47 protein-coding genes are annotated in these 45,305 nt (G+C 65.2%); 24 read left to right on the forward strand and 23 right to left on the reverse strand.

Annotated elements, in window-relative coordinates:
* Window positions 1–979 (reverse strand): IPT/TIG domain-containing protein (locus tag JHD73_RS09040; protein WP_199029926.1); only part of this gene is annotated, 979 nt, incomplete at its 3' end.
* 595 nt (window positions 980–1,574) lie between these two features.
* Here JHD73_RS09040 and JHD73_RS09045 point away from each other — a divergent pair.
* The 3 genes from JHD73_RS09045 to JHD73_RS09055 all read left to right on the forward strand — a co-directional run bounded on the left by JHD73_RS09045 (window position 1,575) and on the right by JHD73_RS09055 (window position 5,419).
* On the forward strand, window positions 1,575–3,236 hold the full coding sequence (locus tag JHD73_RS09045; protein WP_199029928.1) for an acyl-CoA dehydrogenase family protein: 1,662 nt from the start codon (window positions 1,575–1,577) through the stop codon (window positions 3,234–3,236).
* A 117-nt stretch (window positions 3,237–3,353) separates the two neighbouring features.
* Window positions 3,354–4,256, forward strand: a complete 903-nt coding sequence (locus JHD73_RS09050) for an amino acid ABC transporter substrate-binding protein (RefSeq protein WP_199029930.1) — start codon at window positions 3,354–3,356, stop codon at window positions 4,254–4,256.
* Window positions 4,257–4,513: 257 nt separating this feature from the next.
* Complete coding sequence (locus JHD73_RS09055) at window positions 4,514–5,419, forward strand: amino acid ABC transporter substrate-binding protein (RefSeq protein ID WP_199029932.1); 906 nt, start codon at window positions 4,514–4,516, stop codon at window positions 5,417–5,419.
* A gap of 334 nt (window positions 5,420–5,753) precedes the next feature.
* Here the strand turns inward: JHD73_RS09055 and JHD73_RS09060 are convergent, their stop codons facing one another.
* A complete protein-coding gene (locus tag JHD73_RS09060) occupies window positions 5,754–7,472 on the reverse strand; it encodes a GMC family oxidoreductase (protein WP_199029934.1) in 1,719 nt (572 codons plus the stop codon).
* A gap of 355 nt (window positions 7,473–7,827) precedes the next feature.
* On the opposite strand from JHD73_RS09060, the gene JHD73_RS09065 reads away from it, so the two are divergent.
* On the forward strand, window positions 7,828–9,252 hold the full coding sequence (locus JHD73_RS09065; protein WP_233176861.1) for a coniferyl aldehyde dehydrogenase: 1,425 nt from the start codon (window positions 7,828–7,830) through the stop codon (window positions 9,250–9,252).
* Window positions 9,253–9,310: 58 nt separating this feature from the next.
* The gene (locus JHD73_RS09070) at window positions 9,311–10,219 is read left to right on the forward strand and encodes a LysR substrate-binding domain-containing protein (RefSeq protein ID WP_199029936.1); all 909 of its coding nucleotides are present in this window, start codon (window positions 9,311–9,313) and stop codon (window positions 10,217–10,219) included.
* 11 nt (window positions 10,220–10,230) lie between these two features.
* Here the strand turns inward: JHD73_RS09070 and JHD73_RS09075 are convergent, their stop codons facing one another.
* Window positions 10,231–10,887: a VOC family protein gene (locus JHD73_RS09075; RefSeq protein WP_199029938.1), complete on the reverse strand. Its 657-nt coding sequence runs from the start codon at window positions 10,885–10,887 to the stop codon at window positions 10,231–10,233.
* Window positions 10,888–11,455: 568 nt separating this feature from the next.
* Between JHD73_RS09075 and JHD73_RS09080 the strand changes: the two genes are divergently transcribed.
* A complete protein-coding gene (locus JHD73_RS09080) occupies window positions 11,456–11,977 on the forward strand; it encodes a hypothetical protein (protein WP_199029940.1) in 522 nt (173 codons plus the stop codon).
* A 137-nt stretch (window positions 11,978–12,114) separates the two neighbouring features.
* Here the strand turns inward: JHD73_RS09080 and JHD73_RS09085 are convergent, their stop codons facing one another.
* From JHD73_RS09085 to JHD73_RS09095, 3 genes are all read right to left on the reverse strand, one after another.
* Entirely contained in the window at window positions 12,115–12,336 is a 222-nt protein-coding gene (locus JHD73_RS09085; RefSeq protein ID WP_199029942.1) for a hypothetical protein, read from the reverse strand.
* A 128-nt stretch (window positions 12,337–12,464) separates the two neighbouring features.
* Window positions 12,465–12,905 (reverse strand): thioesterase family protein, encoded by a 441-nt coding sequence (locus JHD73_RS09090; protein WP_199029944.1) that lies wholly within the window; start codon window positions 12,903–12,905, stop codon window positions 12,465–12,467.
* 59 nt (window positions 12,906–12,964) lie between these two features.
* The gene (locus JHD73_RS09095; protein ID WP_199029946.1) at window positions 12,965–13,753 is read right to left on the reverse strand and encodes an IclR family transcriptional regulator; all 789 of its coding nucleotides are present in this window, start codon (window positions 13,751–13,753) and stop codon (window positions 12,965–12,967) included.
* Window positions 13,754–13,948: 195 nt separating this feature from the next.
* On the opposite strand from JHD73_RS09095, the gene JHD73_RS09100 reads away from it, so the two are divergent.
* From JHD73_RS09100 to JHD73_RS09120, 5 genes are all read left to right on the forward strand, one after another.
* Window positions 13,949–14,713 carry an ABC transporter substrate-binding protein gene (locus JHD73_RS09100; protein WP_199029948.1) on the forward strand — a complete coding sequence of 255 codons (765 nt, stop codon included), beginning with the start codon at window positions 13,949–13,951 and terminating at the stop codon, window positions 14,711–14,713.
* A gap of 19 nt (window positions 14,714–14,732) precedes the next feature.
* The gene (gene ehuD / locus JHD73_RS09105) at window positions 14,733–15,404 is read left to right on the forward strand and encodes an ectoine/hydroxyectoine ABC transporter permease subunit EhuD (protein ID WP_199029950.1); all 672 of its coding nucleotides are present in this window, start codon (window positions 14,733–14,735) and stop codon (window positions 15,402–15,404) included.
* The gene (locus tag JHD73_RS09110) at window positions 15,401–16,174 is read left to right on the forward strand and encodes an amino acid ABC transporter ATP-binding protein (RefSeq protein ID WP_199029952.1); all 774 of its coding nucleotides are present in this window, start codon (window positions 15,401–15,403) and stop codon (window positions 16,172–16,174) included. Before ehuD ends, JHD73_RS09110 begins: the two co-directional genes overlap by 4 nt.
* Complete coding sequence (locus JHD73_RS09115; protein ID WP_199029954.1) at window positions 16,171–17,481, forward strand: FAD-binding oxidoreductase; 1,311 nt, start codon at window positions 16,171–16,173, stop codon at window positions 17,479–17,481. Before JHD73_RS09110 ends, JHD73_RS09115 begins: the two co-directional genes overlap by 4 nt.
* An 83-nt stretch (window positions 17,482–17,564) precedes the next feature.
* Window positions 17,565–17,954, forward strand: coding sequence for a hypothetical protein (locus JHD73_RS09120; protein ID WP_199029956.1), 390 nt, complete (start codon window positions 17,565–17,567; stop codon window positions 17,952–17,954).
* A 17-nt stretch (window positions 17,955–17,971) separates the two neighbouring features.
* On the opposite strand, the gene JHD73_RS09125 is transcribed toward JHD73_RS09120, so the two are convergent.
* Window positions 17,972–18,601, reverse strand: a complete 630-nt coding sequence (locus JHD73_RS09125; protein ID WP_199029958.1) for a hypothetical protein — start codon at window positions 18,599–18,601, stop codon at window positions 17,972–17,974.
* A gap of 186 nt (window positions 18,602–18,787) precedes the next feature.
* Here JHD73_RS09125 and JHD73_RS09130 point away from each other — a divergent pair, with 186 nt between their 5' ends.
* Genes JHD73_RS09130 through JHD73_RS09145 form a run of 4 tightly spaced genes read left to right on the forward strand, consistent with a single transcriptional unit; the run spans window position 18,788 to window position 22,366 of the window.
* On the forward strand, window positions 18,788–19,576 hold the full coding sequence (locus JHD73_RS09130; RefSeq protein ID WP_199029960.1) for a hypothetical protein: 789 nt from the start codon (window positions 18,788–18,790) through the stop codon (window positions 19,574–19,576).
* Between the two features lie 10 nt (window positions 19,577–19,586).
* Entirely contained in the window at window positions 19,587–20,351 is a 765-nt protein-coding gene (locus JHD73_RS09135; RefSeq protein WP_199029962.1) for a hypothetical protein, read from the forward strand.
* Between the two features lie 18 nt (window positions 20,352–20,369).
* A complete protein-coding gene (locus JHD73_RS09140; RefSeq protein ID WP_199029963.1) occupies window positions 20,370–21,035 on the forward strand; it encodes a response regulator transcription factor in 666 nt (221 codons plus the stop codon).
* A complete protein-coding gene (locus JHD73_RS09145; protein WP_199029966.1) occupies window positions 21,011–22,366 on the forward strand; it encodes an ATP-binding protein in 1,356 nt (451 codons plus the stop codon). Before JHD73_RS09140 ends, JHD73_RS09145 begins: the two co-directional genes overlap by 25 nt.
* A gap of 20 nt (window positions 22,367–22,386) precedes the next feature.
* On the opposite strand, the gene JHD73_RS09150 is transcribed toward JHD73_RS09145, so the two are convergent.
* From JHD73_RS09150 to JHD73_RS09165, 4 genes are all read right to left on the reverse strand, one after another.
* Window positions 22,387–23,241 (reverse strand): DMT family transporter, encoded by an 855-nt coding sequence (locus JHD73_RS09150; protein ID WP_199029968.1) that lies wholly within the window; start codon window positions 23,239–23,241, stop codon window positions 22,387–22,389.
* Window positions 23,242–23,359: 118 nt separating this feature from the next.
* Entirely contained in the window at window positions 23,360–23,515 is a 156-nt protein-coding gene (locus JHD73_RS09155) for a hypothetical protein (protein ID WP_199029970.1), read from the reverse strand.
* Between the two features lie 91 nt (window positions 23,516–23,606).
* A complete protein-coding gene (locus JHD73_RS09160) occupies window positions 23,607–24,008 on the reverse strand; it encodes a nuclear transport factor 2 family protein (protein WP_199029972.1) in 402 nt (133 codons plus the stop codon).
* Window positions 24,009–24,033: 25 nt separating this feature from the next.
* Window positions 24,034–24,306 (reverse strand): metal/formaldehyde-sensitive transcriptional repressor, encoded by a 273-nt coding sequence (locus JHD73_RS09165; protein ID WP_199029974.1) that lies wholly within the window; start codon window positions 24,304–24,306, stop codon window positions 24,034–24,036.
* A 103-nt stretch (window positions 24,307–24,409) separates the two neighbouring features.
* On the opposite strand from JHD73_RS09165, the gene JHD73_RS09170 reads away from it, so the two are divergent.
* Both JHD73_RS09170 and JHD73_RS09175 read left to right on the forward strand, forming a co-directional pair.
* A complete protein-coding gene (locus JHD73_RS09170) occupies window positions 24,410–25,537 on the forward strand; it encodes a nickel/cobalt efflux transporter (protein WP_199029976.1) in 1,128 nt (375 codons plus the stop codon).
* Between the two features lie 232 nt (window positions 25,538–25,769).
* Window positions 25,770–26,141: a hypothetical protein gene (locus tag JHD73_RS09175; RefSeq protein WP_199029978.1), complete on the forward strand. Its 372-nt coding sequence runs from the start codon at window positions 25,770–25,772 to the stop codon at window positions 26,139–26,141.
* A gap of 54 nt (window positions 26,142–26,195) precedes the next feature.
* Here the strand turns inward: JHD73_RS09175 and JHD73_RS09180 are convergent, their stop codons facing one another.
* Window positions 26,196–27,095: a LysR family transcriptional regulator gene (locus JHD73_RS09180; RefSeq protein ID WP_199029980.1), complete on the reverse strand. Its 900-nt coding sequence runs from the start codon at window positions 27,093–27,095 to the stop codon at window positions 26,196–26,198.
* 101 nt (window positions 27,096–27,196) lie between these two features.
* Between JHD73_RS09180 and tam the strand changes: the two genes are divergently transcribed.
* A complete protein-coding gene (tam, locus tag JHD73_RS09185; protein WP_199029982.1) occupies window positions 27,197–27,976 on the forward strand; it encodes a trans-aconitate 2-methyltransferase in 780 nt (259 codons plus the stop codon).
* A gap of 70 nt (window positions 27,977–28,046) precedes the next feature.
* Here tam and JHD73_RS09190 read toward each other — a convergent pair whose 3' ends face one another.
* Window positions 28,047–28,883, reverse strand: coding sequence for a bifunctional allantoicase/(S)-ureidoglycine aminohydrolase (locus JHD73_RS09190; protein WP_199029984.1), 837 nt, complete (start codon window positions 28,881–28,883; stop codon window positions 28,047–28,049).
* Window positions 28,884–29,047: 164 nt separating this feature from the next.
* Window positions 29,048–29,983, reverse strand: coding sequence for an N-acetyl-gamma-glutamyl-phosphate reductase (gene argC, locus JHD73_RS09195; RefSeq protein WP_199029986.1), 936 nt, complete (start codon window positions 29,981–29,983; stop codon window positions 29,048–29,050).
* A 134-nt stretch (window positions 29,984–30,117) separates the two neighbouring features.
* Here argC and JHD73_RS09200 point away from each other — a divergent pair, with 134 nt between their 5' ends.
* Window positions 30,118–31,002: a LysR family transcriptional regulator gene (locus JHD73_RS09200; protein WP_199029988.1), complete on the forward strand. Its 885-nt coding sequence runs from the start codon at window positions 30,118–30,120 to the stop codon at window positions 31,000–31,002.
* Between the two features lie 20 nt (window positions 31,003–31,022).
* Here JHD73_RS09200 and JHD73_RS09205 read toward each other — a convergent pair whose 3' ends face one another.
* Together JHD73_RS09205 and JHD73_RS09210 are read right to left on the reverse strand one after the other, a co-directional pair.
* Window positions 31,023–31,538: an RNA polymerase sigma factor gene (locus JHD73_RS09205; RefSeq protein WP_199029989.1), complete on the reverse strand. Its 516-nt coding sequence runs from the start codon at window positions 31,536–31,538 to the stop codon at window positions 31,023–31,025.
* A 17-nt stretch (window positions 31,539–31,555) separates the two neighbouring features.
* Complete coding sequence (locus tag JHD73_RS09210; protein ID WP_199029990.1) at window positions 31,556–31,783, reverse strand: DUF2892 domain-containing protein; 228 nt, start codon at window positions 31,781–31,783, stop codon at window positions 31,556–31,558.
* 287 nt (window positions 31,784–32,070) lie between these two features.
* Between JHD73_RS09210 and JHD73_RS09215 the strand changes: the two genes are divergently transcribed.
* Window positions 32,071–33,369 carry an MFS transporter gene (locus tag JHD73_RS09215; protein ID WP_199029991.1) on the forward strand — a complete coding sequence of 433 codons (1,299 nt, stop codon included), beginning with the start codon at window positions 32,071–32,073 and terminating at the stop codon, window positions 33,367–33,369.
* Between the two features lie 16 nt (window positions 33,370–33,385).
* On the opposite strand, the gene JHD73_RS09220 is transcribed toward JHD73_RS09215, so the two are convergent.
* The 4 genes from JHD73_RS09220 to JHD73_RS09235 all read right to left on the reverse strand — a co-directional run bounded on the left by JHD73_RS09220 (window position 33,386) and on the right by JHD73_RS09235 (window position 37,348).
* A complete protein-coding gene (locus tag JHD73_RS09220; protein WP_199029992.1) occupies window positions 33,386–33,802 on the reverse strand; it encodes an SRPBCC family protein in 417 nt (138 codons plus the stop codon).
* Between the two features lie 119 nt (window positions 33,803–33,921).
* Window positions 33,922–34,359, reverse strand: coding sequence for a carboxymuconolactone decarboxylase family protein (locus JHD73_RS09225; RefSeq protein WP_199029993.1), 438 nt, complete (start codon window positions 34,357–34,359; stop codon window positions 33,922–33,924).
* 79 nt (window positions 34,360–34,438) lie between these two features.
* Window positions 34,439–35,896 (reverse strand): PLP-dependent aminotransferase family protein, encoded by a 1,458-nt coding sequence (locus tag JHD73_RS09230; protein WP_199029994.1) that lies wholly within the window; start codon window positions 35,894–35,896, stop codon window positions 34,439–34,441.
* A 246-nt stretch (window positions 35,897–36,142) separates the two neighbouring features.
* The gene (locus JHD73_RS09235) at window positions 36,143–37,348 is read right to left on the reverse strand and encodes a globin domain-containing protein (protein ID WP_199029995.1); all 1,206 of its coding nucleotides are present in this window, start codon (window positions 37,346–37,348) and stop codon (window positions 36,143–36,145) included.
* 220 nt (window positions 37,349–37,568) lie between these two features.
* Between JHD73_RS09235 and JHD73_RS09240 the strand changes: the two genes are divergently transcribed.
* Together JHD73_RS09240 and JHD73_RS09245 are read left to right on the forward strand one after the other, a co-directional pair.
* Window positions 37,569–38,051 (forward strand): Rrf2 family transcriptional regulator, encoded by a 483-nt coding sequence (locus tag JHD73_RS09240; protein WP_199029996.1) that lies wholly within the window; start codon window positions 37,569–37,571, stop codon window positions 38,049–38,051.
* Window positions 38,052–38,285: 234 nt separating this feature from the next.
* Window positions 38,286–39,956 (forward strand): S-layer protein, encoded by a 1,671-nt coding sequence (locus JHD73_RS09245; RefSeq protein WP_199029997.1) that lies wholly within the window; start codon window positions 38,286–38,288, stop codon window positions 39,954–39,956.
* Between the two features lie 30 nt (window positions 39,957–39,986).
* Here the strand turns inward: JHD73_RS09245 and JHD73_RS09250 are convergent, their stop codons facing one another.
* Window positions 39,987–41,447 (reverse strand): sensor histidine kinase, encoded by a 1,461-nt coding sequence (locus tag JHD73_RS09250; RefSeq protein ID WP_199029998.1) that lies wholly within the window; start codon window positions 41,445–41,447, stop codon window positions 39,987–39,989.
* On the reverse strand, window positions 41,425–42,105 hold the full coding sequence (locus JHD73_RS09255; protein WP_199029999.1) for a response regulator: 681 nt from the start codon (window positions 42,103–42,105) through the stop codon (window positions 41,425–41,427). Before JHD73_RS09255 ends, JHD73_RS09250 begins: the two co-directional genes overlap by 23 nt.
* A gap of 160 nt (window positions 42,106–42,265) precedes the next feature.
* Here JHD73_RS09255 and JHD73_RS09260 point away from each other — a divergent pair, with 160 nt between their 5' ends.
* Window positions 42,266–43,324: an ABC transporter substrate-binding protein gene (locus tag JHD73_RS09260; protein ID WP_199030000.1), complete on the forward strand. Its 1,059-nt coding sequence runs from the start codon at window positions 42,266–42,268 to the stop codon at window positions 43,322–43,324.
* An 18-nt stretch (window positions 43,325–43,342) separates the two neighbouring features.
* Here the strand turns inward: JHD73_RS09260 and JHD73_RS09265 are convergent, their stop codons facing one another.
* A complete protein-coding gene (locus JHD73_RS09265; protein WP_199030001.1) occupies window positions 43,343–44,473 on the reverse strand; it encodes a porin in 1,131 nt (376 codons plus the stop codon).
* Between the two features lie 316 nt (window positions 44,474–44,789).
* On the opposite strand from JHD73_RS09265, the gene JHD73_RS09270 reads away from it, so the two are divergent.
* Window positions 44,790–45,224: a PaaI family thioesterase gene (locus tag JHD73_RS09270; protein WP_199030002.1), complete on the forward strand. Its 435-nt coding sequence runs from the start codon at window positions 44,790–44,792 to the stop codon at window positions 45,222–45,224.
* The last annotated feature ends 81 nt before the right edge of the window (window positions 45,225–45,305 follow it).

A 45,305-nucleotide genomic window follows, 5' to 3' on the forward strand; every position in this document is an offset into this window, starting at 1 on the left:
TGATCGTGGCTGGCGACGACGTGCCGCCCGCGTTGGTGGCCGTGTAGGCAAACGTATCGGTGCCCGAAAACGATGGGTTGGGCGTGTAGGTGAGGCTCAAGCCCGATGCGGTGACCGTGCCGTGGGTAGCCGGCGTGGAGACGGCCAGGCTGGTCGGCGAACCCGTGACGTTCACCGGCACGGTGTTGTTGGTGCTGCCGTGTGCAACAGTGGTGCTGGTTGGACCGGCCGTAGGCGCAGCAACGTAAGTGAACTTGTCGGCAGCGCTGATGGCACTGGCGCCGCTGAACGTCGAGACGGATACATCGACCACGCCAAAGCCAGGCGGCGAGACAGCGTTGATCTGCGTGCTGCTCACGATGGTGAAACTGGCGGCCGGGGTCGAGCCGAACCAGACCGCCGTCTGGCCCCGATAGAAATTGGTCCCGGTGATGGTGACGCTCGTGCCGCCAGCGGCGGTGGCAGTTGAGGTCGACAGCCCAGTCACCGTTGGTGCGGGACCAGTGACAGAGATATTGACGGTGCTGAGTACCCAACCGCCACCGTCGACATTGTTGTAAAAGGACGCCGTGTCGGTGCCACTGAAGTTGATAGGTGCCTGGTAAACGAAGCCCTCGGCTGGCGAGTTCGGATCGACATACACGGAAATCAGACCGCCCGCCGCTGTCGCCTGCATCGACCCCAGGTTACCTGGCACGTTACTGTTGCCCAGATTATTGTAGGCAATACCTATTTGGAGCGGATCGCAATTGCCCACATCCGTGCCGTTAAGTTGGTAGGTCGTCTGCGTGTTCGCGCTGGCCGGGAAGGAAACCGTACAACCGGCAGCCCCCTGCGATAGCAACGCCAGCCACGCCGTCAGCACGGCCAACAGGCACCGCTGCATCCACGTACGCCGTGCCGCCCCCAAACGCCGCAACATCGACCATCCGGCAACCCCATGCCGGCCAAACGGGCTGTTCTGTGTCAGCACGCGCATTTCTCCCTCGTTCCCGCCCGCTGCCTGGCGAGCTTTTTCTCTCGAGCGTTCTTGCGAAATTCAGGGCCTGACCGCTGCCAGGCACGCCCCCGTCACGAGGGAATAGCGCGTGGGATTTGCATACTCGCAATCCATTGCACTCCGACAAACGGTGCAATGGCTGCGTGTTATCCCTTGTAAATCCCCCGTCAGATCTGCACAGCCTTTCTTGTTTATTTTGACTGGCACAGTGATCCGGACGCGATGCTAAAAAAAGCCTTCCGATCCGTCAATACAAGCCGCTGGCCAAACCATTGGCAGACAAGGCTTTTTAGGATTTTTTCTGCCTTGATATCGCGGCAACATCGCGTTGAAAAACGCATATTGAGACGGCATGACCGGAACTTGAGACGCCAGGACCATTGCTCGCCAAAATGGCGGTCTCCGATTATTTTTGATTTCCAAATCAAATGGACGCGGCAGCGGTGGGGGGTATTGCGCAGCCCCCTGTATGCAGTGGACAGTGGGCGAGGCCTGAGATGGGGCGGCCTCCAATCTCCTCACGAGAGGCTTACCATGGACCCACAACCAACAGCGGCACACCAGGAGACTCCCAATGCCCACCGACGCCACCCACCGCGTCTTCAACCAGGTCCCAGATCTGGCCGGTTTCAACCCGTTCACGTCAGACACCACGCTCCAACGTGCGCTGGAGCGCCTGAACGGCGGCTGGCATGCAGACGCGCTGAGCGCTTTCGGTGACCAGCTCGGCGCCCCCGAGACCCTGCAGTGGGCCGCCGAGGCCAACGCGTATCACCCCGAACTCCACACCCACAGCCGCACCGGCGAACGCATCGACGCCATCCGCTTCGACCCGGCATGGCACGCGCTGCTTGGCCTGATGCGCAGCCAATGTCTGCAAGCCCTGCCGTTTGCCGAGCCGCGCACGGGCGCGTGGGCTGCGCGCACGGCCGGTTACTTCATGCAGGCCCAGATCGAATCCGGCACGCTGTGCCCGGCCACGATGACGTTCGCCAGCATCCCCGTGCTGCAGAAAGAGACCGCACTGTTCGCCGACCTGGGCCCGCGCCTCTACGCGCGCGAGCACGATCCGCGCGACCTGCCGTGGCGCCAGAAAAGCGCCATCCTCGTCGGCATGGGCATGACCGAAAAGCAGGGTGGTTCCGACGTGCGCAGCAACACTACTGTGGCGATGCCCCTGCGTGGCGAGGGGCGCGGCGCGACATACGCCATCACCGGGCATAAGTGGTTCTTCTCGGCGCCGATGTGCGATGCGCACCTGGTGGTCGCGCGCATGGGTGCCGAGGATGGCCCGCTATCGTGCTTCTTCGTGCCGCGCTTTCGCGACGACGGCAGCAAGAACTCGATCCAGATCCAGCGCCTGAAAGACAAGCTCGGCAACCGCTCGAACGCCAGCAGCGAAGTGGAATTCCGCGGTGCGGAGGGCATCCTCATCGGCGAAGAGGGGCGCGGCATTCCGACCATCATCGAGATGGCGACGCACACGCGGCTCGATTGCGTGATCGGCAGCGCGGCCATCCTGCGCCATGCGTTGACGCAGGCGCTGCACCACGCGCGCCACCGCATGGCATTCGGTCGCCTGCTGGTCGATCAACCGCTCATGCGCAATGTGCTGGCCGATCTCGCGCTCGAATCGCAGGCCGCCACCTTGCTGATGATGGAGTTGGGCAGCGCGTTCGAGCGTGCAGACACCGACCCGCTGGCCGCCGCCTGGAAGCGCATCGTCACGCCGGCCGCCAAGTTCTGGGTCTGCAAACGCAGCATTGAAGCCACCGGCGAGGCCATGGAAGTCTGGGGCGGCAATGGCTACGTGGAAGAAGGCCCGATGGCGCGCCTGTACCGCGAGGCGCCGGTCAACTCCATCTGGGAAGGCTCGGGCAACGTGATGTGCCTGGACGTGCTGCGCGCCATCGCCCGCACGCCGGACGACGCGCTGCGCCTGCTGCACGATATTGGCGAGCGCGCACAAGGGCACCGTGCCGTGCGCGCCGAACTGGCTGCGCTGCAGGCGATGCTGCATCAGCCAGGCGACATTCAGGAGACCTCCGCCCGCCGCATCGCCCAGGGGCTGGCCCTGACCGCGCAGGCCGCGCTGATGCTGGCCCATGCCCACCCGGATGATGCCGAGCGTTTCATTGCCAGCCGCTTCCACCATCAGCATGGCCGTGTATTCGGCACGCTCGATGGCCATGCGCAGGCGCTGGGGGCGGTGCTGCAACGCGCGTGGCCAGTGTGAAGAATCGGTGAAGACAGAAATCGGTGAAAGCAGGATGAAAGTCCGGATCGCCTAGGTTAGGTGGGCCGGGCGCCCACGTTCGGCCCAACAAGAAGAAACCGACAGGAGACATCCCCCGTGCCGCACCCGACCCGCGCATTGCCCGCGGCCGGCCTGGCCTTGTGCGCTTGCCAGGCCATTGCCGCATCCACTGCATCCACCACCCCCGTTCTCGACCGCATCCGCGACACCGGGGCCGTCCGGCTGGCCTATCGCGAGAACTCGGTGCCGTTCTCTTACCTCGATGCCGGCAAGCCGGTGGGCTACTCGATCGACCTGTGCGCGCGGCTGGTCGACGCGATCAAGGTGGCGGTCAAACGGCCCGACCTGAAGGTGCAGTATGTGGCCGTGACGCCTGCCACGCGCATCGCCGCCATCACCGAGGGCAGGGCAGACCTGGAATGCGGCTCCACCAACAACACCCGTGAGCGGCGCGAGAAGGTAGCGTTCACTATCCCGCATTACATTGCCAGCAGCCGCATGCTCGTGAAGATCAGCTCGGGCATCCACCGCTGGGAAGACCTCAACAACAAGACCGTGGTATCCACGCGGGGCAGCACTAACGGGGGGCAGATCAAGGCGATGGCCGATGCGCGCGTGCTCAAGATCAACGTGATCGAGGCCAAGGACCACGCTGAAGCCTTCGGCATGGTGGCTGCCGGCAAGGCGGACGCCTTTGCGATGGACGACGTGCTGCTCTACGGCTTTCGGGCCACCTCGCCCAACCCAGCGGACTATGCCGTGGTCGGCAGCAACCTGGCGGTGGCACCGTACGCGATCATGCTGGGCAAGGACGATGCCGAGTTCAAGAAGGTGATCGACCTGGCGATGTCGCGCACGATCCTCGATGGCGAGGCGGAAAAGCTCTACAAGAAGTGGTTCCAGCAGCCGATTCCGCCCAACGGCGTGAAGCTGGACATCCCGATGAGCTTCCTGCTGCGCGACTCGTTCAAGTTCCCGACCGACAAGGTCGCAGACTGATTCCGCCCGACTTACGAACGGGCTCTCAAGGTGCTTGAGGGTATACCCGCAATCAGCGCATAATGCGCGCCCATGGCGGCGCGTGACTTTGCTTCACATTTGGCATTCCCCCGGGGGGAGTGGCGGCGCGCAAGCCAGTTCTGCGCAATCCGTTTGGCGTTGCTCGGCAAACGATTGCGAAGATGGCCGCGTCGACAGGGCAGCGACACGGTCAGCCGTGCCCAGATAGCCCTAACCCTCTCCTAGGACCTTTGACGATGCTGTTCCCTGCGCGCACGTGGCTGCTGGCCGCGCTTGCCGTTCCTGCGGCGTTTTTTTCGGTTTCCGCCTCCAACGCGGTGGCCGCCACCCCCACGCTCGATCGCATCCGCGATTCCGGCACGGTGCACGTGGCTTACCGTGAAGACTCCATCCCGTTTTCGTACCTCGACGGCAGCAAGCCGGTGGGCTACACGATCGACATCTGCTCGCGGCTGATCGATTCGCTGCGTACGTCGCTCAAGCGACCGGACCTGAAGGTGCAGTACGTGCCGGTGACGGCCGCCACCCGTATGGACGTGATCGCATCGGGCAAAGCCGACCTGGAATGCGGCTCGACCAACAACTCGCCGGACCGCCGCGAGAAGGTGGCCTTCACCATTCCGCACTACATCACCAAGGGCCGCATGCTGGTCAAGGCCAACTCGGGCATCCAGCAGTGGGAAGACCTGAACGGCAAGACGGTGGTGGCCGCACGTGGCTCGACCAATGCGGAACTCGCACGCAAGCTCAACGAGACCGGCATGACGATGCGCGTGGTGGACGCCAATGATCTGCGCAGCGCTTTCGCCATGCTGGCCGATGGCCGCGCCAATGCGTTTGCGGGTGACGACATCCTGCTCTCGGGCATGCGCGCCACCGCCAAGAACCCGGCGGACTACACCGTGGCCGGCAAGACGCAGCTCGTGTCGTCGTACGCGATCATGCTCAGCAAGCAGGACCCGGAGTTCAAGAAGATGATCGACCAGTCGATGACGCGGCTGATCGTTGATGGTGAGGTGCCGAAGCTTTACAAGAAGTGGTTTCAGCAGCCGATTCCGCCCAATGGCGTGAATCTGGAGGTGCCGATGAGCTATCTGCTGCGGGATTCGTTCAATACGCCGACGGATAGTGCTGGTAACTGAGGTTGCTTGGATTGCTGGGTGGTTGTGCCCGGCAATTGATTGATGTTGTTGGTGCGCCCCGGTTTCGTCCCCTGCCGGGGCCGACTCCCTTTCTTTGTCTTGCCAAAGAAAGGAAGCAAAGAAAGGCGCGCCCGAGATGGCGACCCATCCCTTGAATTTATGTCGCAGGGAGGGGAAGGGGAAAACTCGCTGCGCTCAGACAGTTCCCCTTCCTTTTTCCTCCCTGCAACAGAAATTCAAGGCGCCATCTAGGGCAGGGTACGGCCAAACAGTCGGTGTGCGAGCCTCACCGCCGAGGCTCATCCTGTTGGATCGTCGCTCGACCCGACCGCGTTCAGTGAACCTCGGCCGGCGCGGTTTGCGCGGAAGTACCTGCCACCACATTCAGCGCCGGGCGCCCGCCCTGGCGGATCAGATCGGCCGCGCGCTCGGCAATCATGATGATCGGGGCGTTGGTGTTGCCACCGATCAGTGTCGGCATGACCGAGCCGTCGATCACGCGCAGGCCGGTCACACCGCGCACGCGCAACTCCGGATCAACCACGGCCATCGCATCGTCCGCACTGCCCATCTTGCAGGTGCCGACCGGGTGATAGATGGTGTCTGCGTGCTGGCGGATCAGCGCGCGCACGGCTTCGTCGTCGGAGCCATCGCCCCGGATGTCTCCCGAATACAGCTCGCGCCCGCCCAGCTCGGCCAGCGGCCGCTGCGCGAAGATGCGCTTTACCGCGCGGAAGCCCGCCAGCATGCCGGCCATGTCGTCGGGGTCGGACAGGAAGCGCGGGTCGATCCGTGGTGCGTCGCGCGTATCGGTTGTCGCCAGCCGCACCTCGCCGCGGCTCTTCGGGCGCAGCACGCACACGTGGCAAGAGTAGCCGTGGCCGTAGTTGAACGTGCGATTGTGGTTGTCGGCCATGGCAACCACGAAGTGCAGTTGCAGATCGGGCTCGGCCAGATCGGGGCGGCTCTTGATGAAGCCGCCGGCCTCGGCAAAGTTGGTGGCGATCATGCCGCGCCGCTCGCGGCGGTAACGCAGGATCTCACCCAGCATGTGCACGCTGCCGCGCAGTGAATAGCCGATCAGGTCCAGGTTGAAGGTCTTCTTGTGCAGGATGATGTCGAGGTGGTCCTGCAGGTTCTGGCCGACGCCGGGCAGGTCCTGCACGACCGGGATGCCGAGTGAGCGCAGATGCTCCGCCGGCCCCACGCCCGAGGCCATCAGCAACTGCGGTGAGCCGAACGCGCCGGAAGACACGATCACCTCGCGCCGCGCCTGCAGGGTCTCGGTGCGCCCACCGCGATCCACCACCACGCCCGTCGCGCGCTTGCCTTCGAACACGATGCGCAGCGCCTGCGTGTCGGGCAGCACCGTCAATTGGCGGCGGCCACGGTTGTATGTGGCATCGGTCTTGTCGCCGCCATGCAGATAGGCACGTGCAGCGTTCCAGCGCTCACCGTTGTATTGCGTGACCTGGTACGGGCCCACGCCTTCCTGATCGGGGCCGTTGAAATCGTCGTTGCGGCGGTAGCCGGCGGCTGCGGCGGCATCAACAAAACGGCGGGCGATCGGGTTGCCGGTGCGCAGGTCGCTCACGTGCAGCGGGCCGGTGCCGCCGTGCAGTGCATCGTCATCGCGGCCGGCAAAGCGCTCGTTGCCTTCGGCGCGCTTGAAGTAGGGCAGCACATCGTTCCAGCCCCAACCGGTGCAGCCGAGCGAGGCCCAGTGGTCGTAGTCGTTGTGCGTACCGCGAATGTAGATCATGGCGTTGAGCGACGAGCTGCCGCCCAGCCCGCGCCCACGTGGCTGGTAGCCCTGGCGCCCGCCCAGGCCCGGCTGCGGCACGGTCTCAAACCCGTAGTTGCGCTTGTTCTTGAACGGCAGCGATGCCGCACACCCCGCCGGCACCCACACCGAGAAATGGTGGTCGTGCGGCCCGGCCTCCAGCAGGGCAACCGTCACGTCCGGGTCTTCGGTCAGGCGGGCGGCCAGCGCGCAACCGGCCGAGCCGGCGCCGACGATGACGTAGTCGAAGGTGAGCGAATCGTTGGCCATGAGTGTCTCCGGATGTGTTTTTTATTGGGCGAGCGCCGCCGCCGGCTGGCTGCCGGTCACGAACTCACATCCTAGGCGCCATGGGTTGTTTCAAACGGTCGGGCTAACCCGCATTAGAGGCATCGTTCGATGTCACGCAGCAAAATCGGCGGTGGTTGGGCTGACATGCTTTCCACACCTGACGGGGCGGCATGCTGCACCGCGATATTTCACGGTCGATGCGCGTCTGTACGGACGACTACGAGGGCGCCATACCGCACACGGCGCGGCCGTATCAGGGCTTCGCAAGGCGACCCGGGCGACCATACTCCCTTGCAGTTGGACCAACCCGCCCACCCTTGCCAGGAGCATCACCATGCAACCTGCCGACCTGCCTGCCCCGCACCTGCTGCGCATGCAGCAAACGTTTGAAGCCATGCGCGCCGCGCACCAGGCCGACATGCTGCCCGCGTGGTCCGTGCGCCGCGACCGGCTGGAGCGCCTCAAGCGCCTCGTCATGGACAATCGCGAGGCCATCGCCCAGGCCGTCAGCGCAGACTTCGGCAACCGCTCGCGGCAGGAAACCGAGTTACTGGAAATCTTCCCCGGCGTGGATGGCATCAAGCACGCGCTCTCCCACGGCAAGCGCTGGATGCGCGTGCAGCGGCGCGGTGTAAGCCTGTGGTTCCGCCCCGCCAGCACGCGGCTGATTCCGCAGCCACTGGGCGTGGCGGGCATCGTCGTGCCGTGGAACTACCCGATCTATCTGACCATCGGGCCGCTCGTCTCCGCACTCGCCGCGGGCAACCGGGCGATGGTCAAGCTCTCGGAATACACGCCGCGCTTCTCCGCGCTGTTTGCCGACCTGATCGAGCGCCTCTTTGCCGCAGATGAGGTACGCGTCATCAATGGCGATGCCGCCGTGGCCGAAGCGTTCTCGAGGCTACCGTTCGACCACCTGCTGTTCACGGGGTCCACCAACGTCGGCCATCACGTCATGCGCGCGGCGGCGGACAACCTCACGCCGGTGACGCTGGAACTGGGCGGCAAGTCGCCCACCATCATCGGGCCCGATGCAGACTTTGATTGCGCGGTGGAACGCACGCTGGTCGGCAAGCTGCTCAACGCAGGGCAGACCTGCGTGGCCCCCGACTACGTGCTGCTGCCCGCCGGCACCGAGCAACGCTTTATCGAATCGGCGCGCAAGCTGGTCGGCAAGATGTACCCCAACATGGCGAGCAACCGCGATTACACAACGATCATCAGCCCGCGCCACTTCCAGCGCATGGCGAGCCTGGCCGACGAGGCACGCGAGCAGGGCGCCCAGGTGCTACCGCTCACCGGTGCCGCACCTAATGAAGCCACGCGCCTGTTCCCGCCCGCGCTCATCACCGGCGGCACTGACGAGATGCGCGTGATGCAGGAAGAGATCTTCGGCCCGCTGCTGCCGCTGGTGCCATACCGCACGCTGGGCGAAGCGATCGATTACATCAACGCCCGCCCGCGTCCGCTGGCGCTGTACCTGTTCGAGCGCAACGGCAGCACGGTTGACCGCGTCATGGCCAGCACCATTGCCGGCGGCGTGTGTATCAACGAAACCCTGCTGCACGTGGCGCAGGACGATCTGCCGTTTGGCGGCGTGGGCGCCAGCGGCATGGGCGCGTACCACGGCATCCACGGGTTCGAGCGGTTCTCGAAGATGAAGCCGGTGTTCAAGCAGGCCAAGCTCAACGGGCTGGGCATGTTCCGCGCGCCGTACGGCAAGACGTTCGAGACGATGATGAAGCTGCTGGTGCGCTGACAAGCCATTAGCAACCATGAGGTTTTTGATGCCACGCATTAGCACCTAGAATGCATCGATGGCCAAGAACCTCGACATCACCCTCGTCCGCACCTTCGTTGCCGTGGCGGAAAACGCCAGCATGACGGTGGCGGCCAATGCGCTGCACCTCACACAGGGCGCCGTCAGCCAGCAGATCAAGCGGCTCGAAGATGCCTTCGAATGCCGCCTGTTCGAGCGCGACGGCCGCCGGCTCGAACTCACCCACGCGGGTGAGCGCTTCCTCGGCCGCGCCAAGCGCCTGCTCGCCCTCAACGACGAAGTCTGGGCCGACATGGCCGCGCGCCCGCTGCAGGGCCCGGTGCGGCTGGGCGTGCCGTATGACCTGGTCGGCACCGTTTTCCCACCCATCTTCAAGGCCTTTACCGAAGCGTGGCCGTCGGTGGAGCTGACCATTGTCTGCAGCACCTCGCCTGAGCTGGCGGAAGGCATCGCGCGCGGCGAACTGGACGTCGCCGTGGTCGAGGCCCCGGTGGATGAGGCGACCGGCGAATGCCTGTGCGTGGAGCGGCTGGTGTGGGTGGGCGCGCGCGGCGGCAACGTGCATGCGAAGCGGCCGCTGCCGCTGTCGATGGTGGACGAGAGCTGCGCCTTTCGCGCCCGCGTGCTCAAGGCGCTGGGTGAGCACCGTATCGAATGGCGCACGGTGTTCGAGAGCGGCAACATCGAAGCGACCACCGCCACCGTGCGCACCGGCCTGGCCGTCACGGCATGGCTGACGCCGACGGTGCCGGCGGACCTGGACGTCCTCGGGCCTGAAGCCGGCTTGCCGGAACTCCCGATGTTTGCGATCAGCCTGCTATTGCCCGCGCAGGGTGCGAGTGCGGCGGCGCAGGCGCTGGGGCAATGTATTCGTGAAGGGTTCTCTACGCGGCACCGAGTGGGAGAGCGGCGCGTGATCGGAACCGGCTGGGATCGCGCGGCCTGACCGGCCAGCAGTTACACGCCGCCGCCTTCGATCTGCACGCGCCCATTCGGCGTGTCGAGCACGAGTGTCAATGCAGGCCGCGCCGCATCAGCAAATGCGACATGCCGATTCTCCGGGCAGGCGGCATCCCAGCCCAGTCCATCCAGCTTTGCGCGAATGGCGGCCATCTCCGGATGGGCAAGCTGGAACTGGTTCAGGTGGAGGCCGACATCCTGCATGTTGTCGACGGGGCTTTTACCTCCGGCCCAGTCGATGAGGGCCGGCAGGCACCCGCCTGCCTCTGCCTCACCGTCCTTGCGGTGGAAGAAGTGCCATCGCAAATCGCCACGGGACACTTCAAGCAGCTCGTGTTGCGGTGATTCGATAGCCCTGTGCGCCAAATCGGGAAGGCTGGCAACCCAGCCGAACAACCGCGGCGAGTCTGCCAGCTTGCCTTCCTGCATGAGGCGGTCCAGCGCAAACCAGCGGGTCCGGTTTGGCGTAGGCGCCTCCGGGTCAATGGCGATGAACTCGAGGAAGATGCCCGGCGCGATCCGCGTCACCAGATTGTGCGTTCCCATCAAGGGATGCTTGCCGCCGGCCGGCAGCTTCACGCCGAACATCTGCAAGGCATACGCGTGCGCCTGGTCGAGAGATTGCGCGGCGAAGGCGATGTGGTCGATCTTCAAGACAGCTCCCGTTGGACTGCGTCAGAAATCTGCGGGGCTCAGGATGCCACAGGGCACTGTATGGCGCTTCTTGGGAAACCGCTTTGCCCACCGAATAGCGCCCGCCAAACAAGCTTACGAAGACTCCGCGCCCCGAACCGTGACGCCCCCACTGTGGGCGATTGATTTCCCTAACCCGGGCTTGGAGAATGTGCGCGGCCCTCTCTCAACCGCCTCGCACAGCAGTGCCCGTACACACCTACATTCATCCCGTCCTTTCAGAACGCAAGGTCAAGACCGGCCTCCACTGGCCCGCACTTGCATGCGGCACGTTCTGGGCATTCTCAGAAGGCTTGGTCGAGCTGGGTGGGCGATTGACCGCGATTGATGCCACCGCCGGACTGCTGTGGACCCTGGGACAGCCTATGGTTGCGGCGCTCCTTTTTCTGGTGAAAAACATCTATTGCGGGGTTCGCGGAGGTGCATGGCTTGAGGCTTCGCTTGTGCGGGCCGGATATCGGCGCTGCGCCCAGGGATCCGTGGAACACTCGGCCAACACACACTAGATCCGCCGCGAGGAAACCACGCGATGCTGAAAGCCATTCGCGCGATGCTGTCTCGCAAGACTGCGAGTGGCACCGCCAACATGAACGAGAATGAATTCGTGCGCCACGTGGCAGCCTCACTCTACGAGCGAGAAGAGTTCACACGGCGTGCAGCCGAGGCAGCTTCGGCGCTCGGTACGGACTCCATCGGCAAACTCGTTGACCTGCTGCACAGCGAACATAGCCCACCCAAGGCGTTTGAATCGCAGTTCGGCGGATTAGGCAGTTGGTTAGCCGCGCGGCAGTTCGCGATCTTCGAAATCTTCTATCACCTAGGTCGGCCTGCCGTTCCTACGTTACTGACGTTCATCCGTGGCGAGTACGACTGGACCCAGGGCAATGCCATCGAAATACTGTGCAGGCTGCATGCCAAGGGCGTGGCGCCGGTATCCGCATTTGAACTGCTGAAGCGAACAATCCCGTCGATGCGCGAAGAGGCGCTGCTCTACGCAGCAGGGCCGCTGCACACACTCGTGCAGCAGGACGCTCAGCGGTGTTCTGGATGAACTCGCCGAAATACCCGAGTTCTCTGATGTGTACCAATACAGGGTGACGGGCGAGTGGCCGTCGGCCGAGTAACCACACAAACAAAAACCCCGCCAACCGGCGGGGTCCCCCAAATCCTTTTTAGCCTGCAAGCGAATCAAGCCTGCGGCGCAGCCCCATCTTCCGGAGCAGCCTCGGCACCGTCGGCCTTGGCTTCGTCTTTCTTCTCCACCATCTCTTCCAGCGCGCCCGCGCCCTTGAAGCCGGCAACAGCGGCGACAGCCTTGGTCAGCAGGCCAGCATCGGGATCGACTTTCTCGGTGGCTTCAACAGCGGCGACGGCGCCGGCGATCTTGCCCACTTCATCCAACAGTCCCATGGTCACCTCCGCATGTTTGAACAGGGAGGGCCATCTTCCCACCGGCAAGTGACAGAAGCGCAAACAAAGTTAAAAATTTTCGCGCGCTGTCGTTTGCGTCGACCGAGCGTCACGCAGCGTGCGTTTGCTTACTCGGTTTCCGCACCAGCGGGGGTGACGACGAGCGCGGTCAGCCGTGCACGTGCGCTATCGGTAATCGCCGCCGATTGACGCGTGGCGACGTCGATCTGCACGATCACCGACTGCGAGGTGGCAGCGCAGCGGCCGTTCTGGAAGATGGCCTGCTCCAGCTTGACCGAGCTGCGCCCGATGTGCGCGACGCGCGTGCCGATCTGCACCGAGCCGGGCCAGAGGATCTCGTTGCGGAAGTCGAGCACGAGCTGGGCGATGACGAACTCGCAGCCGGGCGCGGCCAGCGGGTTGTCGGGGTTGAAGAGCAGTTCGACGCGGCCGGTTTCCAGATACGTGGCAAAGACGGCGTTGTTGATGTGGCCCTGGCGATCGGTGTCGCCGTAGCGGAGCTTGTCGGTGGCGTGCAGGGGGAAGTCGTTGAGCAGCGGGAGGGTCATTGTGGTGTTTGGAACAGCCAAAGGTGCGTGCATTGTGCCGGGCTTTGCGCGGCCCCGCCTTACCCCAGCGCCCGCACCGACGTACAGATCGCCCGCGCCGATTGCAGCAGCGCCGGCCCCAGCTTGCTCTCCATCTCCTCCGGCGTCCAACGGCCCGTCGGCGCCACCAGATGAATCGCGCCCAACGGCCGCCCGCTGCCGCTCACGATCGGCGCGGCGATGGTCATGTCGCCGAGGAACAGTTCTTCGCGGTTGATGGCGTAGCCGCGCTGGCGGGTTTCGCGCAGCGTTTCCATGATGTCGGCCACCTCGGTGCGCGTGTGCATGGTGTGCGCAACGCGGTGCGATTGCTCAACGATGGCCTGCGCTTCGGGCACGGGCAATGCGGCCAGGTAGGCGCGGCCCGATGCGGTGCAGTACATCGGGATGCGGCTGCCGATGGGCATGTGCACGGGCACGAAGTGCGCGCTCACAAAGCGGGCCACGTACACCATCTCGTCCTGGTCGGGCTCGGTCAGGCAAGACGTTTCGGTAGTGACCTTGGTCAGCTCGGAGAGGAACGGGTTGGCCACGTCGATGAGCGTGTCAGCCGCCAGATAGTTGAAGCCGATCTTCATGACCGCCGGGGTGAGCTGGTAGCGGCGCGTTTGCGGATGCTTGCGCAGGTAGCCGAGCTGCTCGAGCGTGTAGACCATGCGCTGCGCCGAGCTTTTGTTGATGCCCGCAGCAGCCGCCACTTCGGCAATCGTCATGGTGCGGCGCTGCGCATTGAAGGCGCCGAGCACGGCCAGGCCCTTTTCGAGCGACTGGTTGAACAGCAGGTCTGGGGTGTCGTCCGTGTCGGTCATGAAAAGTGGCGCCTCAGTGGCAAATCAACGGCAAAAGAATCGCATATCGATTCTGATACGTCGACTAGTGGTTTTCCACAATTATAGGTCGATGCAACACGTTCGAATATTGGCACACGCATTGCATGAGGCTGAGCCAAGCCCCGTGGAGTCCCATCCGCGGTGCGTCTTCTTTTCGTTGCCTGGAGGGTTGCCATGTCTGTTGTCACCACTTTCCGTCGCGCCGCACTCGTCTTGTGCATGCTCGGCACCGCATCGTTCGCCTGGGCGCAGGGCGGTACGCCCACCTATAACGTGGGCGCCACGGCCACCGGCGTGCCGTTCACGTTTCTGGATGTGAAGACCAACTCCATCCAGGGGATGATGGTCGACACCGTCAACGCGGTGGGCAAGGCGGGCGGTTTCAACGTGAACGTGCAGCAGACGGTGTTCTCGGCGCTCATCCCGTCGCTCACGTCCAGCAAAATCGACATCATCTCGGCGGCGATGCTCAAGACGCCGGCGCGCGCGCAGGTGGTGGATTTTTCCGACCCGGTGTACTCGTACGGCGAGGGCCTGATCGTCAAGGCCGACGACGCCAAGAACTACGCCACGCTCGATGATCTGAAAGGCGAGGTGGTGGGCGCGCAGGTGGGCACGGTGTTCCTCGACATGCTCAACAAGAAGGGCATCTTCAAGGAAGTGCGCAGCTACGACTCCGTGGCCGACATGACACGCGACCTGGCGCTGGGCCGCATCAAGGCCGGCCTGGGTGATCAGCCCATCATCGCGTATCAGATCCGCCAGAAAACCTTTGAGGGCGTGAAGCTCGCGCCTAACTACAAACCCGCCAATGTGGGCGACGTCTGCCTGGTGGTGCGCAAGGGCGATACCGAAACGCTCAACCGCATCAACAAGGCCATCGCCAAGATCAAGGCCGACGGCACGCTGGACGCCATCGTGAAGAAGTGGGGCATCTGACGCTGACGGGTGATGCGCCATGAGTGTTGCAACGTTTCTTGAACACGCGCAGGAGTTCCTGCCGATTCTGCTGAAGGGGGCGGTGGTCACGGTGGAAGTGACCGTACTGTCGTTCCTGCTCAGCAGCGTGATCGGGCTGGCATTGGCGCTGATGCGGTTGTCGCCCATCAAGGCCGTGTCGACGGCCGGGGCGACCATCGTCAACGTCATCCGTGGGCTGCCGATCATCGTGCAGCTCTTCTATATCTACTTCGTGCTGCCGGACATCGGCATTCAGCTCACGGCATTCCAGGCGGGCGTGATCGGGCTGGGCATTGCGTATTCCGCGTACCAGGCCGAAAACTTCCGCGCCGGCATCGAGGCGGTGGACCCGGGCCAGCGCGAAGCCGCCGAAGCGATGGGCATGCGCGGCGCGCTCATCATGCGGCGCGTGATCCTGCCGCAGGCGTTTCGCATTGCGCTGCCACCGTACGGCAACACGCTGGTGATGATGCTCAAGGATTCATCGCTGGTATCCACGATCACCGTGGCGGAGATGACGCGCGCGGGGCAGCTCATCGCCTCGTCCACGTTCCAGAACATGACGGTCTACACGCTGGTGGCGCTGCTGTATCTGGTGATGAGCCTGCCGCTGGTGTACTGCCTGCGCCGGCTTGAGCACCGCATGGGCGCGGGGAGGGCCAAGCGATGATCGAGATCCGTGACCTGCAGAAGCACTTTGGCGACCACCACGTGCTGCGCGGCGTGAGCCTGCATGTGGACAAGGGCGAAGTCGTCTGCCTGATCGGGCCGTCGGGCTCGGGCAAGTCGACTGTCCTGCGTTGCATCAACGGGCTGGAGGCGTACGACGGTGGCGAGATCCGTGCGTTTGGCGAGCGTGTTGACCGCAACAGCAAAGCCATCCACACGCTGCGCAGCCGCATGGGCATGGTGTTCCAGCGCTTCAACCTGTTCCCGCATCGCAGCGTGCTGGAGAACGTGATGGAAGGGCCGGTCTACGTGAAGGGTGAACGGCCCGAAACGGCGCGCGCCAAGGCGATGACGCTGCTGGAAAAGGTGGGCCTGGCCGCCAAGGCACAGGCGTATCCGAACCAGCTCTCCGGCGGTCAGCAGCAACGCGTGGCAATTGCCCGTGCGCTGGCGATGGAGCCGGAAGCGATGCTGTTTGACGAGCCCACGTCTGCGCTCGACCCGGAACTCGTCGGTGATGTGCTGGAGGTCATGCGCGCACTCGCCCGTGAAGGCATGACGATGATCGTCGTCACGCACGAGATGGGCTTTGCGCGCGAGGTGGCTGACCGCGTGTGCTTTCTGCACAGCGGCACCATCGTCGAAGAAGGGCCGGCCGCGCAGGTGCTGGGCGCGCCGCGCCAGGCGCGCACGCAAGACTTCCTGCGCCGCGTGCTGCACAAACCCGCCGACGGTGTGGCCAATTCTCCGGCCGGAGACCTTGTGCCATGACGCTGCCGCAACTCGACATCGCCTTTGGCGGCGAGCCATTGCCGCCGTCGCTGTGGGCCGCCACCGCACCCGCTGCGCCACCCACGCCGCCATTGATGGATTCGACCAGCACCGACGTGCTCGTCATCGGCGGCGGGTACACAGGGCTGTCTACCGCACTGCATCTGGCCGAGCGCAACACGCAGGTCACGGTGCTGGAAGCCAATGACCCAGGCTGGGGTGCGTCCGGGCGCAACGGCGGGCAGGTCAACCCAACGCTCAAGCATGACCCGGATGAGTTGGTGCGCCTGTTCGGTGCCGCACGAGCCGAGCCGTTGATCGACGTGGTCTCGCGCTCCGCCGATCTGGTGTTCGACCTGATCGACCGGCACGGCATCGACTGCCAGCCGGTGCGTGCGGGATGGCTGCAACTCTCGTATTCGGACAAGGCGGTACCAGCACTGCATGCACGCGCCCGGCAATGGGAGCGGCGCGGCGTGCCGGTGGAGGTGCTCGACCGCGCCGCCGTCGCCAAGCGGGTCGGCACCGAAGCATTTGCGGGCGCGTGGCTCGACGGCCGTGCTGGTGCCATCCAGCCGATGGGGTATGCGCGTGGTCTGGTGCGCGCCGCACAACAAGCGGGCGCTGCCGTACACGGGCACACCGCCGTCACCGCACTGGAGCGGCAGGGCACGCAGTGGATCGCCACCACCAGCACGGGCGCCCTGGTACGCGCCCAGCGCGTGGTAATCGCCACCAACGGCTACACCGGCCCGCTGTGGCCGGGGTTGGCACAGACGGTGCTTTCTGCCAACAGCTTCATCGTCGCGACCAAACCACTCAGGTCGGCGGATGCGCAAAGCATCCTGGCGCGCGGCGAGACGGCTTCCACCTCGCAACGGCTGCTGCTGTATTTCCGCAAAGATGCGGCCGGGCGCCTGCTGATGGGTGGACGCGGCTTTTTTGCCGAGCCGTGCAACGCGCAGGATTTTGCACACCTTGAACGCTCACTGGAGCTGCTGTTTCCGCAACTGGGGCCGCTGGAGTACGAGTACCGCTGGGCAGGCCGCATCGCCATCACGCGAGATTTCATGCCGCACATCCACGAACCTGCACCGGGCGTGACGATGGCGCTTGGCTGCAACGGGCGCGGCATTGCCCTGTGCACCAGTCTGGGCCAGCATATTGCTGCGCGGCTGGCGGGCAGTGGGGAGGCGTTTCCGTATCCCGTGTCGCCCATCACGCCGATCCCGCTGCATGGGCTGCAGCGCTTCTACATTGCGGCGGGCGTGGCGTGGTACAGCCTGCTCGACAAGGTTGGCGGGTGATTGGACGGTGACGGTTGTCACAACCGGGCGGGGCGGCATGGTCTAGGATGAAGGCACCTTCCGTCACATCCAGAGGACACACCATGCTGCACCCCCGCCGTTTTGCACTCGCCCTGACGGGCGCCGCGCTGCTTGCCGCCGCCACGCCGTCGTTCGCGTATTTCCGCAATGTGCTGGCCAGCACCATCATCGGGTCGATGAGCGAGACGGAGGTGAAATCGTTCACCAAGGCCATCGGCGACACCCTGAAAAACACCGCCGACAACACGCCCGCGCAATGGACGTGGCCGGCAAAAGGCAGGCAACCGGCCATCGAGGCCACCATCACGCCGCTGGAGAGCAAAACAGACGCCGGCCAATCGTGCCGCCGCCTGCAGAGCGAACTGACGCGCGGTTCCAGCAAGGAGCAGTGGACGGCCTGGCTGTGCAAGCAGCCCAGCGGGGAGTGGAAGCTGCGCCGTCTGGCCCAGTAAGCGCTTGCGCTAACGCGTCAGCACTGCCACAAAAACTTCACCTGTCCTGCGTGGCTGGCGCATTGGAAGAGGTAGGCGCAGCCGCCGCCGAAGTTCATGGCGGTGTGCGCGTCGGGCCCTTCCTCCAACTGCGCGGCCAAGTGCATGGGGGCACCGCAGGCGGGGCAACCGGGGGTCTCGTCGGCCTGCAGCCAGGACGGCGCGCCGTGCAGTTGGCCGAGCACCTGGCGGCCAGGCTGGCCGGTGCGCTCGCACCATTGGCGGCGGGCGGCTTCGTAGTCTTCAGTGTCTTGCGCTTCAGTGCGTGCGCCGTTTGTGGTCTCGCGCAGGGTCAGGCCCTCGGCGGGCGGCTCGGCCAGCGTAAGGGCACCCGCCGGCACAAACACGGCGAGGTTGCCGCCTTCGTTTGGGTCCCACTCGTCACAGCAGCCGGGGTCGTTCTGACACATGAAGACCAGCAGCAACCCGGCTGGATGCCCGGCCGTGGCTTCCACGCCAATCTGCCCCTGAAACTGCATCGGCTGCTCGCACGCGGCGCAACACGGCCACGTGAAGGAACCGTCGGCCGGCACCAGCGGGCGGCCGCCAAAGCGGGTCTGCGCGGCATGTTCATCGGGTGCGGGATCATTCAAGAGCAGCGTCACCATGGCAATTCCTTTCAGGTGGGATGAAGGAGGACAGGCCTGCAGAATCGGTGGGCAATTGTGCCGCAGGCATGTGACGCCGTGACACCACATCGTGCGGCCATTTTTGGGGCTATGGGGCATCTAAGTCTGGCCCGGCAGACTGCGGTGAAATCCCCAACGCCCAATTCCCGAATCCCTGCCTCGCATATGGACGCCGCATCACACCCCAGCCGGCGCAACAAGGTGGCCGAAGTCACCGCACTGTTCTGGATCATCAAGATGATGTCCACGACGGTGGGTGCGGCTGCGGCCGATGCGCTCAATCTCGGCTGGCAGTTCGGGCTGGGCGGCACAACCGTCGTCACGGGCGCACTGTTTGCGGCGGCGTTGATGGGCCAGCTCCGCTCACGCCGCTACCTGCCGTGGCTGTACTGGATCACGGTACTGCTGGCGAGCGTGTTTGGCACGCTGGTCGTGGATCTTCTGATTGCACGTGCCGGCTTGCCGACGGGGGCATCGACCGTGGTGCTGTCAGTGGCCCTGCTGGCCACGCTGGTGCTCTGGCACCGCCGCGCGGGCACACTCGCCCTCGATGCCGTCGACACCCCCGCGCGTGAGCGCTTCTACTGGCTGGCCGTGCTGCTGGCCTTTGCGCTGGGCACCGCATGCGGCGACTGGCTGACCGAAAGCCTGCGCCTGGGCTATGCGCAATCGGCACTGGGCTTTGGTGTGCTGGTTGCCGTGGCGGCCATGGCGCGCTTCGGCTTTGGCGCGGGCGCCGCACCCACGTTCTGGTGGGCCTTCGTAATGACGCGCCCGCTGGGCGCCGCCTGCCGCGACCTGCTCGCCCAACCGGAGGCCAACGGCGGCCTGGGTCTGAGCACCGGCGCCGTCAATGCGCTCTTCCTGGCGGTGGTCGTGGGGCTTGTGGCCTACCTGTCGGCGCTGGAGCACACGGCGGACACCACACACGACGCTTCGGTTTCACAACGATAGGGACACCCTCATGACCCCATCCCGCACCCTCCCCAGCAAACTGCCCGAGATCACGCTGGCGTTCTGGATCATGAAGATCTGCGCCACCACCCTGGGCGAAACCGCCGGCGACCTGCTCTCGATGACGCTCAAGGTCGGCTACGCGGCCAGTTCGGTCCTGCTGATCGGTGTGTTCCTCGTCACGCTGGGCGCGCAACTGCGCAGCAAGGCCTACCACCCGCTGCTGTATTGGGCGGTGATCCTCTCGACCAGCACGGCCGGCACCACGCTGTCGGACTTCATGGACCGCACGCTGGGCCTGGGCTACGCCACCGGGTCGACCATCCTTGCCAGCCTGCTGTGCGCGGTGCTCGTCTACTGGAAGCTGAGCCAGAAATCGCTGTCGATCGCGAACGTGCGCAGCGGCCGGCAGGAGCTGCTGTACTGGGGCGCCATCCTCGTATCCAACACGCTGGGCACGGCGCTGGGCGACTTTCTGGCGGACTCGTCGGGGCTGGGTTTTGCGGGTGGGGCGCTGCTGATTGCCGGTGCGATTGCGCTGATCGCGGCGGCGTATTATCTGACCGGCATCTCGCGCGTGGCGCTGTTCTGGATGGCCTTCGTGCTGACGCGGCCGCTGGGCGCTACGGGCGGTGACCTGCTGACCAAGCCGATCAGCGCGGGCGGCATGAACCTGGGCACGGCGGGCGCATCGGCGGTGCTGCTGGTGATACTGCTCATCACCATCGGCTATACGAGCTGGCAGGCGCGGCGCGATGCCATGCAGTCCGCTTGAGCCCTCACCAGAAACCGCATGCGCGTGCTCCTTGTTGAAGACGACCCGATGATCGGCGCGGCCGTGGATGCCGCGCTGCGCGACGCCGCCTATGCGGTGGACTGGGTGCGCAACGGCCAGACCGCGCTGGACGTGGCCGCGCATCAACACTACGACGTGCTGCTGCTTGACCTCGGCCTGCCGGGCAAGGATGGCCACGCCGTGCTCAGCGCGCTGCGCGCCCGCGACAACCCCGTGCCGGTGCTGATCCTGACCGCGCGCGATGCCGTGCATGAACGCGTGCGCGGCCTGGACGGCGGCGCGGATGACTACATCCTCAAGCCCTTCGAAATGGTCGAACTGCTGGCCCGCATGCGCGCGGTGCTGCGCCGCAAGGGCGGGGCCGCCAGCCCGGTGCTGACCAACGGCCTGCTCACACTCGACCCTGCCACGCACGAAGCGCGCATGGGCGATGGCGAACCGGTGCGCCTATCGGCGCGCGAGTTTGCGCTGCTGCAAGCGTTGATGCTGCGCCCGGGCGCCATCCTCTCGCGCGCAGAACTGGAAGAGCGCATTTATGGCTGGGGCCACGAGGTGGCGAGCAACGCGGTCGAATTCCTCATCCACGCGCTGCGCAAGAAGCTCGGCGCGCAGGCCATCAAAAACATCAGGGGCGTGGGATGGATGGTGTCCAAGGGTGGGTGAGGGCATCACTGCAGCGGCGGCTGTCGCTGTGGCTGTCGATCATCATCATCGGCGTAGCGGTGCTGGCGGGGGGCTTTGCGTTCGTCTCCGCCTTTAGCGAGGCGCATGAACTGCAGGACGACGTGCTGCGCCAGGTGGGCGCGATGTTCGACCCCGAGCATCTGCCCGCACCGCCCGCGAGCCCAGAAAGCGCGCCGCCCGCCTCCGATCAGGAAGCGCGCGTGATCGTGCAGGTGCTGCCTGGCCCGGGTGGCACGGTGGCGCCCGGCACACCCGCACCACGTCTGGCGTTTCCGCCCGACCTGGTGGACGGCATGCAGACCGCGCGCGCTGGCAAGCGCGAATACCGCGTATGGGTACGCACCCTCGACAACGGTCAGCGCATTGCCGTGGCGCAGGAAACCGCCGTGCGCGATGAGACCGCACGCGACAGCGCTATGCGCACGCTGATGCCGTTCCTGATCCTGGCGCCGATCCTGCTGCTGGCCGTGGCCGACGTGCTGCGCAAGATGTTCGCGCCCATCAAGCGCCTCGCACACGAGGTGGACCAGCGCGACGAACGCCAGCTGCACGCCATTGCGCCCGAAGCCGTGCCCGACGAGGTACGCCCCTTCGTGGTCGCCATCAACCGGCTGCTGGCGCGCGTGGGGCAATCGATGGAAGCGCAGCACCGCTTCGTGGCCGATGCCGCGCACGAGTTGCGCACGCCGCTCACGGCGCTGTCGCTACAGGCCGAACGCCTGGGGCAGGCGCCGATGTCAGCCGATGCCCATGAACGTCTGGCGACCCTGCGCCAGGGCATCGAGCGCAGCCGTGGGCTGCTCGAACAGTTGCTCACGCTGGCGCGCGCGCAGGAGGCCACCGGCGTGCCGGAGGGCACCGTCTCCGTCCAGCGCATCTTCCGCAGCGTGCTCGAAGACCTGATGCCGTTGGCCGAAGCCAAGCGGCTGGATCTGGGCGTCACCACCGAGGCTGACGCCCACGTGTACGCCAGCGAACTCGACCTCTTTGTCATTGTGCGCAACCTGGTGGACAACGCCATCCGCTACACACCGGCCGGCGGCAGCATTGACCTGTCGATCGCAACCGAGGCACGCGTGGTGTCGATTGGCGTGCAGGACAGCGGCCCCGGCATCCCCGCCGATGAGCGTGAGCGCGTGTTTGATCCGTTCTACCGTGTGCTCGGGAATGAGGCGACGGGCTCGGGGCTCGGGCTGTCGATCGTGAACACAGTGGTGCAGCGGCTGGGTGGGGAGGTGGTGCTGGAGGATGCGAACGGGGCCACGGGTGGGCTGCGGGTGACCGTGCGGCTGCCACAGGCACACGCCTAAAGGCAGCCGCCGCGCTTCATCTATCGCTGCGCGCGAAACACCACCGCCAGCCCCAGCAGGATCATCCCCATGCCCGCCATCGCCACCAGCGAAAGACGATGGCCCAGCACCACATCATCCAGCAGCGCCGTCACCACCGGCACCAGGTAGAACAGGCTCGTCACGTTGACGAGGTTGCCGTGTTGCATGAGCCGGTAGAACAGCAGTTGCGCGCCGACCGACATGACCACGCCCATCCATAGCAACGCGGCAATACCCGGCACGCTTGGCACGAACGCGATCGGCTGGGTGAGGGCGAAGCCGATGCACAGCAGCAGACTGACCGCGTTCTGCAGCGGTAGCACGTCGATGGGCGCCTGGCCCAGGCGTTTCTGCCAGATCGCCCCCACCGTCATGCTGGCCAGCGACGCCAGCGCGTAGCCGAGGCCCGCCATCGGCACCTGCTGCGCGTTGGCACCACCCACCACAAGCGCGAGCCCGCCCAGTGCCAGCACGAGCCCTGCCATGCGTCGCGCAGACCAAGCGCGCTCCATTACCAGCAACGTCAGCAACGGCTGCACACCGAGCACCGTGGCCAGCAACCCCGGCGTGAGCCCGCGGTCGAGCGACAGCAGATAGCAGATGGAGTAGCCACCGGTCAGCAACACACCCGTGCCCGCCACCTTCAGCCGCGAACCCGGCGCGGGCCACCACCGCCCGCGCCAGAGCCCTAGCGCCACCAGCACCAGCGAGGCCAGCGCAAACCGCCCCACCAGAAACGCAAACGCCGGGACATGCTGCACCCCGATCTCCGCGAAGATTGCACCGCTGCTCCACAGCAGCACGAATAGAACCGTCGCGCCGGACCCTGCCAGCGCGGCTTGCATGGAACGCATACCACTCACCTGTCGAAAAGGAATATCGGGTTCCGGCGCGTGGGCGCACGAGCGCACGCCCACCTCGGGTTCAAGCCCGAGCCTGGATCAGGTCAACCGGAAACGAAGCGGCTGGAAGTCAGCCGAGAGCGGGCAGACGCGGCGGCGGCTGTGCGCCGATCACGTCGTCGCCCGACGAGACGACAGGAGGAGGGAAGGGCCCTGGCTGCACGCACACGTCTTCCATGCCGGCGCGTTGGCCGGCAGCGAGGAAGGTGGCGTGAAGTCGAGACATGGATGCGAAGAATCAGAATTTGCCGAAGGCGTTGCAGCAGGTTAGCGAGGTTGACCGCACCGCGCAAGCGACACGCGGCCTTCGCTCAGGATCAGTCCGTTGCGTGGGGCGACTGCAGATACACCTCGTGCCACAGGCTGACCTTGCCTGCGTCGTCAAAGCGCAGCAGCAACATAGCGTCGAACTGGTCAACTGCACCGTGGGTGCGCGTGACCGATGCACGCATGCCGAGCACCACGCCTGCGGCGTCCGCCACTGTCTGCGTCACCTTGTAGTCGATCGACGCGATGGCGTGCTTGAAGCCGTCGAGAAAGGTCTTGTAGTTCGCGTAGTTGGCATCGTAATGCCGCCCGTTTGCGAACACGGTGAACTGCGGCGCAAAGCGTTCGGCGATGACGGCCTCGGTCAGCACCGTGTCGTGCCGCAGATGCGCGCGGTTCCAGTCGAGCAGGGCGTGCGCGTGCTGGAGGTTGTGTTCAGCTTGTGGCGTCATGGGTGGGGAGTGGGAGAGCGTTGCCTTACTTCAGGTACGACTTGATCACCTGCATCACGGCGTCGAAGTCCTCCTGACGCTGCGCTTCGGTGGGCTCCTTGACCACGTGATCCATCAGGTGGCCTTCAAGGACAGCCGCCATCAGCCCGTTGACCGCGCCGCGAATGGCCGCGATCTGCTGCAGGATGGCCGTGCAATCCCCTTCCTCGGCGAGTTGCCTTTCCAGCGCAGTCGCCTGCCCCTGGATGCGCCGCACACGCGCCAGCAGCTTGGCTTTGTCGCGGATGGTATGGGCCATGAGTCAGAACATTGAGGTGGGTTGAATGACGCGAAAGGGTAGCATCAATATACTAGGGGGGAGTATAGTTCACCCACCTGAATTCACCACCGGCTGCCCACCCATGACCGCGTTCGCCACCCTGTTGCAGCAAGGCAATGCCTGGCTGTTCGTGCCCAGTGCCATCCTGCTGGGCGCATTGCATGGCCTGGAGCCGGGGCACTCCAAGACGATGATGGCGGCGTTCATCGTCGCCATTCGCGGCACGCTCGCGCAGGCGGTACTGCTGGGGTTGTCGGCCACGGTCTCGCACACGGCGGTGGTGTGGGCGGTGGCCATGGCGGGGCTGTACTTTGGCCGCAACTGGAACCCGGAGACAACCGAGCCATACTTCCAGATGGCCTCCGCTGTGCTGATCGTCGCCGTGGCGGGGTGGATGATGTGGCGCACATGGCGCAGCACCCGCGTAGCGCACGACCATGACCACGATCATGGCCATGACGACGTCCATCGCATCGACACCGGCCATGGCATCGTCAGGCTGGCAGTGTTTGAAGACGGTGTACCGCCGCGCTTCCGGCTGGCGCAGGAGCATGCACATCAGGGCACGCATGGTCATGCCTGGCCGGCAGATCAGGTGCAGCTGGTGACCGAGCGGCCGGACGGCAGTCGGCAGACCTTCAGCTTCCTGCAGCGCGATGGCTTTCTGGAATCGGAACAGACCATTCCCGAGCCGCATGCCTTCACGGCACGTCTGTCACTCGGGCACGCGCACCATCGGCACGACTACGACGTCGAGTTCATTGAGCACGACCACACGCATGCCGCGCATGACCATGGTGGACTGGATGTGTCGTCCGGCGACTATCAGGATGCGCACGAACGCGCGCACGCCAACGATATCCGCCGCCGCTTCGCCAACCGCGAAGTCACCACCGGCCAGATCATCGTGTTCGGCCTGACCGGCGGGCTGGTGCCGTGCCCGGCGTCCATCACGGTGCTGCTGCTGTGTCTGCAGCTCAAGCAGATCACCCTGGGCGCGGCGCTGGTGCTGTGCTTCAGCATTGGCCTGGCTTTGACGATGGTCGCCTCGGGGGCGCTGGCGGCGCTGAGCGTGAAGCACGTGTCACGACGCTGGGGCGGCTTTGGCGAGTTCGCACGCAAGGCACCGTACTTCTCGGGTGGGTTGATCGCGCTCGTGGGCCTGTATGTGGGCTGGCAGGGTGTGCAAGGGGTCATGCAGTTGACGTGACCGCCACATGTGCTGCGCGTGTTTGGTCGAGCGCACGTTGTGCCGAGGCTGCATCCACTGCGGCACGGCCTGCGTATCTGTGGGTACCGGCGGGCGCGAACAATTTCTCATGGAAACCGTGTCAGGTTTGCATCGATGTCGCGACCAACAGGGGAGGTCGATGCCATCCGGCAAGCGATCCGTCGGACTGCCATCCGCGGATGGCGCACGCTCAACCAATGAGGAGTTCACCATGCACACCACCCGTTCCTTCACACGCACCCGCCGCCTGTCGTTCGCCTTGCTGGCCACGTTGACGGCCTCCGCCGCGCTGTTCGCGGCGCAACCGGCCGCAGCCGCCAGCAGCGCCGATCCCTACACGCAAGGACAAAGCCGCCTGGACAAGGTGGATGCGTACACGCAAGGGCACAAGCAGGACAAGGCGGATCCGTTCACGCAAGGTGCGGATCGTCAGGCCGACACCTACGGCTATCTTTCGTGGAGGCGCGATCGCTTCGATCCGTACGCACAGGGTGCCGATCAGCAGCGCACTGACACACGTGGCGTGCTCGCATGGCACGGCGATTCCACGTACCCCAGCAACCCGCAGGGCGCACATGCATGAAGCATGCAACCCGAGTGAGAAGTGCCTGCCCCCGCGGGTAGACCTTCTCACCGGTCAACGTGCCAGCGTCGCCCCTTCCTCGACGATCATCTCGTAGAGCGCTCGCGCCGCAGGCGACAACTGCGCTGTCCTGCGCGTTACGAGCACCAGCGTGCGCGACACCTCTGGTTCGACCAGTTCTATCGTCCGGATCATCGGATACGCATTCTTCTGGATCGCGAGCCGCGGCACCACTGCCGCACCCAGCCCTTCGGCCACGAGCCCCAGCGCCGTTGAGCTGCGCTGGACTTCGTAGAACGAATGCAATGTCACTCCGCTGTTCTTGAGCGCGCCTTCGAGCAGGCTGCGGTTGCCGCTCACCTCGCCAGCAAAGATCAATGGATGCGCTTGCAGCGCCTCCCAGCGGATGCGCCGCCGTTTGGCGAGCGGGTGATCGTCGCGGCAGATCAGCACGTACGGGTCGCTCGTGAGCGGCACGCTGGTGAGTTCAGGGTGCTGGTCGCCCGCAATGCTGATGCCGAATTCCGCCTCGCGGCGCAGCACCGCCTGCAGCACCGATGCAGAGGCGTGATCGAGAATCTTCACGTGATCGTGCGGCCGGTGCGCGGAGAACGCCCGCAGAATGCGCGGCAGATACTGCACACCCACCGTCGGCACACAGGCGATCGTGATGTCACCACGCTGGCTCAGGCCGGTCTCGCGGATTTCCGTCAGTGCGTCAGACAACTCACTCAACAGTCGGCGTGCCTGCGGCAGGAAGCGGCGGCCGATTTCCGTCAGCTCCGTCCTGCGCGTGGTGCGCTCAACCAGCGCAACCCCCAGGAATGCCTCCAGCTTGCGCAGCCGTTGCGTGATGGCCGTCTGCGTCACATGCAGCGTGTCGGCCGCCTGCGTAAAGCTGCCGCACTCCGCAATCGCCACAAAGGCTTGCACGCCAAGCGTGTCGATCTTCATTAGATAAATGAATCAATGAGAACAATGAATTCATTTTACTGATCCAGCGGAAAACCACAGAATGCCGCCAATCGATAGCACCCCCGGCAAGGAGAATCGCGATGACGACACAACACGATTGGAGCGCAAACCAATACGTTCAGTTTGAAGAAGAGCGCACACGGCCCGCCAGGGACTTGCTGGCCGCCGTGCCGCAAACGCCCATCCACAGCGCCATCGACATCGGCTGCGGGCCGGGCAACTCGACCCAGGCACTGATGGCGCGTGCGCCCGGCGCGGCCATCCTCGGCATCGACAGCTCGGCCGACATGATCGACGCTGCACGCAAGCGCCTGCCTCAGGTGCGCTTTGACATCGCAGACATTGCTGCATGGGATGCGCCCGGCGCATACGACCTGATTCTCGCAAACGCCGTGCTGCAATGGCTGCCCGCGCACGCCACACTGTTTCCAAAGCTGATCGGCAAGCTGACGCAGGGCGGTCATCTTGCGGTGCAGATGCCGGACAACCTGGACGAACCCACGCACCGCCTGATGCGCGAAGTGGCCGCCGCCGGCCCGTGGGCGGAAAAGCTCAAAGGCGTGGAACGGACCGAGCGGTTCGACCCGCGCCGCTACTACGCAATGCTGTCACCGCTATGCACACGCGTGGACGTGTGGCGCACCACGTACTACCACCCGCTGCGCGGCGGCGCCGATGCAGTGGTCGCGTGGTTGAAAGGTACAGGGCTGCGGCCGTTCCTGGCGGCGTTGAACGACGACGAACGCGGCGCGTTCCTCACGCGCTATCGTGACGCGATCGCGCAGGCATATCCGGCACAGGACGACGGCACGGTGCTCTTGCCGTTCCCGCGCCTGTTTATCGTGGCGACGCGCAAATAGGTACTGCGACCCCATGAAAAAAGCCCGCCGGCATATACCGACGGGCTTTTTCGTCTGACCTGCTCGACGCTTAGCGCGACGGGTTCAGCAACAGGTTCATGTGACGGTTCACATCCTTGTACAGCAGGTAGCGGAAGCGGCCAGGGCCACCCGAATAGCACGCCTGCGGGCAGAACGCGCGCAGCCACATGAAGTCGCCCGCTTCCACCTCAACCCAGTCCTGGTTCAGGCGATAGACGGCCTTGCCTTCCAGCACGTACAGGCCGTGCTCCATGACGTGCGTTTCCGCAAACGGAATCACGCCACCCGGCTCGAACGTCACGATGTTCACGTGCATGTCGTGGCGCATGTCGCTCATGTCGACAAAGCGCGTCGTCACCCACGCACCGTTGGTGCCCGGCATCGGGATCGGCTCGACGTCCTGCTCGTTGGTCACGAAGGCTTCCGGCAGCGGAATGCCGTCGACGACCTGATAGTGCTTGCGGATCCAGTGAAAACGCACAGCAGCATCGCTGACGTTGTGCAGCGTCCAGTCCGCGCCCGGCGGAATGAACGCGTAGCCGCCCGGCTTGAGCGTGTGCTTCTTGCCTTGCAGCGTCAGTTCGGCTTCGCCTTCGACGACGAACAGCACGGCTTCGGCGTTCTTGTCCTGCTCGGGCTTGTCGCTGCCGCCGCCCGGGCTCACTTCAACGATGTACTGCGAGAAGGTTTCGGCAAACCCCGACAGCGGGCGGGCGATCACCCACAGGCGCGTGTTCGACCAGAACGGCAGCCAGCTCGTGACGATGTCGCGCATCACCCCCTTCGGGATCACCGCGTACGCCTCGGTGAACATCGCGCGATCGGTCAACAGATCGGTCTGCGGCGGGTGGCCGCCATGCGGCGCGTAATACGTTGTTTTAGACATACTGCATCCAGGCAATGGGTTGGTCCGGCCTCGGGCGCAAACAGCATTGGGCCGTTCGTACGCGGGCGGCGTTGACGATAGCGAAGTCGGCAACAATCGACCAATTAAATGTTGCGATGACTTCCATTCGATTTCCCACTACCCTCCAGCGCCCCGCACATGGTTCACGCGGCCCCCAGCATCAGCTCCAGATTCTGCACCGCCGCACCCGAGGCACCCTTGCCAAGGTTGTCGAACACCGCCGTCAGCAGGACCTGGCCGTGATCGTTGGCAAACACGCCCAGGTGCATGTCGTTGGTGCCGTTGAGCGCCTGCGGGTTCAGATGCGACAACGCGGACGACACCTGCAGCGGCATCACCTCCACGTGCTGTGCGCCCGCGTAGTGGTCAGCCAGGCAGGCATGCAGCCGAGCGGCATCCACACCGGGGGTCAGCAAGCGCTGCTCCAGCGGCACTGTCAGCACAATGCCCTGGCGGTACGCGCCATACGCGGGCACGAACATCGGCCGCTGCGTGAGTCCGGCGTACTGCTGGATTTCCGGCGCATGCTTGTGCGCCAAGCCGAGCCCGTACACCTGGAATGGCAGCGCATTCGCCGCGTCGGGCCCTTCGTAGGCCTCCACCGCGGCGCGGCCACCACCCGAATAGCCGGACACGGCGTGGATGCTGACCGGGTAGTCCACCGGCACCAGACCCGCGCGCACCAGCGGACCGAGCAAGCCAATCGCGCCGGTCGGGTAGCACCCGGGGTTGGTCACGCGGGATGCCGCTGCCACGCGCTGCGCCTGTCCTTCGCTCATCTCCGGAAACCCATACGTCCAGCCCGGCGTGGTGCGATGCGCGGAGCTGGCATCGATCACACGGACATCCGGGTTGACGATAGACGCCACGGCTTCGCGCGCGGCAGCATCCGGCAGACACAGGATGGCGATATCGCAGGCGTTGATGGCCTCGGCGCGGCACTTGGCGTCTTTGCGGGCATCGGCAGGCAGCGTCAGCAGTTGCAGGCTCTGCCGATCGATCTGGCCGCGCAGGCGCTCGTGGATCAGCAGGCCCGTGGTGCCTTGGTCGCCATCGATAAAGATCAGGGGTGCAGCCATGCCGGTGTCCTCCAGTACGGGAATACGGTGCGTGCAAAACGATGTGTGAGCCGCTATCTTCACGGCATGCCTTCGATGTTAAAAGTTGAATTTCACAACGCTTATATTCAGTTTTTCTGAACTGGACGCCCGCCATGAGAGAGATCAGCCTGGACCGCCTGCGCACGCTGGTGGAGGTGGCCGACCGCGGCTCGTTTGCCGACGCCGCGCGCGCCCTGCACCTGGCACCACCCACGGTCAGCCTGCACATTGCCGAGCTGGAGGGCCGTGTGGGTGCGCCACTGCTGTCGCGCAAGCGCGGGCAGGTGCGCCCCTCGGCGATTGGCGAGGTGATGGTCGAACGTGCGCGCCGTCTGCTGGCGGATGCGGAGCAGGCGCTGGACGACATCCAGCGGCAGGTACAGGGCCTGAGCGGGCGCGTGCGGCTGGGTGCGTCCACCGGCGCGATCGCGCATCTGCTGCCGCAAGCGCTGGAGGTGCTGCGGCAGGATCATCCGGGCATCGACGTGCAGGTGGCTGTGCTGACCTCGCAGGAAACGCTCACGCGGCTGGCCGACGGCGTGCTCGATATCGGGCTGGTGGCGCTGCCGCAATCACAGGTGGGGGGGCTGGCGATCAAGCCGTGGCGGCGTGACCCCGTCATGGCGTTTCTGCCAGCGCACTGGCAGAGCCCGGCGCGTGTCACGCCGGCATGGCTGGCGGGGCAGCCGCTCATCCTCAACGACACCACCACGCGGCTCTCACGCCTGACGGCGGAGTGGTTTGCCGCCGACGGCCATCACCCCACGCCGCGCATCCAGCTCAACTACAACGACGCGATCAAGAGCCTGGTGGCAGCGGGCTACGGCGCCACGCTGCTGCCGCACGAAGCGGCGACGCCGGTGCCGGACGCCCGCATTGTCATGCGAGCGCTGCGGCCGGCGTTGTGGCGCCAGCTTGGCATCGCGCATCGGGCAGGGCACATCGAACGCGCCACGCAACATGTGCTCGACGTGCTGTGGGGCATGCGTGCGCGGTAGGGCAGTGTCCGGACTGGGCCTCAGCCGAGCAGATATTCGCGCGTGAGTTGCCGCGCCCGGTGCAGGCGGCTCTTCACTGCCGCGCGGGACGCGTTCAGCTGGTCGGCAATCTCGCTGATGGTCATCTCGTTCAGGTCGCGCAGCACGATGATCTCGCGATAGTGCGCGGGCAAGGATTCCAGTGCGGCCGCCACGTCGTGGCGCAGATCGTCGACAGGCATGCGCGCGAGCCACGCTTCCACCTTGTCGTCATCCCACGGGTCGGTCGAAAGCGCCTTGCGCGCCATGCGATGACACTCGCGGCGCACGATGGCGAACAGCCAACTGGAAAACGCCGCCGCCGCGCGCAGCGACCCCACCTTGCGCGAGAGCACCAGCAGGCTTTCCTGCACGGCGTCATCGACGTCGGAGATCAGGCAATTGCGCTGCGCATAGCGGCGGATGTCGGGCTGACAGACGGCCAGCAGTCGCTCGATGGCCGATACGTCTCCCGCGCGGGCGGCATCGAGCAGGGGTTGGTGACGGACAAGATCCATGGCGTCAGTCGCGCGGGTTACCGCTTGGGTTGCTGCAGCCGACGGCCGACCAGTGCACACGCCGGGCAGAAGCCAACCACACCGGTCAGGCCAAACCCGGCGCCGGCTGCGGCCAGCAGCCAGTTCCAGGGTGCAGCCGCCAGGGCCAGCCCGCCAACAGCGACAGCCAGCGCCAGCACGATGCGCACGACACGCTCCCAGTTCGGCACGTTCTTCACATACAGGGCAGATTTCAGAAACGACATGATGTTCTCCAAAGGGGGCGGACGAAAGGTGAGGACAGTCCTCGCCCCTTAAGAGGCACCGCCAGCGTGAACGGATTCGCGCCCATCAAAAAAAAATCTGCGGCGCACCCGTACCGCAGGCGCATGATGGCCGCCGTTGTATGCGCGTCACGCAAATTCGGGTTGACTTCGCCGGTTGCGATAACTATCTTAAGATATGTTTTTAGACATAATGCGGCGCAAACATCACCCGGGCGATCCCCGCCACGGAGACAAGCGCCTTCTCTCCGTTATCTTCGTTCTCTCCCATGCCCTTACTTGAACCCAAGCGCGAGCGGCATCTGCTCTGGCTGCTCGCGCTCACGCAGTTCACCGTCATCATGGATTTCATGGTGATGATGCCGCTCGGTCCGCAGATCATGCATACGTTTGGCATCGGCCCGGCGGCGTTCGCCACGGCGGTGTCGGTGTATTCGCTGTGCTCCGGCGCCTCGGGCCTGCTGGCCGCCACGTACACCGACCGCTTTGACCGGCGCCGCCTGCTGCTGACCGTCTACGGCCTGTTCACGCTGGCCAACCTGGCCTGTGCGCTATCGGGCAGCTACAGCATGCTGCTGTTTGCACGCGCATTTGCGGGGCTCACGGGCGGCGTGCTTGGCTCGCTCGTGCTCGCCATCCTGTCGGATGTGATTCCGCCCGCGCGGCGGGGCGCGGCCACCGGCGTGGTGATGTCGTCGTTTGCACTGGCGGCCATGGCTGGCGTGCCGGTGGGCATCGCGCTGGGTGCACACCTCGGCTGGACGGCACCGTTCTTCCTGCTGACCGTGATGACCGCGCTGACGTGGCTGGGCGCGCGGCACACCATTCCGCCGCTGACTGGCCACCTGAGCAACACCCGCCAGACACCCGGCCAGATCCTCGCGGGCCTGTGGCAGTTGCTGAGCAACCCACGGCATCTGCGGGCCTTCCTGCTGACCTTCGTGATGATGGGTTCGCACATGCTGGTGATCCCGTTCATCTCGCCGGTGCTGGTGGCCAACCATGGCATCGCGCCGCAGGATCTGTCGTGGCTGTACGTGGCGGGGGGTGCAGCAGCGTTCTTCAGTTCGCGCGCCGTGGGCAAGCTGGCCGACCACTACGGCCGTCGCCGTGTTTTTGTGGCGGCGGCGCTGCTGGCGTTCATCCCGGTGCTGGTGATGACGCATCTGCCGAACTGGCCCTTCATCGGCCTGCTGCTGTTTTTCCCGTGCTTCATGGTGGTCCTCTCCAGCCGCATGGTGCCCATGCAGGCCCTGATGACGACCGTGCCCGACGCGAAGGTGCGCGGCGCCTTCCTTTCGGCCAACAGCGCGGTGATGTCGGTAGGCACGGGGACGGGCGCATGGATTGGCGGGCTGCTGCTCTCCACCAGCGCCGGTGGCCACATCGATGGCTACGGGCTCAACGGCTGGCTGGCCGTGGCGGCGGGGCTGTTCTGCGTGTTCTGGGTGAGCCAGGTGAAGGGGTCGGATGCGCAAGGCGATCCGTCGCTCGGCGCACCATCCGCGCCGGCCGGCGCATCCACCTTGCAGACCGCCCCGCAGGCTGCGCAGGCGGAGAAGGTCTGAGCCTGAGCGCTTGCGTTTACTCCGCTTCCACCACCGTCTTCAGCTTCACCAGGTCACGCTGCACCCATTCGGCATCGGCCTCGAACTGCGCGTCGTCCATGCCGGGCAGTTGAAACAGCGTGAGCGAGACGGTGGTGCCGGCGCCATTGCGTACCACGCGCAGCGGCACGTAGATGACGGTGTCATCCGGCAGGCGCACCCAGTGGTCGGCAATGCCAAACGTGTTGGGCGGGCTGAAACGGATGAACACGTTGCCCTGCTGCGCATCGCCAATCCATTCGTCGGGCGCCGCACCCGAGCCCTGCGTGCTGGGTGCCAGGCTGGTCGACAAGCCCGTCGCCCAGGTGGGATAGTTCAGCGGCTCGGCCAGGAAGGCGGCCACATCATCAAAGTGGCGCTCGATGTTGATGCTGAGTGTGCGGACGGGATGCATGCGGGCTCCAGGGCAGGCGGTGCTCAACCGAACGAGAGGCGCGCCGGTCGCTGGAGTATAGGCGGCCGCGCATCCTTCCTGCATGCGCCCGGATCAGCCATGCTGCGGTGAGGCGCCTCTTAAGCCGGCAGCTTGCGAAAGCTGATCGCCAGACGGTTCCACGTGTTGATGGTGGACACAAGCAGCGTCAGGTCAACCAGCTCGGCATCAGAAAACTGGGCGCGCACGGCCTGCCATACATCATCTGGCACGCGGGTTTCAGCGACGAGGGTGACGGCCTCTGTCCACGCCAGCGCGGCGCGTTCGCGGTCGGTGAAGAAGGGCGTTTCATGCCAGACCGACACGGTGGCCAGGCGGCGATCGTCTTCCCCCCCTTTGCGCGCGTCGCTGGTGTGCAGGTCGACGCAGTAGGCGCAACCGTTGATCTGCGAGGCGCGCAGGCGCACGAGCTCTGTCAGCGGCTTTTCCAGCGTGCTCTTGCTCAGCACCTTTTCCAGACCCATCACCGCCTGGATGGCAACGGGATTGGCTGTATAGAAGTCGAGGCGGGGTTCCATGATCGGGCTCCGGTACGTGGTGACAGGCGCCAGATTAGAGGGTCGAGTGGCTCGGCAAAAGCACCACTCTCGGCGAGTTTCAGGTAGCCAGTTTGGCGAGTGCCTGCGCCAGCCGGGCGAGGCCCGCGTCGATCTCCGCCACGTTCACATAGCCGTAGCCAATCAGCAGCCCCGGCAGCGGTGGTTGGGCAACGTGCATCCTGGTCGTGCCATACAAGCCGACGCCCACGCTTTCGGCCAGCTTCAGCACGGCGGGCTCCCGCAGCGGCGCGTGCAGTCGTGCCGCCATGTGAATGCCTGCCGCAGAAGGCACCGGCATCATCCACGGTGCCAGCGGCCCGCGCAGATGCCGCAACAGTGCCTCGCGCCGTGCGGCGTACTCCTTGTGCATGCGGCGCAGGTACTTACCGAAATCGCCGTCGAGCATGAACTTGGCAAGTGCCGCCTGCATGAGCGATTCGCTATGCCAGTCGGCCACCTGCTTGGCGCGCTGCAGCGGTGCCAGCAACGAGGCCGGTGGCACCACATAGCCGATGCGCAGCTCCGGAAAGATTGTCTTGGAGAACGTGCCCACATAGGCCACGCAGCCGGTGGCATCCAGGCTCTTGAGCGACTCCATTGGCCGGCCGTCGAAACGGAACTCGCTGTCGTAGTCGTCTTCCAGGATGAGCACACCGTGGCGCTGCGCCCAATCGAGCAGTTGCGCTCGGCGCGCGAGGCTCATCGGCATGCCCAGCGGAAACTGGTGCGACGGCGTGACGTAGACGAGCTTGGCGTGCGGTGGCAGCGCATCCACCACGAGGCCCTCGGCATCCACCGGCACGGGCACCACGTTGGCGCCCAGTGCCTGCAGTGCGATGCGCACGGGCGGATAGCCGGGGTCTTCAATGGCAACGGTATCGCCTGGACGCACCAGCACGCGGGCAATCAGATCGATGGCTTGCTGCGCGCCCTGCGTGACAACGATATCGCCCCATGCGCAGACCACGGCGCGGCTGAAGGCGAGGTAGCGTGAGATCGCCAGACGCAGTGTCTGGTCACCCGCCGGGTCGTGATACGCGCCGCGCCCCCGCGCCTGCAGGCGCAGCCCGTGCGCCACGCAACTGCGCCACTTGTCGAAGGGGAACAAGCGCTTCTCGGTCACGCCACCCACGAAGTCGTAGACGATGCCGGTGCGCGGCGTGGGCAGCACGTCGGGCATGTCGTTCCAGGGTGTGGTGAAGGTGCGTGTGGCCGGCGCGGGTGCAGCAATCTGTGCCGCGGGCGACACGCGCGGCGCGCGGCCTGCAAGCCCCTGCGTGGCCTCGGCCACGAAGGTGCCGGAACCAGCACGCGAACGCAGGTAGCCCTCCGCACTCAGGCGCTCGAACACATCGAGCGTGGTCTTGCGCGACACGCCAATCTGCAGCGCGAGATCGCGCGTGGAAGGCAGCCGCTCGCCGGGCGCAAGGCGGCCGTCGAGAATGGCGGTGCGCAACTGGCGGTACAGCTGGCCGGCAAGATCATGCCGGCCGTGAATCGTCAAATGAACATCCATCGTGGACGCAGAATGCGTTGGGCTGCGCCATTCTACTTACGCACGCTGCGTGCGCGCTGCAGAACCCGCAAGAACAGCACACGCGCCGCGAGCCACAACCCAGCAAGCGCGGCCAGCAGGTAGAACGGGCGAAAGCCAAGCGCAAACGCCAGATGCCCCGCATACGGCACGCGGCTGACAGAGTCGGGGGGCCGATGGTCAGCAGCAGAGCAGGGCGGGGCATGGTGGGCCTCCTGAGTGGCGGGCTTACAGGATGTCGTCCAGCAGATCGGGGCCGAACACCTCACGATGGATGCGCTCTGCTGGCACACCGCCCGCGAGCAGCGCTGCACGTTGCGCCTGCATGAAGGGCAGCGGGCCGCAGAGGTAGAAATCCGCATCTGCGGCATGCGCTTCGAGGATGGGGGCGACCGCCATGCGGCCAGGTTGGGCGGGACGTGACACGAACTCCGCCGGCTCACCGGACTCCAGGAAAACGTGTGCCTCAAAGTTGAGCAGAGCCAGTGCGGCGCGCTCCAGGTCATCGGTGTGCGCGACATGGGCTGCCGCACGATCAGCGTGGCTGAACACGATCTTGCGGGCGCTGTTCTGCTGCGCGAGCGTATTGAGCGTGGCGATCATCGGCGTGATACCCACACCCGCCGACATCAGCACAATCGGGTTGTCGGTGGTGAGCTGCGGAACGAAATCGCCATAGGGCTGGCTGACCAGCAGGACCTCGCCTTCGCGCGCGCGGGCATGCAGCCAGCTCGACACCGTGCCGGCGGGGCGGTCCACATCACCCCCATCGCGCTTGACCGAGATGCGCCACGTGCGGCCATTCGGCGCGTCCGACAGGCTGTATTGGCGCTGCTGCAGCACACCCGGTGCCAACTCCACCTGCACCGAGATGTACTGCCCCGGCTGGAAGCCCGCCAGCGGTGCGTCACCCACCGCTTCCAGCGTGAAAGAGACCACGTCTTCCGCCTGCTGACGGCGCTCGACAATGCGAACCGGCTGACGGTGATCCGGGCCGCTGCCAGCGTGTTGATAGAGACGGGCCTCAGCAGCGATCAGCTCGGCGGCGAGCAGCCAGTAGGCCTCATCCCACGCGGCCAGCAGTTCCGGCGTGGCGGCATCGCCCAGCACTTCGGCAATCGCACCCAACAGATGCCGCGCAACGATAGGGTAGTGGCTCGGTTTAAGGCCAACGGCCGCGTGCTTGTGCACGATGCGCCGGACCACCGGGGCCAGCGCTGCGTTGTTACCGTGGTTGGCTGCGTACGCAAACACCGCAGACGCCAGCGACTGCTGCTGCGACCCGTTGGCCTGGTTGCCCATGTTGAACAGGTTGGTCAGCTCGGGGTGGCTGGCGAACATGTTGCGATAAAAGGTCCGGGTGATGGTCAGGCCGTGCTCACGCAGCACGGGCACGCTGGCATCAATCAGGGGCTTGGATCGTTCGGACAGCATGGCAAACTCCAAATATGTGTATTGAATGCAACAAATAAGACGGGGGCGCCGTTGCACTTCTGGCGTGCTGCAGCGTGTTCTTGCGACTTCCTGACACTGATTCTATTAAACGTGCATTTTCTATACAACAATAATGCCTGCGACAAACCGGCGCATCCAAGGCGGCGGCTTACCCGTAAGATGTGTCTTCTATAAATGTTTTACGCACAACGCACCCACTATGCGACTGACCGACTACACCGACTACGCCCTGCGCACGCTGATCTACGTGGCCGTGCACCCGGACGAACTGGTCACGATCCAGCGCATTGCCGATGCATTCGACATTCCCAAGAACCACCTCATCAAGATCGTGCAGCAGCTCGGGGCCGATGGCTTCCTGCACACCGTGCGCGGGCGTGCCGGCGGCATCGCGCTGGGCCGGCCCGCTGCCGAGATCAACCTGGGCGATGTGGTGCGCGCCACTGAACCCGACTTCCGCCTGGTCGAGTGCTTCCGTGCGGACGACAACCACTGCGTCATCACCCGCGCGTGCGGCCTACGCGGCGTACTGAACGACGCGCTGCGGGCGTATTTCGCGGTGCTCGACACGTACACGCTGCAGGATTTGGTCGATAAGCCCAATGCGTTGAGCCGGGCGTTGGGGGAGGGCGTAGCGTTGCCGATGCCGCGGGCGCGCGCCAAGCCGGCCTCGCGCCGGTAGCAGCGTCGCTGCAGTTCCACCCGCCAGAACGCTTCCCCGCGCGCAACCCGCTCACCAGGGCAACTCAGCGTTCTCTAAGGAAAGCACGCCACCTCCTGCGCCGAATTCACCTGAGCGTCATCGTCGGTCACCAAGATTCGGCCCGCGCAAACGTTTCATCTTCGCAAGAGCTACCCACACGCATGGATGGCCAGAAGCGTTTGCCCGACCTCATCACACCGACTGGAAACCACGATGCTCTCAACCAAAAAGACGCTGATCGCGATTGCTGTGCCTGTGTTCCTGTCCCTCGGCCTCTACGCCTGCGGCGGCAGTGACGACGCCACCAAGACCGCCGGCACCGACACGACGCCGGCCAACCCAACACCCACCAACCCAACCACGCCGACCCCGCCCGCCAAGCCGCAAGGCGTGTGGACGACGGGCGACCTGCACGTGCACACGGCCGAGTCGGCCGATGCTGTGACGCCGCTGGCGAGCGTGCTCGATCACGCATTCAACCTCAACCGCCTGGACTGGATGGCGGTGTCCAACCACCTGCGTCCGTCGCCGCGCGATGCCACGGGCGCCACGCTGCCGGGCGGGTCGATTGCAGCATCGGCGGGGATCGCGCAGTACGAGATGCCGGCCATTGCGCAGGCACAAGCCGCCGGCAAGTACACGGGCAAGCTGATTTTCTCGGCCACCGAGTGGGACATGCCCACGCACGATCACCTGAACGTCGGCATCTTCGAGGGCACCGACAAGCTGCAGACGTCTGCAAAGGGCTTAAACAAGTTCGAGTACTTCTTCACGCAGCAGGCCGCCGCGCTGTTCAACCCGAACGATGTGGCGGCATGGCAGCAGGAAGGGCCGCGCGCCGGCAGCACGCATGCTGATGTGGTGAACGCCTTCAACTGGCTCAAGACGAACTACCCGAACACCAGCTACGGCCTGATCAACCACCCGTCGCGCAACCCGGGCAAGTACACGGTGGCGGATTTCCGCCAGTTCAACGACACTGCGCCCGACATCATGTTCGGCATCGAGGGCATGGTCGGCAACCAGATGGAGCCCGATCGCGGCGGCTACAACAGCGCCTACATCGACGCCAATCTGCCAAACCGCACCTACGGCGGCGTCGACTACGTGGTCGCGCAAGTCGGTGGCGTCTGGGATGCCCTACTGGGCGAAGGCCGCCGCGTCTGGAACTTTGCGGATTCCGACCACCACTTCCAGGTGGACGCCACCCAGCAGTTCAGCAGCGGCTACTACCCCGGTGAATATGCCAAGACCTACCTCTGGCTGCCGGGCACCAGCACCGACCTGAAGACGCTGCTGGGCGCCATGCGTTCTGGCAAATCGTTCGGCGTATTTGGCGATCTCATCAATGCGCTGGACTTTCACGCTGACAACGCCACCGCCTCGGCTGACATGGGTGGCACGCTCACCGCGAAGGCCGGCGACAAGCTGACGATCACCATCCGCTTCAAGAGCCCCGACCACAACAACTATGAGTACCCGCTGGGCAGCGGCTTCAAGGCCAACATGCGCCCGGTGGTCGACCACGTTGACCTGATCGCCGGTGACGTTGGCCCCAAGGCCGCCCCCGGCACGCCTGCGTATGCGAAGGCGACCAACGACTCCACCAAGGTCGTCGCCACCTTCACCAAGGCGGACTGGAAAGTCGATGCCGACGGCTACAACAGCGTCACGTACACCACCACGGCAACCAAGAACCAGTACTTCCGCCTGCGCGGCACCAACCTCGGCATGAACGTGTCGGGCGAGACCAGCAACGGCAACCCGTTGCCCGACCAGAAGACGGTCGTGACGGAAAACGTGGCGCGCTTCAACGCCATCAATGACCGCAACTACAACGACCTGTGGTTCTACTCGAACCCGGTGTTTGTGTCGGTGCAGTAAGGCCAGCGTAAAGGCAGCTACGGCAGCAACTCAAGCGGCGGCCGGCGCCCCGGCCCGCCGCAGCCACACCGTCACCGCCAGCCCGGTGCCGCCCGGCCCGGGCGCCAGCGCAATCTGCCCGCCCATGCGATCGACGATCTGCCGCACGATCGCCAGGCCCAGGCCGCTGCCCTGGGTCTGCGTGCCTGCCAGGCGCGTGAAGCGCTCGAACACGCGTGCGTACGCATCGGGCGGAATGCCGGGGCCGTTGTCAGTCACCGTCAGCATGGCCCAACCGTAGTCGGCCGACACCTGCACGGTGACGTGTCCGCCTTCCTGCGTGTAGCGCACGGCGTTGTCCACCAGGTTGAACAGCAGGGCCGCAACCAGCGTGCGATTGCCCGACGTCCAGACCGGCTGCTCTGCCGCCTCCATCCCCAGGTCAATACGCCGGCCGTCGGCCAGCAGTGCGAGGTCTTCGAGCACGGTGCGCGCCACCTGCAAGAGTTCGACCGTTTCGCTGGTGGCAGCCGAGGCTTCGGCCTGCGAGAGCAACAGCAGATCGTTGATGAGATCGGCCAGATTGCGCGTGCTGGTGCGCGCGGCTTTCAGCACTTCGTGTAGCGCATCGTCGGCGTTGGTTTGCGCGGCCACCTGCATCTGCGTGTCGAGAATCGCCAGCGGCGTGCGCATCTGGTGCGCCGCATCGGCAATAAAGCGCTTCTGCGTGAGTGCGTTGTCGGCAATGCGCTGCAGATATTGATTGAACGCACCGGCAATCGGCTGCAGCTCGCGCTGCAGGCCCTCGGGATCGAGCGGTGCCAGATCGGTGGGCGCGCGTGCCGACACGTTGCCGGCCAACCGCAGAATCGGCCGCAGCTCCAGTGTCAGCCCGATCAGGATCATCGCCAGCGCCAGGCCCACCAGCGCAAGCTGGCGCACGGTGGAAGGCCACCACAACTGCCGGATCATTGCGTCGCGGCCGTTCATGGTTTGCGCCACGCGCGTGACGACACGCTCCGTGCGTCCGGCGTCGTACATGGTGCGCACGACTGCGGCCACGTGCACGGGCTGACCCTCCAGCAGATCGGCATAGGTGCCGGTGTCGGCCAGGCCCGCGGTATCAAAGGCGGGGCGCGTGCCGAAATCCAGCCGCCCCGCGAGCAGGCGGCCATGCTCGGTACTGACCTGATAGGCAATCTGGTCATGCACGGGAGTCTCGGGCGCGGCGAACACCGCCAGCGCTGCCGGCGGCACCGATACGCGCAGGCGACCCTCTTCCCATTCGATCTGGCCGCTGATCATTTGCGCGGCGGTGTCCAGCGAGTGGTAGTGCACGAGATCAGCGTTGTGGCGCGCGGCCGCCAGATCCAGCCAGGCATCGGCCGCCACATAGACAACCAACGGCAATGCCAGCCACAACACCAGCCGCGCACGCAGGCTGCGCGCGCGTGAGGTGGACGGTGCTGCCGCCCGTGCCGCTGGTTGCTCAGGAGGGTTGGGTCGAAGCATCGCGCAGCAGGTAACCGAGGCCGCGCAGCGTGACGATGGTGGCGGCGGAATGCTCCAGCTTCTTGCGCAGGCGGTGGATGTAGATCTCGATGGCTTCGGGGCTGGCCTCATCGTCCAGGCCGAACACGCCGTTGACCAGCGCGGGCTTGGACACCGTGCGCCCGAGCTTGAGCATGAGGATTTCCAGCACGGTGTGCTCACGCGCGGGCAACACCAGCGGCTGGCCGGCCAGCGCAAAGGTGCGGCTGCCCGTGTGGTAGGTCAGGTCACCACAGTGCAGTTCAACGGATTGATCGGGCGTGCTGCGCCGTACCAACACCTGGATGCGCGCGATCAGCTCGCGGATCTCGAACGGCTTGACGAGGTAGTCATCGGCACCGGCGCCCAGGCAGGCAACCTTGTCGTCGATACCGCCGCTGGCGGTCAGGATCAGCACCGGCACGGCGTTGCGGCGACTGCGCAGACGTTGCAATACGCCTTGCCCCGACAGCGTCGGCAACTGCAGGTCGAGCAGCACCACGTCGTAATGCTGCGTGAGCAGCAGGGTATCGGCGGATTCGCCATCCGTGGCGTGATCCACCGTGAAGTGCGCGCGGCGCAACGCTTCAGAGAGCCAGTGCGCCAACGGGGCGTTGTCTTCGATCAGGAGCAGCTTCATACGAAAACAGCGCGTCTGAAAAATGAAAGCGATTTGTGGGTTGCCGCTTCCTAGAATGGTGACGGCTGCCTACGCGTGCGCTTGGGGCATCACTTGCTGATTGGCCCAATGTTGCAGCGCGCGCGATACCGATATCTACAAAAGAGCCGGAGACAACTCAATGGGTGTTTTTACCTGCAGGGGTGCCCGCACACGCGGCTCCCGGGGCTGGATCACGCCGTTGCTCACTGCCTGTCTGGTGACACTGACGGCAGTGACCTCGCACGCCTTGGCGCAAGACCCCACGCGCCTGACCATCATGGTCAGCGGCACGGCCAAGATGATCTATCTGCCCGCCACCTTGGCACAGCGCCTGGGCTACTTCCGTGACGAAGGGCTGGAGGTGGAGCTACTCTCACAGCCCGCCGGCGTGGATGCGGAAAGCGAACTGCTGACCGGCTTCGCGCAAGGCGTGGTCGGCTTCTACGACCATACGATCGACCTGCAGGCCAAGGGCAAGGAAGTGCGCGCCATCGTGGTCTTCAGCCAGGTGCCGGGCGAGGCGGAAGTGGTGTCCACGCGACTGCCCACCACGGTGGAATCGATGCGCGAGCTGCGCGGCCGCACACTGGGCGTGACGGGCCTGGGTGCATCCACCAGCTTTCTCACGCGCCACCTGATGGCCCAGCAAGGACTGCCTGCGGGTGACTACACCATGCTGCCGGTCGGCGCAGAACACAGCTTCGTCAAAGCGCTGCGCAGCGGCCGCATCGATGCCGGCATGACCACCGACCCGACCGTCTCGCGCTTGGTGCGCAACGGCGAAGCCCGCGTGCTGCTCGATCTGCGCACGCTCGAAGGCACGCGTGCCGCGCTGGGCGGCCCGTATCCGGCGGCGTGCCTGTACCTGCAGACCGAATGGCTCGAAGCCCACCCGGAACTGGCCACCAAACTGGCCCGCGCTTTCGTGCGGACCCTGCGCTACATGCACGCGCACAACGCGGAGGACATTGCCGCGCGCATGCCGGCTGAATTCCGCCACGAACATCCTGAGCTCTACGTCAAATCGCTTGCCGCCGCGTTGCCCACCTTCAGCACCGACGGACGCATGCCGGACGACGGCCCACCCACCGTCCTGCGCGTCCTTGCCACCAGCAATGCCAACGCGCGCGACAAGCACATCGATCTCTCGCGCACCTATACCAACAAGTTTGTCGATCAGGTGCGCGAGCAACGCTAACTACGTCAGGCGCTTCGATCAGAACCGCGTGCGCATGCCGATGCCGAACTCGGTCTGGCTGTTGTGGCCGTTGGTCGAGCCCACGATGTACTGATCCTTCAGCTTCATGTAGTCGGCCGCCACGTAGAACTCGGTGCGCTTGGACACGTGATAGAACACCGAGCCGTACAGCGTGCTCTTGCGGCCGCTGCCCGAGGCCGTGGCACCCAGCACGCTCGCGTACGCGTTGAGCGTGTTGCCGTTGGCGTCGAAGGCGGCGTTGTTCGCCTTCATGATCTGGTACCCGATCTCGTAGTCGAACGCGCCTTGCGGGGCGACCTTCAGCGACACGGTGTAGGCGTTGTCGCTGCGGTTGCCGATCGCGGCCGGCTGCTCGCCGGTGTAGTGGAAGTAACCGGCGTTGATGCGGAAGATGCCCAGGATCACGTTACCGCCCACCGAGTACGAACGGTCGGTAAAGCCGTTGACCTTGGCCTGCTGCGCGAAGCCCGCTAGGTGGAAGCTGTCGCCGTTGTAGCCCAGGGCGAGCGACTCAGTGCTGCCTTGCGAGAACTGGCCCGGCACTTCGCCAAACTGATAGCCCAGGGCCGTGAGGAAGCGGCCGTCCCACATCTTCTTCCACACCACACCGTTGTTCAGGCGCGTGCCCGTGGCGCTGCCTGCGTAGAAGATCAGCTGCTTGAAGTTGTTGACGTTGGTGTAGCCGCCTTCATCCAGGCCCACCTTGTCGCTGGTGTACGGATCACCGTAGATGGCCGAGATATCGCGCGCAATCGCGTTCTGGCGGCCAAAGGTCAGCTTGCCCAGCGCTTCGCTCGACAGGCCCACCCAGGCGTCTCGGTTGAACAGCACGCCCGGGGTGTCCATGTTGCCGGTCGGCGTCTCAAATTCGGATTCCAGCCGGAAGATGGCCGACGTGCCGCCGCCCAGGTCTTCCTTGCCGGTCAGGCCCCAGCGGCTGCCCGAGAACCAGGGCACCTGGAAGCCGGTGGTGCGTGCGCCGGCCGCATTGGTGTTGTTGACGGTGCTGATGGTGGTGTCGATCAGGCCGTAGAGCGTCACGTTCGACGCCTGTGCATGGGCGCCGGTGGTGGCCAGGGTGGCCGCAGCGGCCGCAGTCGCCGCGAGGGCGAACTTGATACGGGACATTGAAGTCTCCTTCCTTTGTGGGTGATGGTGTCCGGTCGTGATGCCGGCTTGAGGGAACGCGCAAGGGCGGTGAATCCAGTCAATCAGGCCGCCCGATGCAATCGCTGGGCGAGCGTAGAGGGGGCCACCTTTCTGGAGCCTTTCGCGTCGGCGTGCGCGCAACGTTAGGGTTCGCCCGCATTGGGGGCGTGGATTGCGCGCGGATCGGGAGCGTTGTTGCGGCGCGCGCTGCAACGCATTGCAGTCGTAGAAACCCGGCTCGGAGTAGAGTGTCGAGTCGTCTTTCTGTCTTTCTCAATCCAACCCGACCTTCCCCATGCATCCGTCCCAAATGACCGGTCTGCAATTGCTGCAGGCCATGTCGCGCGGTGATCTGCCGCGCGCGTCCATCAGCGAAACCATCCCGATGTCGATGGACGCCATCGAATCCGGCGTCGTGCATTTTGGCGCCAAGGCCGACCGCCGCCACCTCAATCCGCTGGGTGGCGTGCACGGCGGCTTTGCCGCCACGGTGCTTGATTCGGTGACGGGCTGCGCGGTGCATTCCATGCTCGAAGCCGGCGTCGGCTACGGCACGGTCGACCTGAACGTGAAGATGGTGAAGGCGGTGCCGGTGGATACGCCGCTGGTGGCCGTTGGCCGCGTGCTGCATGTCTCGCGCACGATCGGCGTGTCGGAGGGCACGCTCAAGACGCAGGACGGCACGCTGCTGGCGCATGCCACGGCTACGTGTGTGATCCGCCGTCCGTAAGACGCGGCAACAAAGAGAAGGGGGCCTTAGCGCCCCCTTTTTTGCGCACGCAACCGGTGATGCTCAAGCCATCCGTTCGAC

It is taken from the genome of Ralstonia sp. ASV6, from assembly GCF_016429285.1.
In the GTDB taxonomy this organism is placed as follows: domain Bacteria; phylum Pseudomonadota; class Gammaproteobacteria; order Burkholderiales; family Burkholderiaceae; genus Ralstonia; species Ralstonia flaminis.

Excerpts from the sequence above, each read along its gene's own strand:
- JHD73_RS09165 (WP_199029974.1), bottom strand. The coding sequence starts at position 24,306 with ATGGCCCATACCATCCGCGACAAAGCCAAGCTGCTGGCGCGTGTGCGG.
- JHD73_RS09100 (WP_199029948.1), top strand. The coding sequence starts at position 13,949 with ATGTCTGTTGTCACCACTTTCCGTCGCGCCGCACTCGTCTTGTGCATG.
- JHD73_RS09250 (WP_199029998.1), bottom strand. The coding sequence starts at position 41,447 with ATGCTTCGACCCAACCCTCCTGAGCAACCAGCGGCACGGGCGGCAGCA.
- JHD73_RS09215 (WP_199029991.1), top strand. The coding sequence starts at position 32,071 with ATGCCCTTACTTGAACCCAAGCGCGAGCGGCATCTGCTCTGGCTGCTC.
- JHD73_RS09095 (WP_199029946.1), bottom strand. The coding sequence starts at position 13,753 with ATGACCGACACGGACGACACCCCAGACCTGCTGTTCAACCAGTCGCTC.
- JHD73_RS09130 (WP_199029960.1), top strand. The coding sequence starts at position 18,788 with ATGGACGCCGCATCACACCCCAGCCGGCGCAACAAGGTGGCCGAAGTC.
- JHD73_RS09260 (WP_199030000.1), top strand. The coding sequence starts at position 42,266 with ATGGGTGTTTTTACCTGCAGGGGTGCCCGCACACGCGGCTCCCGGGGC.
- JHD73_RS09135 (WP_199029962.1), top strand. The coding sequence starts at position 19,587 with ATGACCCCATCCCGCACCCTCCCCAGCAAACTGCCCGAGATCACGCTG.
- JHD73_RS09120 (WP_199029956.1), top strand. The coding sequence starts at position 17,565 with ATGCTGCACCCCCGCCGTTTTGCACTCGCCCTGACGGGCGCCGCGCTG.
- JHD73_RS09115 (WP_199029954.1), top strand. The coding sequence starts at position 16,171 with ATGACGCTGCCGCAACTCGACATCGCCTTTGGCGGCGAGCCATTGCCG.
- JHD73_RS09080 (WP_199029940.1), top strand. The coding sequence starts at position 11,456 with ATGCTGAAAGCCATTCGCGCGATGCTGTCTCGCAAGACTGCGAGTGGC.
- JHD73_RS09225 (WP_199029993.1), bottom strand. The coding sequence starts at position 34,359 with ATGGAACCCCGCCTCGACTTCTATACAGCCAATCCCGTTGCCATCCAG.
- JHD73_RS09055 (WP_199029932.1), top strand. The coding sequence starts at position 4,514 with ATGCTGTTCCCTGCGCGCACGTGGCTGCTGGCCGCGCTTGCCGTTCCT.
- JHD73_RS09070 (WP_199029936.1), top strand. The coding sequence starts at position 9,311 with ATGGCCAAGAACCTCGACATCACCCTCGTCCGCACCTTCGTTGCCGTG.
- JHD73_RS09085 (WP_199029942.1), bottom strand. The coding sequence starts at position 12,336 with ATGGGACTGTTGGATGAAGTGGGCAAGATCGCCGGCGCCGTCGCCGCT.
- JHD73_RS09125 (WP_199029958.1), bottom strand. The coding sequence starts at position 18,601 with ATGGTGACGCTGCTCTTGAATGATCCCGCACCCGATGAACATGCCGCG.
- JHD73_RS09145 (WP_199029966.1), top strand. The coding sequence starts at position 21,011 with ATGGATGGTGTCCAAGGGTGGGTGAGGGCATCACTGCAGCGGCGGCTG.
- JHD73_RS09160 (WP_199029972.1), bottom strand. The coding sequence starts at position 24,008 with ATGACGCCACAAGCTGAACACAACCTCCAGCACGCGCACGCCCTGCTC.
- JHD73_RS09045 (WP_199029928.1), top strand. The coding sequence starts at position 1,575 with ATGCCCACCGACGCCACCCACCGCGTCTTCAACCAGGTCCCAGATCTG.
- JHD73_RS09205 (WP_199029989.1), bottom strand. The coding sequence starts at position 31,538 with ATGGATCTTGTCCGTCACCAACCCCTGCTCGATGCCGCCCGCGCGGGA.
- JHD73_RS09110 (WP_199029952.1), top strand. The coding sequence starts at position 15,401 with ATGATCGAGATCCGTGACCTGCAGAAGCACTTTGGCGACCACCACGTG.
- JHD73_RS09255 (WP_199029999.1), bottom strand. The coding sequence starts at position 42,105 with ATGAAGCTGCTCCTGATCGAAGACAACGCCCCGTTGGCGCACTGGCTC.
- JHD73_RS09140 (WP_199029963.1), top strand. The coding sequence starts at position 20,370 with ATGCGCGTGCTCCTTGTTGAAGACGACCCGATGATCGGCGCGGCCGTG.
- JHD73_RS09175 (WP_199029978.1), top strand. The coding sequence starts at position 25,770 with ATGCACACCACCCGTTCCTTCACACGCACCCGCCGCCTGTCGTTCGCC.
- JHD73_RS09245 (WP_199029997.1), top strand. The coding sequence starts at position 38,286 with ATGCTCTCAACCAAAAAGACGCTGATCGCGATTGCTGTGCCTGTGTTC.
- ehuD (WP_199029950.1), top strand. The coding sequence starts at position 14,733 with ATGAGTGTTGCAACGTTTCTTGAACACGCGCAGGAGTTCCTGCCGATT.
- JHD73_RS09180 (WP_199029980.1), bottom strand. The coding sequence starts at position 27,095 with ATGAAGATCGACACGCTTGGCGTGCAAGCCTTTGTGGCGATTGCGGAG.
- JHD73_RS09230 (WP_199029994.1), bottom strand. The coding sequence starts at position 35,896 with ATGGATGTTCATTTGACGATTCACGGCCGGCATGATCTTGCCGGCCAG.
- JHD73_RS09170 (WP_199029976.1), top strand. The coding sequence starts at position 24,410 with ATGACCGCGTTCGCCACCCTGTTGCAGCAAGGCAATGCCTGGCTGTTC.
- JHD73_RS09150 (WP_199029968.1), bottom strand. The coding sequence starts at position 23,241 with ATGCGTTCCATGCAAGCCGCGCTGGCAGGGTCCGGCGCGACGGTTCTA.
- JHD73_RS09210 (WP_199029990.1), bottom strand. The coding sequence starts at position 31,783 with ATGTCGTTTCTGAAATCTGCCCTGTATGTGAAGAACGTGCCGAACTGG.
- JHD73_RS09190 (WP_199029984.1), bottom strand. The coding sequence starts at position 28,883 with ATGTCTAAAACAACGTATTACGCGCCGCATGGCGGCCACCCGCCGCAG.
- JHD73_RS09060 (WP_199029934.1), bottom strand. The coding sequence starts at position 7,472 with ATGGCCAACGATTCGCTCACCTTCGACTACGTCATCGTCGGCGCCGGC.
- argC (WP_199029986.1), bottom strand. The coding sequence starts at position 29,983 with ATGGCTGCACCCCTGATCTTTATCGATGGCGACCAAGGCACCACGGGC.
- JHD73_RS09235 (WP_199029995.1), bottom strand. The coding sequence starts at position 37,348 with ATGCTGTCCGAACGATCCAAGCCCCTGATTGATGCCAGCGTGCCCGTG.
- JHD73_RS09240 (WP_199029996.1), top strand. The coding sequence starts at position 37,569 with ATGCGACTGACCGACTACACCGACTACGCCCTGCGCACGCTGATCTAC.
- JHD73_RS09270 (WP_199030002.1), top strand. The coding sequence starts at position 44,790 with ATGCATCCGTCCCAAATGACCGGTCTGCAATTGCTGCAGGCCATGTCG.
- JHD73_RS09265 (WP_199030001.1), bottom strand. The coding sequence starts at position 44,473 with ATGTCCCGTATCAAGTTCGCCCTCGCGGCGACTGCGGCCGCTGCGGCC.
- JHD73_RS09220 (WP_199029992.1), bottom strand. The coding sequence starts at position 33,802 with ATGCATCCCGTCCGCACACTCAGCATCAACATCGAGCGCCACTTTGAT.
- JHD73_RS09090 (WP_199029944.1), bottom strand. The coding sequence starts at position 12,905 with ATGACCCTCCCGCTGCTCAACGACTTCCCCCTGCACGCCACCGACAAG.
- JHD73_RS09065 (WP_233176861.1), top strand. The coding sequence starts at position 7,828 with ATGCAACCTGCCGACCTGCCTGCCCCGCACCTGCTGCGCATGCAGCAA.
- tam (WP_199029982.1), top strand. The coding sequence starts at position 27,197 with ATGACGACACAACACGATTGGAGCGCAAACCAATACGTTCAGTTTGAA.
- JHD73_RS09155 (WP_199029970.1), bottom strand. The coding sequence starts at position 23,515 with ATGTCTCGACTTCACGCCACCTTCCTCGCTGCCGGCCAACGCGCCGGC.
- JHD73_RS09200 (WP_199029988.1), top strand. The coding sequence starts at position 30,118 with ATGAGAGAGATCAGCCTGGACCGCCTGCGCACGCTGGTGGAGGTGGCC.